This window comes from Streptococcus sp. VTCC 12905, assembly GCF_049893385.1.
In the GTDB taxonomy this organism is placed as follows: Bacteria; Bacillota; Bacilli; order Lactobacillales; family Streptococcaceae; genus Streptococcus; species Streptococcus suis_AA.
In genome coordinates this window covers 1-57,671 of sequence record NZ_JBMVJC010000002.1, presented here as the reverse complement: position 1 = coordinate 57,671, position 57,671 = coordinate 1, and the positions used below count along the sequence as shown (strand labels likewise).

The window sequence follows — 57,671 nt, the reverse complement described above, 5'->3', positions numbered from 1 at the left end:
CAATCGAACAAGCTCTTCAATCAAATCTGGGTAAGCTAAGCCCATATTGTCCCAAAGGAGTGGATACATGGACCACTGGGTAAAGCCTGGCATGGTGTTGAGCTCGTTGAGGAAGATATCGCCGTCTTCTGTCAAGAAGAAATCACAGCGAGAAAGTCCACAACCACCGATTGCACGAAAGGCCTTGGCAGCATTTTCTCGCATGATAGCCATAATTGATTCGTCAATTTGGGCTGGAATATCCATTGTGATTTTGTTATCAATGTACTTGGCATCATAGTCATAAAAGGCAACGTCTTTGACTACTTCGCCAGGAAGTGTGGTTTTCACGTCAGCATTTCCCAAAAGACCAACTTCAACCTCACGGGCGTTGACACCTTGCTCAACAAGGATACGACTATCATACTTAAATGCTAAGTCTAGAGCTGCATGTAGGCCAGCTAAATCTTCAGCTTTAGAGATACCAACGCTGGAACCCATATTAGCAGGTTTTACAAAGACCGGATAAGTCAACTTTTCTTCAATCTCTGCAATCTTTTCCGCAATATTCTCACCTTCGATAACTGCCACATAAGGTACTTGGGCAATGCCAGCTGATTCTAGTACGCGCTTGGTTGTAATCTTATCCATGGCAACGCTAGAAGATAAAATATTGGTGCCAACATAAGGCATACGAAGCACTTCCAAGAAGCCTTGAATAGAGCCATCTTCTCCCATTGGCCCATGAAGAACTGGGAAAACGACTGCCTTTTTTTCATAGATATCGCTCGGACGGATTTTTTGTTCTTCAATAATTGTCGCATTTGTCATGAGTTTTTCATCGGCAGACGGTGTTTGAGAAAACTCTTGCGTCTTAATAAAGTCCCCTGTCTGACTAATGAAATAGGTTTTGACAAAAAAATTATCATAATTGATGGCGCGCATAACGCTTTCTGCGGATAAAACAGATACTTCACGTTCTGCTGAACGTCCACCATAAAGTAAAATCAAGGTTTCTTTTGACATATTCAATCCTTCCTGTGTCAATAGTTTCTCTATTAGTATAGCATATTTTAACCACTCGAAATTGACCTAAGGTAAATTCGAATGATTATGAGTCAACCAGCCATTCGTCTACAACTCTGTTCTGTTTTCGATTGCTCGCAGTAGAGTAACTTCATCGGCATATTCAATATCACTTCCAACTGCTAGACCTCGAGCTAATCGGGTTACTTTTATTCCAGCAGGTTTAAGCACACGAGAAATATACATTGAAGTCGCCTCACCATCCGCAGTTGCATTTGTCGCCACAATAACTTCTGTAACCTCATTGTCCATCAGACGAGTGAGGAGGGATTTCAAATTAATATCATCTGGTCCGATACCATTCATTGGCGAAATCAAGCCATGCAAAACATGATAGAGACCGTGATATTCTTGAATATTTTCCAAAGCCGTAACATCCCGACTATCCTCTACAATCAAAATTGTAGATTGATCTCTCGTTGAGTCCTGACAAATAGCACAAGGGTCTTGGTCCGTCAGATTACCACAAATCGAGCAATAAGATAAATCTCGCTTGGCTGCCAATAAATTTTTGGCGAATTCATTAACGACATCATCCTCCATACCAATTGTATAAAATGCTAGACGAGTGGCAGTTTTGATACCAATACCGGGTAATTTAGAATAACTATCAATTAGCTTTGCAATGGGTGTAGGGTAGAGCATAGGCCTCCTTAGTTCATGGGATACATTGATTGGTATAAGTTGATTATTTCACGCATAATCGTTTTTGTTGTCATAGATGATTGATTTGTTAAGTTTGGTAGCACCACCGAAACAGCAATTTGGGGATTGTCACTCGGTGCATAGGCCACTACGTTTGTATTTACTGCTGTTACGACTTCACCTGAAGGAGTTGTTGTATAAGTTTCTGCCGTACCAGTTTTCGCACTGATTGTCACACTTGCTCCTTGGCCAATTGCACTACCTGTATTAAATTGACCATTTCCATTTACCACTTGATAAAATCCTTGTCGAAGAATGGCCATTTCGTCCTCAGAAATATTTACCTGATTTAACTCTTTTACTGAAACGGATTCAATCAGGTCTCCAAGCCCACCTTGGTCCGTATTGCCATAAATCCCTTCAACCAAATGTGGTGAAATGCGAGTTCCTTTATTGGCAACTGTTGACACATACTGTGCCATTTGCATTGGTGTATAGTTGTCGAACTGACCAAATGCGTTGGTAATGAAGTTCGCTGTGCTATATTCATCAGGTAAAAAACCAGTGGATTCAAGTGGAAGATCAATCCCTGTAGAAGCACCAAGACCATATTCTGCAAAAGTTGACCGCAGTTTTGTCATGGCATTTGTCAAAGATTCCCCATCATTCAAATACATATTTGCAGAATAGGTTTGCCCAAGTAGTCCCAAAGCAATCTTAACCATATAAGCGTTTGATGAATATTCCAAAGCCTGAGTAGCATCAATATTAAAACTACCGTAAGCACCGTACCAAGATGTAATCGGAGCTGAACCTGCAAAATATATCGGCTCATCTAATTGTACTTGGTTGCCACTGATAACCCCATTTTCCCATCCAGAACTAATTGTAGCACCTTTGACAATTGAACCAGGTGTAAAGACACTCGTAATCGTTCCAAGAGCATCTTCGGTAATGGTACTTGAGCCTTTTTCGTGACTATATCCAGACATAGCAAGCACTGCACCTGTAGAAGGATTTAATGCAACTGCATAAACACCTTCCGAATACAGTGCACTTCCCGTTGACAACTCACTCTCAAAATATTTTTTTAGAATCGCATTGACGCCATCTTGAAAGGCCAAGTCAATGGTCAACTTAATATTGTTTCCCTGTTGTCCTTCTTGAATGGTTTCAATACTCTCGACGTTACCATTTCTGTCTAAATTAATTTCTTTCTTCTCACGTTGACCCTGCAGGACTTCTTCATACTGTTTTTCAAGATAGGCAGTTCCCACGCGGTCATTCGCAGAATATCCTTTTGACAAATAATAATCGGCATCCTCAGCTGGTAAACCTGCCTGTTCGCTTGTTACAGTCCCTATAATCGAGCTTAAGGAGGTATCTAAAATACTCCGTTGCCAGTTATTTGTAGTTGAAATTCCTTCAAGTTGATCAGAATTCGCTACAATCAAAGCCACCTGCTCAGCGGTAAGGCTGTCTGTGACAAGATTGACTGTTTCAAAATAAGATGCAGCATTCATCTGCGTAAATAGTTCAATTGCTTTCAACTCTTCATCAGAGTAGTTTAACTGTTCAGGCGTTAAACTAGCAACAGCATTTGTATAGATTTCTGATTCACTTAAATAATTGCCATCTGCATCGAATCGTTGCTCTTTAGGAAGTTTATTTAGCACTTCCTGGTAGACTGTTTGATCTGCCAAATAGTAGTCAGCTTTATCCCGATCTGAAACACTGACATCCGACACTGTGACCCATTGAAGTAAATTTTTAGCAACCTGCTTCATTTCCTCAGCAGTCATTTTATTGGAGCGCGTAAAGGACACTACTTGTTGTATCTGATTTTCAACCAAAGGCTTTCCTTTGGCATCGTAAATCAGTCCTCGAACAGAACTTTTAGTGACTACTTTCTGACTAGCAGTTGCTAATTTATTACTATAAAAATCATGATGCACAATCTGCATATCTGCCAACCGAACAATCAGCACTGTAAATAATAAAATGACGACTCCAAATAAAATATTTAATCGAATTGGAATCATATTTCTTGCATTACCAGTTGATTGATGATTCTTTTTTTTCAAAAGACAAACCTCATTCTAGAAATATTCTTCTTATTATACCACAGGAAAATCATAATTTTTAGCCTTAGCCTCCCTTTCAAGAAATATTTTCTCCATACAATAATCTTCCTCCACAATAAAATCGTCTCCAATATAAGTCTTTTCAATTCTACTAGTAACAGTGAATAAATTTGAAATAATAGCGCGAATTATTATATCATTTTTCCTCTTTTCACTTCATCGCAAAAAAACAAAAAAAGCCGTGCGAACACGACCTTTTACGGATCTTTCTATCTATCAAATCTTGGTCAATACAGTCGCTGTATCTGGCGAAGTATCATAAATTTGAAAATCTGTACCAACACCTAAATCAGCTTGTGCCAATTGGTTAACCATAGTCATATGTGCCAGTTCCTTGATATTATTTTCCTTTGATAGATGCCCTAGGTAAATCTTAGTGGTCCGATTTCCGAGCGAACGAATCATGGCATCAGCACCATCTTCGTTACAAAGATGCCCTTTATCCGACAAAATCCGTTGCTTCAAATTCCAAGAATAAGAACCCGAACGAAGGATTTCAACATCATGATTGGATTCAATCAAATAGGCATCTGCATTTTCCACAATACCCACCATTCGGTCACTAACATAACCAGTATCCGTCAACATAACAAAGGATTTATCATCTTTCATAAAACGGTAGAACTGCGGACAAGCAGCATCGTGGCTGACACCAAATGACTCAATATCTAGGTCTCCAAAAGTTTTCATTGAGCCCAATTCAAAAATGTGTTTTTGGGCGACATCAATTTTGCCCAGCTTGCTTTCCATTGCCTGCCAGGTCAATTCATTGGCATAAATATCCATACCATATTTACGAGCTAACACTCCTATACCATGGATATGATCGCTATGTTCATGGGTGACTAAAATGGCATCAATCTCATCTGGTTTTCGGTCAATTTCTGCCAAAAGACTAGTGATTTTTTTTCCCGATAAACCTGCATCCACTAAAATTTTCTTTTTATCCGTTTCCAAATAAAAACAATTTCCACTAGACCCGGATGCTAAAATACTATAATTAAAACCAGTTCCGATCATACTCCCCTATTCTTCCTCAGCAACCTCTTCCCACTCATCCAGTGCAATATCCTTACTATATGGTAAGACAATCGTAAATGTCGAACCATGTCCATACTCACTTTTAGCCCAAATGAAACCTTTGTGTTGCTTTACAATCTCTTTTGCAATCGCCAAACCTAAACCTGTGCCCCCTTGGGCTCTCGAACGCGCTTTATCAACTCGATAGAAACGGTCAAATATTTTAGGTAAATCAGCTTTAGGAATTCCCAAACCTTCATCTGAAATAGAAAGAATAAGCTGACTATCTGTCGTTTTCATACTAAAGGTAATGTTTCCCCCATCTGGAGAATACTTGATAGCATTATTCAAAATATTATCCAGTACCTGCGTCATCTTATCGGTATCAATTTCAACCCAAATTGGACTAATCTGGTAATCACGAATAATAGCGTAGGTCTTACCAACATCAGAATTCTTCATCTGATCAAAGCGATTCAAGATAAAAGTGATAAAGGCTGTAAAATTGATTAACTCTACATCCATCTCTCCAACCTGATTATCAATGCGAGATAAACTTAAAAGATCTGTAATCATCCGCATCATCCGGTTGGTTTCATCTAAGGATACCTTGACAAAACTTGGGGCAACCGATTCGGTCAGAGCTCCCTCATCCAAGGCTTCCAAATATGATTTAACCGAGGTCAACGGTGTACGCAATTCGTGACTGACATTAGAAACAAACAGTCTGCGCTCACGTTCCTCCTTGGCCTGCTCCGTCATATCATGTAGGACAACAACCAACCCTGATATGAGCCCACTTTCACTCCTAATCGTTGCAAAATTAGCTCGTAAGGTCAGTAATTCTTGATTCTCATTAACTTTTTCTAAGACGATTTCAGGTGTTTGAGATAGCAACTCACGCAGACTATATTGGTCTTGAAGTTCTAGAACATCAAGTAAAAAATATTGCTCCTGTTTATGATCTTTTAACCCCAGTTGTTTCTGCGCCATATCATTGACCATGATAATTCGGCCAATACGATCTGTAGCAATGACTCCATCACTCATGTAGGAAAGAATGGAACTGAGCCGGATTTTTTCTTGTTCTAGGTTATCGTGCGTTAAACGGATTACTTCTGACAAATCATTCAGTGAATTTGCCATTTCGGTAATCTCTGGACTTCCTCGTAAATCCAATACATCAGAGTAATTACCATCTATCAAGGCGCCAACTTTTTTATTGAGTAATTGAATCTGCTTATTGTCACGATAGTTTTCTATCAACAATACTGTCAACGCCATTAGAAATCCGATCAAAATAACAACAAACCAAAATTCAGCTGTTGTAATTAGATAGCGTAATTGATTAATCATAAGCTTTTATAAAATAACCTACTCCCCTGCGTGTCAAGATGTATTCCGGACGACTTGGAGTGTCTTCAATTTTTTCACGCAAGCGTCGAACTGTCACGTCCACAGTACGTACATCTCCAAAATAATCATATCCCCAAACAGTCTCAAGTAGATGCTCTCGCGTCATGACTTGCCCAATGTGCTTGGCCAAATGATACAATAATTCAAATTCACGGTGTGTTAGTTCAAGTTCTTTTCCATGTTTCTTAGCTACAAAAGCATCTGGAACAATTACCAAATCACCGATTACCAATTCTGGAGTACCAGATGATTCAACTGCTCCTTGCGTCTCAGCCAATTCACTTCGACGAAGAAGAGCTTTTACACGTGCCTGTAATTCACGGTTTGAGAATGGCTTTGTCACATAGTCATCCGCACCAATTTCAAGCCCAATAACTTTATCAAACTCACTATCTTTAGCTGACAACATTAAAATAGGAACATTACTTGTTTTTCGAATCGTCCGTGCTACTTCTAATCCATCTATTTCTGGAAGCATTAAATCTAAAATAACAATGTCTGGAAACTCTGCTTCAAAAATATCAAGCGCCTCACGTCCATCAAACGCAGTAACTACCTCATATCCTTCACGTGTCATATTGAACTTAATAATATCCGAGATTGGTTTCTCATCATCAACAATTAAAATTTTCTTCATTTTTTATTACCTTTATTATCTTTATTATCTTTATTATCTTTATTATCTTTATTATCTTTTATCTATTATATCAAACTTATTTAAAAATTTCATTTTACAAGATGTGCACATAATCTTATGTTACGTTTTATGACATGCTATTTATTAAATTGTCTGAATTTGCTTGACATTTAATGATTGCAATGATATGATACTAATACCATGTTTTTTATTGAAGGAGACACTTATGGCATTAGTAGATTTTAAAAATGTAAATAAATACTACGGCGACTACCACGCCTTACGCAATATAAACTTGAAATTTGAACCTGGACAGGTTGTCGTATTGCTCGGACCATCTGGTTCAGGAAAATCGACACTCATCCGAACTATCAATGGTTTAGAAGCAATCGATGAAGGTCAATTGGTCGTCAATGGTCATGATATTTCTTCTACGTCCATCAAAGAATTAGTTGCCTTACGTAAAGAAGTCGGTATGGTCTTCCAGCATTTTAATCTCTATCCACACAAGACAGTTTTAGAAAATGTTACCCTAGCTCCGACAAAGGTCTTAGGTATTGATAAGGCAACTGCTGAAAAAACTGCTCAAAAATACCTCGAGTTTGTTAACCTTTGGGATAGAAAAGATTCCTATCCTGCTATGCTATCTGGCGGACAAAAACAACGTGTCGCAATTGCACGTGGATTGGCTATGCAACCTGAACTTTTGTTGTTTGATGAACCAACTTCTGCCCTCGATCCAGAAACCATCGGTGATGTTTTAGCGGTAATGCAAAAATTAGCGCGAGATGGGATGAACATGATTGTTGTAACGCATGAAATGAGCTTTGCACGTGAGGTTGCTGACCGTATTATCTTTATGGCTGAGGGAGAGGTTTTGGTAGACACGACCGATGTCAATGGATTCTTTGAAAACCCAACCGAACCAAGAGCTAAGCAATTCCTCAGTAAGATCATCAACCACGAATCTGATAAGGTAAAGTTATAGGAGGTACCTATGAAAAAGAAGAATCATACTCTCTTTCTGACATTTCCACTACTAGTCCTAGTAGCCATACTCCTATTCGTAGTTAAACAGCCCATTGCGCAAACAGATACCCCTACAGAATTATCGAACAGTGACCAAGTTCAGGCAATAATCGAGAGAGGTGTTCTCCGAGTTGGTGTCAAACAGGATGTTCCAAACTTTGGCTACAAGAACCCAGATTCTGGTGAATTTGAAGGATTGGAGATTGACATTGCTCGCAGAATCGCAGACGAATTAGGTGTAGATATTGAATTCACTCCGGTTACTGCCCAAACACGTGGACCACTTCTCGATAATGGTCAAGTGGATTTGGTCATCGCAACCTTCACCATCACAGAAGAACGCAAGTTACTCTACAATTTCACAACTCCTTACTACACAGATGCCGTTGGCTTCTTGGTCAATAAGGATAGTGGAATTAAGACCTTTACCGACCTAAATGGAAAGACAATCGGAGTAGCTCAGGGTTCCATTACACGTACCCTCGTCTCTGAATTGGCAGATAAGTATGGCATTGCAGTAAACTTTGCTGAACTCGGTTCCTATCCGGAACTCTCCGTATCCCTTAGAGCACATAGAACTGATGCCTTCTCTGTTGACCAATCCATTCTATCCGGTTACATTGGCTCAAAATCAGAACTAATGGACTTTAGCTTCTCAGCTTCTGATTATGGAATTGTTACTAAATTATCTAACAAAGACCTTAACAACTACTTAAACAGCCTTGTTGAAAAATGGACTTCCGATGGTACTCTTCAGGCCTTCTATGATGCCAATGGTCTAGAACCAGTCACAGAAACTGACGAATAGAAAGGTGAACAATATGACAGTTTTAACAACTAGTCCTTACGCTTGGGAGAATTGGGTCAGTTATTTCAAGGATTTTCCAATTTTTTTCCAAGGATTTCTCTTTACCTTAGCCATTTCTGTCGGAGCCTTTATCATGGCCATGTTTTTAGGAATTGTCTTTGGTAGTCTCTCTTCAAGTAAAAATAAAGTTTTAAAAATCATCGCACGTGTCTATGTTGAATACTATCAGAATACGCCGCTTTTGGTTCAGTTCATGATTGTTTATTATGGACTTCCGCTGATTTCAAATTATGTTCTCATGCCGTCCATCTACTGGACAGCTGTTATCTGCGTGGGACTCTATCACGGTGCCTATATTGCAGAGGTCATTCGTGCAGGGATTGAAGCTGTGCCAACTGGTCAAACAGAAGCTGCACTTTCACAAGGATTTACTCAAGCTGAAACCATGTGGATTATCATTTTGCCACAGGCCATTCCGACCATTCTGCCACCTTTGACCAACCAAGTCGTGAACTTGATTAAGAATACTGCCACTGTTGCCATCATCTCAGGAGCTGATATTATGTTTATGACAAAATCTTGGTCTGCCATGAATGCTAACTACATCCCAGCCTTTGCTGGTGCTGCTTTCCTTTACTTCATCATGTGCTTCCCTGTTGCAAGCTGGGGCCGACGCATTGAAGAAAAGAATAAGTCAGCCTTTTCACACTAAAAGGAGGTTGAACGATGAATTATGTTTTAGAATTACTCAAACCTTCAACCTTCCAACTCTTGTGGAGTGGTTTGAAGTTAACAGTCTATATTTCAAGTATTTCGGTGATCCTATCCATTCTTTTCGGAATGATTTTAGCCATCATGCGTAATGGGAAAAATCCAATTTTCAAGTGGATTGCAACCATCTATATTGAATTTGTGCGTAATGTCCCAAACTTGCTGTGGATTTTCACAGTTTTCCTAGTCTTCCAAATGAAGTCAACGCCTGCTGGTATTACTGCTTTTACTATTTTTACCACGGCAGCCATGGCCGAGATTATCCGCGGCGGTCTAAACGCCATCGGACCGGGCCAGACCGAAGCTGGTTTGTCACAGGGTTTTACCCCTGTACAAATCATGGTCTATATCATTATGCCTCAGGCTATTCGCAAAATGCTGCCAGCCATCATCTCGCAGATTGTAACGGTCATCAAGGACACTAGTTTTCTCTATTCCGTTATCGCCCTGCAAGAACTCTTTGGTTCTAGTCAAATCCTCATGGGACGCTACTTTGAAGCAGAACAAGTTTTTGCCCTTTACCTCATTGTTGCTCTCATCTACTTTGTTATCAATTTTGCCATTTCAAGTCTGTCACGTTATGTGGCTAAGTCTTGGGCGAGCAGCATAGAGTAAGATTTCTCCCAGCCAGTTGGTTGGGATTTTTTTGCTGTCAAAAAAGAAGCCCATTCGGACTTCTTGCTTTATTTATTCTTCTTCAGCTGGTCTTGACTTACGAGCAATATCTGCTAGGATATGGTCCACAAATTCTGCAACAGACTGAGTTTGCGTTGCCTTACTTCCGTAGCGACGAACGTTGACAGCATTATCTTTCATTTCCTTGTCACCAACGATGAGCTGGTATGGAATCTTGCTGGTCTGACTCTGACGAATCTTGTACTGCATCTTCTCGTTACGTTCATCCACGTGTACGCGAACACCACGGTCTTGCAATTCTTTTGCAACCTTCCAAGCATAATCCAAGTGAGCTTCCACAGAGATTGGAATCATAGTCACTTGGGTTGGAGCTAACCAAGTTGGGAAGGCGCCCTTGTAGGTTTCAATCAAAATGGCTGTGAAGCGTTCCATAGTTGAGATAACACCACGGTGAATCATAACTGGGCGGTGTTCTTCACCATCAGCACCAATGTAGGTCAAAGCAAAACGTTCTGGCAAGAGGAAGTCCAACTGAATGGTTGACAGTGTCTCCTCATTACCTAAGGCAGTTCTCACCTGAATATCCAATTTTGGACCGTAAAAGGCTGCTTCCCCCTCTGCCTCGTAGTAGTCTACGCCCATTTCATCCATAGCATCTTTCAACATACGCTGGGCATTTTCCCACATCTCATCGTTGTCATAGTACTTCTCTTTGTCTTCTGGGTCACGATATGACAGACGGAAACGGTAGTCGTTTAGGTTGAAATCTGCGTACACTTCGATAATCAACTGAAGTGCTTTTTTGAACTCTTCTTGGATTTGCTCAGGTGTCACGAAAATATGACCGTCGTTAAGAGTCATCTCACGTACCCGTTGCAAACCTGTAAGAGCACCAGATTTCTCATAGCGGTGCATCATCCCAAGCTCAGCGATACGCACTGGCAATTCGCGGTAAGAACGCACATGATTTTTATAAACTTGAATGTGGTGCGGACAGTTCATCGGACGAAGCACAAACTCCTCACCGTCACCCATGTCCATAGTTGGAAACATGTCTTCTGAATAATGATCCCAGTGACCTGAGGTCTTGTAGAGTTCGACAGAAGCCAAAGGTGGCGTATAAACGTGCTGGTAACCTGAAGCCAATTCCTTGTCTGTGATGTAACGCTCCAAGGTACGACGGATAGTCGCTCCATTTGGCAACCAGAATGGCAAACCTTGACCAACTTCTTGGCTAATCATGAAAAGATCCAATTCCTTACCAAGTTTACGGTGGTCACGCTCTTTGGCCTCTTCACGCATTTGCAGGTATGCTTTGAGATCTTTTTTGTCAAACCAAGCTGTACCATACACACGTTGCATCATTGGATTTTCGCTCTTACCACGCCAGTAAGCACCTGCCACGTTGAGCAATTCAAAAATCTGGATACGACCTGTTGACGGAACGTGTGGCCCACGGCAGAGGTCAACGTATTCGCCTTGGGTATAGATGGTCAAACCGCCCTCGTCATCCGAGTGTTCTTGAATCAATTCCAACTTGTAAGGATCATTTTTGAAAATTTCAAGAGCTTCTTCCTTAGTTACCTCACGACGTTCTGAAGGGAAATTCTCTTTGACAATTTTAGCCATTTCTTCCTGAATACGTGGCAGGTCTTCATTTGAAATCTGACCTGCTGCATTGTCCGTATCGTAATAAAAACCGTCCTGAATAGCTGGACCAACACCCAACTTGATGTCTGGGAAAAGCCGACGAGCTGCTTGGGCAAACAAGTGCGCCGCTGAGTGACGCAAGATGTCCAAGGCATCCTCATGGTCAGGCGTTACGATTTCAAGCGTACCGTCCTCTTCAATAGCACGAGTAGTGTCAATCAATTTACCATTAAACTTACCAGCAAGAGCCTTTTTCGCCAAAGACTTGCTGATGCTCTCCGCAATTTCAAAAGTAGTCACACCAGCTTGGTACTCACGAACAGCACCATCTGGGAAAGTAATGTTAATCATAATATAAGATATAAAGGGTGTTAAGCGGACACAGACAAAATAGGAAACAAAACGACGACGCAAGCATCTAGTTCTCGTTTATCTTTTTGGCCCAGTCCGTAGCCCGTATTCAGTTCAACCAAATACGGAGACCCTAGTCCTTTCTATTTTTTTATTTATTTTTTAATCCCCAATAACTCTTCTTTCTGAGTTAAAAAGGTTTCCATTTCTTTTTGAAAATCAATATCCAGGCGGTCAGCCAGTTCAATCAACCACTAGATATTTTCAGCCATTTTATGCTCTAAGCTATAGGGTGTTTCATCATAGTAACGGCCCTGCTTGGTCATAATCAGACGGTTCATGTTACCAATATCGTTGGTCAACAATTCTTTATTTTAAGTTGTCGAGCTGAAACAGTCTATCCCCAGACTGTTTCACTCCTCAATGGACCACTCTTTATCGTGGTGCTTGACTTCCAATTCTTTGTAAGCCTTGCGAATGGCTAGGCAACGGTCAATCGTTTCTTGTGGAATGCTGGTCAACTTCATCTCCTTGTTTTGTCAAAAAAGAAAATACGACGTCCTTGCAAAAGGACGTCGTAACGTGGTTCCACCTTCATTTATCTACGACAAAAAAGTGTCATAGACCTCATGTTTGGCGATAAGGGAACCACCCTTTTATGTTTGCATAAAATCATACCGAGTAGTGTCAATTCTATCCTCTGTGTACTTTCACCAAACGCCCACTCTCTCAAAGATTTCCTAGAATTGATAAGTCTCTAACAGCTATTATATCAGGATTTCCTGATTTTTCAAGGATTTTTCTTCATTTTTTTCCTTTGTGTAAATAGCAGAGCTCCTATCCCATTTCCAATCAGAGCACATAAGGTGTAGACAATCTGGTAGAGAATAATCCATTCCTTAAAGAAAAAGATGGTTACAGGATAAAGCAGTAAAACCAAGGCAAGAAGGCTAAGAGAAAAGCCGTTTAAAAATCCACAAAGAAGACCCGTTAGGAACAACACAATGGGAGTATAGAGCAATATATTCCCGACCACCAGCTCCTTAGAAAGCATGGTGTCACTAATCAGATGAAAGGCAATCAGGTAAATACCTGCATACATGAATAGTATAATAAGGGCTACTACAGCCAGACTCTCCCAACTCTCCTTTTGTAATCTTTCCATTTGAACCCTCCAAATTAATCAAAGAAATTCCGAATAGACTTCACCTGTTCAACAGATTTTTTTAGCATCCTTGCTGTAGTATCTGTTGATTTGACTACTGCTTTACGTGGTAAATAAATGGCTTCTTTTAACAATACTTCAGCCACACTATCTTGATTTGTATGCTCTTTTTTGAAATCATATGAAATTTTCAAATCGAGATAGTATTCAAACACTCTGCGTCCGAAGTTAGTCGCGGAAATTTCATATAATTTTTTTTCCAAAACATGAGGATTCATAGGAGGGGTCATGACAATTGCTTCAATGACTGCATCTGAAAGTTCCTCTTCATGTAAAAATAGCGTTCCAAACATCTTATCAGTGATAACATTAGACAAATAGGGATTCGAGTGAGCGATAATGGGAGTTCCCGTTGCCAAGCTCTCTAAAAAAGTCAACCCTTGGGTCTCACTTGTTGAAGCCGAAATAAAAAAATCGGCAGCTTTATAATACAGAGCTGTATCACTTGGTGCAACCATTCCCGTCATCTGAACAGAATCTGTCAGTCTCAATTCAACAATCATATCCTGCAAAGCTGTCTCATATGGCCCACCACCAACAATAACTAGTTTTACCTTTGGATTGTCCGCCAAAATGTTCGGCATTGCTTTAATAACAGCCTGAATATTCTTTTCATGTGAGATACGAGATAGGCTGAGTAACATGGTTTCATCTGGTCCAATGCCCAGTTGTTCCCTTAATTCCTCAATGTCCGAAGGACAGATTTCAGGGCGATCAAATTTTGCCAAGTCAATCCCTGTTGGTATGACCCTTTTTGAAATAGGAACATTGTATCGTACTAATAGTTCCTCAACAATTTCACTCGGACAAATAACACCGTCCAAATCATGAAGGAACGAGCGAGCAAAATATTTTATCATTCCAGGACGAATCAACCGTCCCTTAGCGATATAGTGTACATAATCCTCATATTGAGTATGATAGGTATGCACAACAGGAACTTGTAGTTCTTTTGCAACCATCTTACCTAGAATACCTAAGGTAAATTCTGTATGGGTGTGAACCAAGTCCAACCTATAGCGACTTGCTATCTTTAAGGCATCTTTAAAACCAGCATAGGCTACTCGCCGGTCTTTAAATGCGAAAAATGGAACACTCGGTAAACGTATAATATCCCAATCCTCGTAGCGATTGACACCCTCATCTGTTGTTGTAAAAATAAATACTGTATGACCTAATTTTTCAAGCTCAGTTTTGAGAGTTCGAATCGAAGTTGCCACACCCGAAACTTGTGGAAAATAGGTGTCTGTAAATAATCCAATCCGCATGCTTTCTCCTATTTTATGTATTATGATTTAGCTAAATCAGCCTGCTCTTGGTAAAAGGCAAGCCACTTTTCAAGCAAGGATTCCGGAGAATAATAGTTAGAAATCTCTCTCGCTTTATTTGTCAATTCAACCAGCTGATTTGGTTGATTCTGCAACGTTTCTATAGCCGTTTTCATTTCATCCATATTTTTTACTGGCAAATACATTCCCTCGAGAATAACCTTGTATAAATCAATGTCTCGCAACATGATGGGTGTACCACAACTGGCTGCTTCTAAAATCGTCATTGGGAATAATTCACTATAACTAGGTAAAAAGAAAACATCAGCCATGTTATACAATTTTAGCATTTCTTCTGCATCAACAATCCCTGTGAAAATGAGATTTTTAGGAGGCTGCTCCATTAATTTTTTGTATTCTGCATGTCCATCAGTCATATTACCAAATGAAAAACCACCTGCCCAAACAAAGATCACATCTGGACATTCTCTTGCTAATTGTGCAAAGTCATCAATTCCTTTTCGTCTCTGCACTTGCCCTGCACCTAATACAACAAATTGATCTGGAGAAATTGCGTACTGTTTTCGAACATCTTGCACTTCTTCTGTAGAAAGAGGATGCCACTGATCACGATTTACAAAGTTTGGTAAATAAGTGATTTTATCGCGTGAAATTCCATACTCCACTAAATCATCTATGAAACTCGGATTGACGACCACTAACTGGTCCATACGATTATAAAAGGTAATCACATACCAAGATACAAGAGGATTAAGAAAACGTGGAATTTGTAAGCTACCTTCAAGAGTATCAGGAAGAAAATGCACATAACCAACTCGTCGCCCTGTTCTTTTCTTAAAAAATGTCGTCAAAAAAAAGATGGGATCTATGGTATGGTAATGGGTTACATCCGCCTTAACAAATAGTTTTTCTTTAATGTCTAGCTTAGTTGTTCCACGTTCTCGCAATAAGTGCATCAGCTCTCTATAGGCCCCTGATACCCCTTGTCCCTTTACTTTTTCGCTAGAACTTAACATGTTTATGACTAATTTCTTTGTACTCATATATGTATTATACACTACTTTTTCAAATAGTGAAACCGTAAACAGATAGGGAAATCCCTTACCTATTTTCTGAAAAAGTAAAAAGAAGCCGACTGATTAGTTCGACTTCTGAATCCTTATTTTGTAGATTTACGTTCCTTGATACCATGATTCAAGATAACTTCGCGATTATCCAATTCTTCCTTGTGCATAATTTTTGTCAACATACGCATGGCAATTGCGCCAATATCGTAAATCGGTTGATTGATGGACGTCAGATTTGGACGAGTATATTTTGTTACCTGTGAATCATCACTTGTAATGATTTCAAATTCTTCAGGAACCTTTATACCACGATCACTAATACCATTTAACAAACCGGCAGCGATTTCATCTTCAGCGACATATGCTGCAGTTGCTCCCGCATTCAAGACACGTTCCGCCAAGGCATAGCCTTCTTCATATTTGTATTTTGATTCAAAGACAAGACCTTCATTAAACTCTAAACCACTCGCTTGGAGTCCCTCTTTGTAACCAGAAAAACGAATTTTCCCATTGATGTCATCAACCAATGGACCTGAAACAAAGGCGATTTTTTTGTTATTTTTAGCAAGCAATTTTACTGCATCACTACTTGCAGCTGCGTAGTCAATATTGACACTTGGCAATTGGTGTTCCAAATCGACAGTACCTGCTAATACAATCGGAGTGCGTGAACGTGAAAATTCCGCACGAATCTTATCTGTCAGATGATAGCCCATGAAGATAATACCATCAACTTGCTTAGAAAACAATGTATTGACAACATTAATTTCTTTCTCGTCATTTTCATCACTGTTTGCCAATACGATATTATACTTATACATATCAGCAATGTCATCAATCCCCTTAGCCAAGGTTGCAAAATAGACATTGGCAATATTTGGAATCACAACCCCCACAGTTGTCGTTTTTTTACTTGCCAAACCACGCGCAACAGCATTTGGGCGATAATCTAATCGATCAATCACCTCTAACACTTTTTTACGAGTGTTTTCTTTGACGTTTTTATTACCATTGACTACACGACTGACTGTAGCCATTGACACACCAGCTTCACGCGCAACGTCATAAATCGTCACGGTATCGTCTGTATTCATCATCTATTTACCCTTCCTTTCTTAAATCAAATTTCTATGAAAATTACGCTTTCACTCAATCATAGTGTATCATTTTTTGAAACCACTTTCAAGAGAAAATCGTATTTTTTTCCTTTGTACTTGCAAATTTTTTGATTTTTTGAAACAATAGTCTATATAATAAAAGAAAATTTCAAAATGATTACCAAATTTTAAAGGAAAAGCCATGTCAAAATTGCAACACGTCCAAAATTACCTCGATTCAAATAAATTAGATTTAGCAATCTTTTCAGATCCAATTAGTATTTATTATCTGACTGGTTACCTTAGTGATCCGCATGAGCGCCATATGCTGCTCTTTGTCATGCCTGATCATGAATCACTCCTTTTCCTTCCTGCCTTGGATGTGGAGCGTGCAGTTGCCACGGTTGATTTTCCAGTCGCTGGATATATGGATTCAGAAAATCCATGGCAAATCATCAAAAATAAACTTCCTCAAAAGCATTTCTCAGCGATTGGTGCTGAATTTGACAACCTAAACCTAACACGTTATCATGGTCTTCAATCCATCTTCAATCAACCATTCTCTGATATTACACCATTAATCAATACTATGAAATTGATCAAGTCGCGTGATGAAATAGAAAAAATGTTGGTTGCTGGTGAATTTGCAGATAAAGCAATGCAAGTTGGCTTTGATAATATCTCACTCAACGTAACAGAAACTGATATCATTGCTCAGATTGAATTTGAAATGAAAAAACAAGGCATTTCAAAAATGAGCTTTGATACCATGGTCTTAACTGGAAATAATGCCGCTAACCCACACGGAATTCCATCAACAAACAAAATCGAAAATGACGCTCTGCTATTGTTCGACCTAGGTGTAGAAGCTTTGGGATATACTTCGGATATGACGCGCACAGTCGCTGTCGGTAAGCCAGACCAGTTTAAACAGGATATTTACAACTTAACTTTAGAGGCTCATATGACTGCAGTTAATATGATCAAGCCTGGTGTGACCGCTAGTGAAATTGACTATGCCGCACGATCAGTGATTGAAAAAGCTGGTTATGGTGAGTATTTCAACCACCGTCTTGGACATGGTTTGGGCATGAGTGTCCACGAATTTCCATCTATTATGGAAGGCAACGACCTGGTTATCAAAGAAGGCATGTGCTTCTCAGTTGAACCTGGTATTTATATTCCAGGAAAAGTTGGTGTCCGGATTGAAGACTGCGGTTATGTCACAGAAACTGGATTTGAACTCTTCACAAAAACACCAAAAGAACTCTTGTATTTTGAAGGTTAATGGGAACCAATCGTTTCTTCACTCCTCAAAGCTCGTTGGCAACAGTTCCTTTTGATGTTAAATAGAAGTGCTTTAAAGCCGATTATTAATATAAAAGCATACGATCATGTTACCGAAGAGTTTCATAATCGTATGCTTTATTTATTTGTATGCGTGTCTAACAAAATTGTAAGAAAGTGTAACTAAAAAATGTCTTAGTCCAACCAAGAAGGCTTTTTATCTTAAAAATTTCGTCCGTTTTTACCGTAACCATATTTTTCCATAAAGTCTTGACGGAATTCCAAAAGGTTGTCATCCATGATTGCTTGACGGACATTTTTCATTAGGTTAATCAAGAAAAATAGATTGTGATAACTGGTCAAACGAATACCAAATGTCTCGTCGGCCTTAAGTAAATGACGGAGATACGCACGTGTGTAGTTTTTACATGTGTAGCAATCGCACTCTGGATCTAATGGTGTAAAGTCCTCAGCGAACTGAGCATTTTTAACCACAAGACGTCCTTGACTGGTCATGCATGTTCCATTACGTGCAATGCGTGTTGGTAGTACACAGTCAAACATATCAACCCCACGAATCACACCATCAATCAAGCTATCTGGTGCTCCAACACCCATGAGGTAACGAGGCTTATTCTCTGGCAATAGTGGGGTGGTGAAATCCAGTACAGCATTCATTTCATCATGTGTCTCCCCAACAGCCAATCCCCCAATAGAGTATCCTGGAAAATCCATGCTAACCAAATCATGAGCTGATTGGCGACGAAGATCCTCAAAACCAGCACCCTGTACAATACCAAATAAGCCTTGGTCATGGGGACGAAGATGAGCCTTAAGACCACGATCTGCCCAACGACTGGTTCTTTCAATCGATTTTTTTACATAATCGTAAGGTTGATAAAACTGCGGACACTCGTCGAAACTCATCATAATATCCGAACCAAGATTGTTCTGAATTGAGATAGCTTTTTCAGGTGACAAGAACATTTTACTACCATTGAGATGGTTTTTAAATGTAACACCTTCTTCAGTAATATTTCGGCTATCTGCTAGAGAGTATACTTGGAAACCGCCTGAGTCAGTCAGAATTGGTTGATCCCAACTCATAAACTTGTGCAAACCACCTGCACGAGCCACTAAGTCGTCACCTGGGCGGAGCCACAGATGATAGGTATTGGATAGGATAATCCCTGATCCCATCTCTTTCAATTCTTCAGGCGACATGGTCTTTACCGTTGCCTGAGTCCCAACTGGCATAAACATAGGGGTTGGAAAGGTCCCGTGTGGGGTAATAATTTCACCCAAACGAGCACCTGTATGCTTTTCTTTCTTAATCAAGCGATACTTGATTGGAACATCTGTCATCTTTTATTTACCTCCCGCTAGGAAAAACAGTCCTAGGAATTTAATCTTGCATGGTCTAATCGATTGGTCTGTCATATGAAAAATAAACAAGTATCATTTCCATGTGTATCCGACGAATCGTTTTGATAGTTGAGAAGAACAAAACTTACTCTAACTATCTTGAAATAAGGAATCGATTAATTTCCACAGCACCTTCCAGTCTATCAAAAAAAATCTAGCTTGTCATCTAGAATTATGTTACAATGTCTATCAAAGGAGACCATATCTATGTTGACTATTGCTACAATCACTGACAAGGCTAGAAAAACATTACAAGATACTCCCAACATCTTTCAAATTGCACTTATTCCAGTGCTCATATCCGTCAGTGTCCAACTTTTCTCATCCACTCGTCAATCTATTCTTGAGGTATACTTGTCACAAGATGGATCCAATCTACATTTCAGTTACCTACTGTCTAGCATACTATTTCCTATCTTTTATGGACTCTTAATGAGCCTTTTATATCTATCTATAACGTGGGCTCTTTTCAAAGGCATTAAACAGGGAGCGAATGAGTACAGAGTGAGCAGTTCATTGGCTATTTTTCAACATGAACATTTTAAAAAGATTTTCTTTACTTTCATCTTAAAGCGCATTTTGTTATTTCTTTGGGGCCTTATTTTCTACATCGGTCTAGTATGTTTTTTAGGCTCAATTATCTATTTATCGAGTTTTCTCCCTTCACAAGGGAGCGTTACCGAGGTTCAAATTCCCTATGACATTCTCAGTGTGACAGGCATGCTGTTTTTCATCGGATTTTTGCTGATGATCATTGGATTGATTGTTTATCTACCTCAAATCTACGCCTATTCGCAAGTTGAGACAGTTTTATTTGATCAATTAACTACGAATGACTACCGCAATCCTCTTTCTACCGTTAAATACAGTCGGAACCTAATGAAAGGATACAAAATGAAACGCTTTCTGTTAGATCTGCATTTCATCGGATGGTTCCTACTTTCTACTATCACCTTCGGTATAGTTGGCATTTATGTGTTACCTTATTATCATGCTGCGCAAATCCACTTTTACATTGCACTATTAGAAGATCAGCATTATTCATTTTCAGCGAAACAAATATAGATTGGGTTCATTCCTATTTTCTACAAAAGATAATCGGATTTAAAAACCATTCTATTTCTTGAAGCCAGACGCATAAGACATTACTTTCTTATTTTCTGGTTGTTGACTCAAATCAATCCCCTAAGGTGATTTCTAAAATGACATTTAATACTCAATGAAAGTCAAAATCAGTCTAGATGACGCAGACGCAGATAGAACTAAAGTTCATCAAATCAAGTCAACTCCGTCTACTTTTGATTTTCGAAGAGTATAAAAGTACCCTTTTCGTGTTTCCAACGGTAATCGCGAACTGGGTACTTTTTTATTTGTCATATTTACTCAACTTCACTTCTCACACACTGCAAGGCAGCTCCGATGACTTGATGCATATCATAGTACCGATAATGACCAAGACGTCCACCAAATATAACATTCTCTTGTTGTTCTGCGAGGCGTTTATAAGCAGTATAGAGTTTGTTGTTACGATCATTGTTCACTGGATAATACGGCTCATCGCCTCGTTTCCAGGTCTTCGAATACTCACGTGTAATAATGGTTTTCGGTTGAGTACCAAATTCAAAATGTTTGTGTTCAATGATTCGAGTAAATGGTATTTCACTATCTGTGTAGTTCACAACTGCATTCCCTTGATAGTTTTCCATATCCAATACTTCTGTCTCAAATCGAAGGCTACGATATTCCAATTCACCAAGTTGGTAATCAAAAAACTCGTCAATCATTCCTGTAAAGACAATCTTCGGATAGGTCGCTAAATAGTCTTCCTTATTGGCAAAGAAATCAACATTTGTCTCCACATCAATATTGTCATGGTCCAACATTTTTTCAACAATCTGCGTGTAACCACAAATGGGAATACCTTGAAAAGTATCATTAAAATAGTTATTGTCGTAAGTCGAACGCACGGGCAAAAGACGAATGATAAAGGCTGGCAACTCCGTACATGGTTTTTCCCATTGTTTCTCGGTGTATGACTTGATCAATTTTTCATAGATGTCTGTACCAACTAGTGAGATGGCTTGTTCTTCCAAGCTCTCAGGTGTTTTTCCTCCCAAAACAGCACGTTGCTCAGCAATCTTTGCCTCTGCCTCCGCTGGAGTAACCACACCCCACAGTTTATTGAAGGTATTCATGTTGAATGGAAGATTGTAAATATCACCCTTGTAGTTGGCAACTGGAGTGTTTGTGTAGCGGTTGAACTCCGCAAACTGATTCACATAGTCCCAAATTACCTTCTCAGAAGTGTGGAAAATATGAGCTCAATATTTATGGACCTGAATTCCTTCTACTTCTTTTGTATAGATGTTACCAGCAATGTGGTCTCGTTTTTCGATAACCTTGATCTTTTTATCCTTTTTAGCTGCCTCATGAGCAAAGACTGCACCGAACAGACCTGCACCTACAACTAGATAATCGTAATTGTTTATTTATTTGATCAAACCACCTTTCTTACAAAACAAAGTTGTCTATCAGTGGAAGCCATAGCATCAAACTGAAAACCGTCGACCCTTGCTTCCTTTAATTGTTCCAAGGTCACACAATTTGTCTCTGCCATCCATGACAAAAATCTGCCTCTCCCCTTTTTGGATATTGTGGAATGTATTTTCCTCTTGCCATTCTTTTCTTCCACAAACAGCACCCTTACCATTCTCTTTTGAATTTCAGGAGAAAAAACTTGTTCAAATTCCGAAGATGCCAAAGAAATAATGACATCTTCGTTTTGCAGACAAGCATCATAATAAGGACGCCAAAATTGCTTCAATGATTTTCCCCTCACTTTTAAACTCCCTTGAAAATCCAAACGATGAGGTGCAATGAGGGAGAATGGAGATATCAATCCATAAAAACCAGTTGCAATATAAACATGATCTTTCATGTAAGACAGTTCCTGGTCAGAAAGGTCAGTTCGATACATATAACGATACATCAATCCATCATACAAGAGCCAAGCAGGATATGTTTTTGCTTGACCATGCACTATCCTTGTCCAACGATCTTTCTCCAGCTCCGCTCTTTCCAGTGGCAATTTATAAAAATCTGCTAACTGCTGAGAATCTTTACTTCCAAGCTCAGATAAAACTTGCAAACTTTCTGGAGATAAATCCTGAAAAGCTTGTGGATCCATATTTGTATTTAATTCTTTAGCATTTGGTAAAATAATCTTCATGCCTTTCATTATAACACAGGCCTCGCTTCTCTGCCTACTCTGCACAGTTTGTTCTTGTCTTACTTGAAACAATGCTATATACTAATAGTAAATCATCTGTAAGGGGACAGTTGACATGACAAAATACCAGCAAATTATCTCAGACATTAACCAAGCTATTGAAAACCATACTTATAAACGTGGGCAAAAACTCCCATCAGTACGGCAACTTAGTCAAGCTTATCAGTGCAGCAAAGACACTGTACAAAAGGCATTGGTCGAACTTAAATACCAAAAGAAAATCTATTCTGTCGAAAAAAGTGGATACTACATCCTGGAAGACCAACATTTCAAGGAAGATATGGTCGATTTAAATCCAGCCGATTTTCAGGAATTACCATACGAAGATTTCCGCATTTGTCTTCATGAAAGCCTCATTGGAAGAGAAAACTATCTCTTTAACTACTACCACCAACAAGAAGGACTGGCAGAATTGATTTCATCTGTCCAGAGCCTTCTAATGGATTACCATGTCTATACAAAAAAAGACCAGTTGGTGATTACCGCTGGTAGCCAACAGGCTTTGTATATTCTAACGCAAATGACATTTACCAATGACAAATCTGATATATTAATTGAAAAACCTACCTATTCACGGATGGTCGAACTCGTTCAACACCAAGGGATTCCTTATCAAACCATTGAACGCAACCTTGATGGCATTGACCTTGAAGAATTAGAATCCATTTTCAAAAAAGGAAAAATCAAATTTTTCTATACTATTCCTCGCTTGCATAACCCTCTCGGTTCAACTTATGACCTGGCCACTAAGACTGCCATTGTAAAACTTGCTTACCAATACAACGTCTACATCATTGAAGATGATTATTTAGCAGATTTTGACTCCAGCCACAGTCTTCCATTGCATTACCTTGATACAGACAATCGTGTCATCTATATCAAATCCTTCACCCCTACACTCTTTCCCGCACTACGAATTGGTGCAATTAGCCTTCCCAGCCAATTACGCGATGCTTTTATACAACACAAAAGCTTGATTGACTACGATACCAACCTCATCATGCAAAAGGCACTTTCACTGTATATTGATAATGGCATGTTTTCACGAAATACACAGCACCTTCATCAAATACACCACGTACAGTGGAATAAAACGAAAGAATACCTCAATCAACATTCTCTATCCGTTCCATATCGTATTTCAAAAGGAAGTGTAACCTTTCAAATTGAAAAAGGAACCGTGACGCCTGCCATTCAACAGCAAATCAGAATGAGTCAATTTTTTGAAGGCGAAAAGCATGATTTCCTCCAATTGCACTATGGGGAGGATCTACCAGAGAGGTTGGATATGCTTCAGCAACGATTGCAATCCAAATAAATCGAATAAACAAATTCCCTTCAGCTTTTGTGCCGAAGGGAAATTTGGTTACATCATATTATAGTCGAATGAACGAGTTGTCATACAAGGAACTGAGGTGCAGGTAGCTAGAACAGCCTAAAGGCTGTTCTAGGTTGGAAATAAGTTATGCGAAACAAGTCACTTTCGTAGAGTAGGGCAAACCGAAAGTGACGATGTATCAAAGCTACAAATTCAAATGACCATAAATATTTGATTGAAAACTATTGGACGGAGGCCTCAATTTCATAGCCCATCAGTAATCCTCCGTCTTCTGCATAAAAACTGCACAATCCAGACGTTGCAACCTCATCAATGATGGCGGCAGGAAAACTATGTCGGACCAACTCTGAAAATTCTTGGAAAAACTTCACATTGTTACGGTGTGCCATCACAATGCGCCCTCCTTGATACCCTGCTTTCTTCATTTCTTCGAAAGCCGCTTTGACAGATTTTTTATGACCTCGCGCTTTTTGAAGCAACTCAAGTTTGCCCTCAGCACTCGCTTCACCAACCATTCGAATATTTAGCAGTCCAACAACTGTTCCAACCAGTTTGCTCAGACGACCATTCTTAACAAGATTATCCACCTTAGCCAATACGAAGAGAAGCTTACTATGGTTTTGGTAATAGGTGATGGCCTCTACTACTTGTGGGAAATCCAAACCTGTTCCAATCAACCGGTTGATTTCATCCACCAAAAGGTCCATTTCTCCACCGGCTGACAAGCTATCAATCAGGTGAATTTGAACTTCTGGATGCTCCTCCAAATACATATCTCTTGCTATCCGAGCTGCATTAAAGCTTCCTGACAAGCCACCAGTAATTGTCAAGACAATAATATGATCAGCTCCTTCAAAAGCGGACTGATATGCCTGAGGACTCGGACATGCTGAACCTGCTGCAACCTTAGAAGTTTCCATCACATGCATCATATGGTCAATATCCAAGCCTGCATCGTCAACGAATGCTTCATCTCCCACCTGAATTGTAAGTGGCACGCTAATAAATTCGGTATTTGGCGCCAGATTCGCTAATTGACGGTAATCACAGCCTGAATCTGCTACAATTTTCCATTTTGACATAGGATTCTCATTTCTAGTTTTACTTTTTTATTTGACAATAAATCTCTATTTACTTACAATTATATCATTAAACAATCCCAGCTGAAAGCATTTACTTTCAGACGTCACACAAGTGGAAAGGATAAATATGACCGAGCGTAAGATTTCACCCAAATCATTAAAAAATCTCTATCAATCTAATAAAGAAGCCAATCAGCTAACCAAGGAATCTATCGAAACTGCTCTGCTATTTCTCCTAGAGAAAAAAGAACTCAAGCAAATTTCGGTTTCCGAGTTAGTACGAAAAGCAGGGGTTTCTCGAAATGCATTCTATCGGAACTACAAATCAAAAGAAGAGATTCTAGAAGCCTATTACGAGCGAACTTCCAGCAACCTTAAAAAGAAATGGCATGATTTGCAGGACAAGGTTCAAAAAGACGGCGTCAAGCAAAGTTTTGCGGATTTTGTACAAGATCAAAAACGTAAAGCGGAGCAAAGCAAAACTATATCCAATGTCAGCCAATGGATCAAGGAAAAAACAAAGCGGGATTAAAAGTCCCGCTTTTTGTTGTTTTCTCTCTATTTTTTGCCTAATTTTCTAGTCTTTTTGAGGGCGGCGGCGACTGCCTTGATAACGGCGTAACGGAAGCCTTCTTTTTCAAGAGCCACCACGCCTGCAATAGTCGATCCACCTGGCGAGGTCACTTCTTGCCTCAACTGGGCTGGATGCTTGTCGCTGGATAATACCATTTGAGCAGTTCCAGCCAAGGTTTGTGCAGACAAAATTTTCGCATCCTCCGCTGTAAGACCATTCTGCACACCCGCATCTGTCAGGGCCTCAATCATCTGATAGACGAAGGCAGGTCCACAGCCCGCGATAGCCGTCGCAGCATCTATCAACTTCTCTGGCACTTGCTGTACCTTGCCAGATTTTTCTAAAATTTGTTCCAATAGCGGAGCGAGTTCTTGATTGACCACGCTATAGGTTGTCATGCCTTGGCCGATAGCGACAGGTGTATTGGGCATGATACGAATGAGTTTATCTGCAGACACAAATTCTTCCAGGCTGTTAAGGGTCACTCCTGCTGCCATGGAAATCCAGATAGCTGATGGATTCTGGCTAATCTGGTCCTGTAATCCTGATAAGACTGACTGAATTAGGTGAGGCTTGACCCCAAGAAAAATCACCTCGGCCTGCTCTGCTATTTCCCCATTAGAAAAAAGCTGACCTCCCACCTTCTCTTGAAGAGCATGAGCTTTTACTGGGTTGTGGTTGCTGAGGAGGAGCTGGGTGTCTGCCTGCTGGCTGACCGCTTGAGCTAGAGCCGCTCCCATATTGCCCAGTCCAATAAATCCAATCTTCATCTTGTCCTCCTAACGAATATGGCCGTCGCCTGTGATGATGTACTTGTAAGTTGTCATTTCACGCAGTCCCATTGGACCACGAGCGTGCATCTTCTGGGTAGAAATGCCCAGCTCGCAGCCCAGACCAAACTCGCCACCGTCAGTAAAACGGGTCGAGGCATTGACATAAACAGCCGCCGAATCCACATAGAGTGTGAAACGCTCTGCCATCTGGCTGTTTTCCGTCACAATGGCCTCGCTATGTCCAGTCGAATGTTGGCCAATGTGTCTGATGGCTTCTTCTACACTTGAAACGACTTTGACTGCCAAGACATAATCCAGAAACTCGGTATCAAAATCTCGATCGCCTGCTGGTGTGGAGTGCTTGAGAATAGCCTGCGCCTGACTATCGGCGCGGAACTCCACCTGACCAGCCAGAGCTTCTTCTAAGCGAGGTAGGAATTGGCTGGCAATTTTTTCATGGACCAACAAGACTTCCGCCGCATTGCAGACTGAGGGACGACTGGTTTTAGCGTTGACTACAATCTGAAGAGCCTTATCCAAATCCGCATCCTTATCTACATAGACATGGCAGATACCAGTGCCTGTTTCGATAACAGGAACTGTTGCATTTTCAACAACAGCTTGAATCAAACCTGCGCCACCACGAGGCACCAACAGGTCAATCTTACCTTTGGCAGTCATCAATTCCGTCGCAGAGACACGGCTGGTATCTTGGACTAACTCGATGACCTTTGACGAAAGACCGGCTTGCTCCAAACCTGCCTTGAGGGCTATGACAATGGCCTGGGCCGAATGAAAAGCTTCCTTGCCACCACGCAAGATGACTGCATTTCCGCTCTTGATTGCCAAGGCTGCGGCGTCTGAAGTCACATTTGGACGGCTTTCGTAAATCATCCCTACCAAGCCAAAGGGAATAGACTTCTTACTAATCTTCAACCCATCTGCCCGAGTGGATTCTTCCAAGGTCAAGCCAACTGGATCTGGCAAACCTATCAAGGCACGAATACCGTTCGCCATCGCTTCAATCCGTTCAGCAGTCAAGAGCAATCTATCTTGCATCACTTGGCTAATCTTGCCTTTGGCATTTTCCATATCGATGGCATTGCCGGCTAAAATTTCCTCAGTCTGAGCAACCAACTGGTCTGCCATTGATGATAGGGCTTGATTTTTTTGTTCTGTTGTCGCTAGGTTGATAGAGGCTTTGTGAGCCAATAAACTGTCTAATAAAGCTTGTGTTGTTGCCATTTTTTTCTCCTTGTAAGTCTTTCAGTTTGATTTTTGAGTAGCCCCCGACTATACGAAAGATAGTTGGAACCTGGAGATAGAACGAATGTGGTTTATATCAGATAGAAAGTGGGACTGGTTAATGAAGTTAGTTTAACCAGACGAGTCCATTCACCCACCTAATTACAAGTCTTTTATTGTAAAAAGTGGGGCTGAAAGCCTCGACTGAAACTTTTCACTCGACGAAGCAATAAAAGATAAATTATTTGACTATAAACTAACCCAATCGTTTCGGTGAATCAACACACCTTCTGCTCTGCCATTTTTCAACTTGTTCTGCAAGTCTTCGGACGATAGTTTGACCCGACCTTTGCCAATCAAACGATGTTCACTTTGGCTATATACTTCGACAACCTGTCCTACACCAAAATCACCTTCGATATTTTTTACACCTGCTACTAACAAACTTCGACCTTGATGCAACATAGCTTCAACAGCCCCTGCATCCACTTCAACAGTCGCATCAGTCCGAGCATAGAAAGCCATCCACTGTTTTCGTTGATTCATGGCATGTTCATCTGCTAAGAACAAGGTTCCTTTATTAGTCTGACTAACAGCCTGAAGCAAAGCGGTATCTTCTTTGGAAGAACAAATAAATACAGGCACACCTGACTTGGTTGCAATCTGAGCTGCTTGTAGTTTAGTAGTCATGCCTCCTGTCCCATTAGACGAACCAGCCCCTGCAGCCATGGCAAATAGATCTTCCGTGATTTCTTTAATTTCAGGTATATGCTCTGCTGTGGGATCACTATTGGGGTTTGCAGTATATAGCCCGTCCACATCTGTCAACAAGACCAGAAGATCTGCCTTTAAGAGAGAGGCAACTTGAGCAGACAAAGTATCATTATCCCCCACCTTAATCTCCTCAATGGCAATGGTGTCATTTTCATTAATAATGGGAATCGCACGTTGTTTAAGTAAGACTTGCAAGGCCTGAGAAGCGTTCCGATATCGTCGTGCGTCAGCAAAATCATCTTGCGTTAATAGAATTTGCGCTGATACAATACCATCTTTCATCAAATTTTGCGTATATTCCTCAATCAAAAGCCCTTGTCCCACTGCCGCAGAAGCCTGTTTTTCTGCAATTTTCGTCGGTCGCTTATCAAACCCCAATCTTCTAAATCCTGCAGCAATAGAACCTGAGGTTACCAATACGATTTGATAGCCCTTTTGATGGAGTTGAGCCAATTGATTGGTAATACGAGCTATTTTAATTCGATCCAGACTTCCATTGTCTTGTGTCAGGGAACTAGTTCCCACCTTAAATACTATTGTTTTTTCAGTCATCGTAGCTTCTCTCTCAAAGTAATATTTGAAAAATTATACCATAGAATCAAATATTTTTCTATATTATTAACGGAAAAAAGAGCACGCTATACGCATGAAGAAAATGCATGTAACTATTTTCTAGCTACAAGCATTTTTCAAAATATTTTCACAAAATGTACACACTTGCATTGGTATATCCTCATTTTCATCTACTCTATTACAAAATTTCAGGATAAAATATAACTTTTCATGAAAAATAGTTATCTGAAAACAAAGTTTCCTTCATGCGTATATCATGAAAAAAAAGGCTAGACTAGTCACGTCTAGCGATCTTATTGTTTGTCAATCCGCAACTCATTCTTCAAAATATTGCTGCAATGTCCCACAAATTTCTTTTTCATCTATTTTCGTTAGTTGATAATCTTTCTGTAAAAAGGAAAGAATTTGGTGCCCATATCGTTTTGTATAGACCCTGTTATCTAAAACCAATACAATCGATTTTTGAGCTGAATGACGATTGGTCCTTCCAATAGCCTGTTTTAATTTGATCATCATCATTGGCAAGTTATAATCGTAAAAAGGATTCTTCCCTTCATTTCTCAAATGATCATTTATTTTCTGGACAAAACGATCCTTCGGATTTTCAAAAGGTAACCGAGTGATGACTTGAATCAATTGATTATGGCTTGAAAAGTCTACACCCTCCCAGAACATTCCTGTTCCAAGCAAGAGTTGACATTCTCCACGCTCAAATTTTCGTTTTAATGTTATTTCCTGACCATGTTTATGTTGAGCCAAATGAGGAAGATCGTACTGATCTAGTAAATCAGAAACCTGTAATAGTAAAGAAATGGATGTAAATAAAACCAAGATCGGTTTGCCCAGCTCTGCTATTTCAATCAAATGACCTGCCAGATAATCAGCGTGTTCGACTTTTGACAATTTTATGATGTCTGGAAGATTCGTTGGAAAAATAATTTCTTGGTTTTCCACTTTTTTGGTTGGCAATAAATCCATTGTAGCCTGTTCAAATCCCAATAGGTCAGATAGATTTATCTGATTACTGATAACCAAGGTAGCACTGATACAGAAGATCTTAGACTTTGGTAATAGACTTGCTACATTTAGCAAGCCATCCTTTGCTCCTCTCAAATAAGCAACACGCTTTTCCTCTAATACCTTTTCTTCCAGCCAAAATGCATCATAATAATCCAAAAACTGCGATAATTCACGCAAATCACTATCCTGTAATTCAGTCAAATTTTGACGAACCTGCGCCAGTTCCTCTTTATGAATTTCTCGGTAACCACTCTGTCGAAAACGAGTCAAAAAATGACTGAGCTCAAACTGACTCGATTCAAACAAGCGCTGTTCCAATATCGAATCAGCTTTGTCCTTTTTGCTTTGCAAGAGCTGTAAAATAACTCCCAATTCTTGTGAATCAGTCGCTAAGTTTTCAGCAGCCAGTAGAAATTTCTGCGCCTCGTCAATCACCACGATACGGTGAGCCATGAGAGGATCTTGATCCTTGAGATGATGAAGGAAATAGGCATGATTCGTGATGAGCAATCGACATGACTGTGCTTGTTGATTTAGTCTTCTCCAAAAATCCCACTCCCAAAACAAACTCTCGGAATCTATCGTCCCATCATGGCTAATTTCGTCAAAATAAGCCTGATAACGCTGTTTTTGCTTCAACTCATCTAAGTCACCTGAATGAGTTTCAGTCAGCCAAACCAGCACTTGCATTTTGAATAAATTGACAAGTCGATTGCTTTCCTTTTTTTGCAAAGATTTCCAAAATTTATCCAAATCTATAAAATGCTTTGGGGATTTTATAGAGACGATTGGGATATGAAATATTTCTTGTAATTTACATCCTTCATTTTCTATGATTTGCTCTTGGAGGAGTTTCGTTGGAACAGTCACTAATAATGGCTGATCTGTTTTGGCAAGAAGAGGAAGCAGATAGCCATAAGTCTTCCCTAGTCCTGCTTGTGCCTGAATAAAATGCACACTTTCTTGATCATCCAATCGTTTTTCAACAACTGTTGCAAAAGCTGTTTGGTTTTTCCGTTCGTGCAAGCCTAGTAGAGCGATGTTGGTCAAAAAATCTTCGGACAGATGATAAGCCTGCTTTGTTTCAAGTGGTCTTTTAAGTACCAATCCATGAACTACCTCGAAACTTTCTGACAGATTATCTGACAAATATGGAACCATCTCATCAATAACCAATCGACTCTCAAAAAGCAACTGATCAGCTAAGAGCAAGAGATTCTCCACCATGAAAGTGGGGAGACTTTTAATTTTCTCTTGAATTTTGATGAGCAACCGAGCGGTTGCCAAGGCATCAGAAATGGCCGTATGAGCCTGTTCTAAACCCAAATCCAAATATTCCGCCAAATTCCCCAGACTATATTTATCAAAGGTCGGAAAGAAAAGTTGGGATAACTCAACCGTATCTACCCTTGGAGACAACAAATCATAGCCCTCAAAAAAGAGAGCCTCAGCCAACAAGTTTGCATCAAATTTAACATTATGAGCTACAAAAATTGCATCACTAATCAGCTCATAGATTTTTCCAGCAACTTGTCCAAAGTCAGGTGCAATAGCCAACTGCTGGTCCGTAATCCCTGTTAAATTTTTTATATGGTCATCTAATAATTCATAGGGATTAATATCTGTGGAATAGGTCTCTACTATTTCCCTATTTTCAACGATAACAATCCCGATTTGAATAATTTTTGCATCAATACCAGTCCCCGTAGCTTCCAAATCTACTACTGCGTATCGATTGCTTGTACTAGTTATATCCATAATGACATTATAGCATATTCCATTTATAGGCAAAAGCTCCAAACAAAATCCATGAAGAATACCATTTTTTTTGTTACACTAAAACCGTCTTTGATTTTGTATAGACTAATATGAATGAAAATTAGGGGAGCGAACATGAAAATCCATAAAACAATCAATCCAGTGGCCGTCCAAAATACCTATTATCTTGAAAGTGATACCCATCTGATTGTAGTAGATCCTGGTAGCGATTGGAACAAGATTCATGATAAGATTGAACAAATTGGAAAACCAATTACTGCAATACTCTTAACCCATACTCATTACGATCATATTATGAGTTTGGACATTCTACGTGAAACCTACCACTTTCCACCAGTATATGTTGCAGAAAGTGAAGCTAGCTGGCTTTACACACCAGAAATGAACCTGTCCGGACTACCTCGTCATGACGATATGGAAAATGTCATTTGCAAACCCGCAGAACAAATCTTTCAGTTTGAAAAAGAATACAAATTTGATGGATTTCATTTTATAGTGGTTCCCACACCTGGCCATTCGATTGGTGGTGTATCCTTCATCTTCCCTGAAGAAGAATGCGTAATTACAGGTGATGCCCTATTTCGTGAAACCATTGGTCGGACAGACCTTCCTACAAGTAATTTTGAAGACCTGATTTATGGAATCCAAAATAATTTATTTACTCTGCCAAATCACTATACTGTCTACCCTGGTCATGGACAAAATACGACCATTGCCCATGAAAAAAATTTCAACCCATTTTTTAAGCGATAAAAAAAATCCTGAGAAGCAACTTCTCGGGATTTTTTCTAAATTTAAATCTTTAAATAACGGTTCATTGAAATGAGAGAGCCTAAAGAACCTATGAGAATTCCGATAACGAATAAAGTACCAATCATAGCTGGAATGAACACATTTAAGCTAATTAAAGAAAGATCTTGACTAGCTAAACTACTGTTTACAGAAGTATAAATTAACTTATATAAGAAATATACAATTATAGATGGGATAATGGCTCCTAGCAAACCGACCCATGCACCTTCCCATAAAAAAGGGCCACGAATGTAACTATTTTTTGCCCCCACTAAACGCATGATTTGAATTTCACGACTACGTGAAATAATCGTAATACGAATCGTATTCGAAATTAGGAAGATAGCGGTGAATAATAACAGTCCTGTTGCAGCTAAGCCCCATGTACGAACCATATCAGCCAATTTAAAGATTCGTTCTGTTTCCACTTCACCGTCACGTACTTCAGTTACACCATCAATTTTTGCAATTTCAGCAGCGACTGATTTAACATACTGAGGTTCCGTCGTATCAACAACATAAGCATCATAAAGTGGATTAGCATCCCCTTGGAACAAGTTCCACGTTTCACCTAAGGTTTCCGTTAGTTTTTTCAACTGGTCATCTTTACTTGAATATGTTACAGTTTCGACATTTTTAAGTGCTGTAATTTTATTGTATACTGTCTTGTAATCTGGATTAGCAACTGTTTGTCCCTCATCATTTACAATCGTTTCAGCTTGATCAGTAGAATTTGCACGAAGATAGACATTTATGCGAACATTTTGCTCCAAATCAGAAGCAAGTTTAGCTGTATTTAAAATGACAGAAGCAAACAGTCCCACTAAAGTAAGAGTAATGGTTACGGAAGAAATAGCGGCAATTGTCATCCAACCATTTCGTTTTAGGCTTTTCAATGACTCAATAAAGTGTCTAAAAAATCGATTATTCATCGTATCCGTACGCTCCTTCTACTTCATCACGTACCACATGACCATCTTCGATAGCTATAACACGGTGACGAAGTGTGTTTACGATTTGGCTATTATGTGTCGCCATTAAAATCGTTGTCCCTTGTAAGTTAATTCTTTCTAAAAGATTCATAATCTCCCATGAGTTTTCGGGATCCAAGTTACCAGTTGGTTCATCAGCAATCAATACCTTAGGATTATTTACAATTGCACGTGCAATTGCAATCCGTTGTTGCTCACCACCCGAAAGTTCATTTGGAAATGAGCGAATCTTATGCTTCAAACCAACCAAATCCAATACTTCCATCACACGCTTTTTGATATTACGAGGTTTTTCTCCGATTACCTCCATTGCATAAGCAATATTTTCAAAAACTGTTTTTTTAGGTAGAAGTTTATAATCTTGGAAGACAACCCCAACACTACGACGTAAAAGAGGGACATCCCTTTTCTTAATCGTAGCTAAATCAAATTTACCAACTTTAAGACTCCCTTTGTCAAGCTTTTCCTCACGATACAAAAGTTTGATAAAGGTCGACTTACCAGCACCAGAAGGACCCACAATGTATGCGAATTCTCCTGCTTCAACACTGACCGACACACCACGTAGGGCTGTCGTTCCGTTACCATATTTCTTGGTAACATCCTTCATTTCTATTATTCCCATAGGATTTCCTGTCTTAGACAGACCTTTCTTTAGATTTGAGAACCAGTATTCACTGTTCAGCACTTCCATCTAAGTCTAGTTTTTCAGCTACTTATAGTTCGTTTTTTTCAAAGTACAGTCAGCATTCTCTCAAAAAACTTCCTTGATTAGCTGAAAAACTACCTCTTAAATATAAGTACTTTACTTGTAAATACAAATTGTTAGCTAATTCGCCATTTTAAATATGCGTCTATAAAGCCGTCCAAGTCACCGTCCATCACTTTGTCAACTTGAGCCACTTCATAACCAGTACGATGATCCTTTACCATTGTATAGGGGGTAAAGACATACGAACGAATCTGACTTCCCCAAGTAATTTCTTTCTTATCACCCTTGAGTGAATCCACTTCGGCCGCCTTCTTCTCCTGCTCCAATTGATACAATTTAGCCTGCAAGAGTTTCATTGCGCGGTCTCGGTTCCCATATTGGGTACGGTCAACAGTTGACTGTGTGACAATACCTGTTGGAATGTGAGTTAATCGAACACCTGTTGAAACCTTATTGACGTTCTGACCACCTGCACCACCTGAACGGAAGGTATCCATTTTCACTTCATCATCTCGGATTTCAATTTCAATGGTATCATCCAATTCTGGCATCACCTCTACAGATGTAAAAGAAGTATGCCGACGCTTTGCCGAGTCAAATGGCGAGATACGTACCAAACGGTGAACTCCCATTTCTGACTTCAGCAAGCCATATGCATTGGGACCGGTAAAGCTAAGGGTTACGGATTTAATACCTGCCTCATCACCAGCTTGATAATCCAATGTTTCTACGGTAAAACCTTTGGCATTTCCATAACGCTGATACATCCTTAAGAGCATTTCTCCCCAGTCTTGTGCCTCAGTCCCACCAGAGCCTGGATGAATTTCCAAAATCGCATTATTGTGGTCGTAGGGTTCTGACAACAATAGGGTCATCTCGTAAGCAGTCATGGCTTTGTCCAATTCTGCCAACTTTTCAGCTAGTTCATCCCGAACAGACTCATCTTCCACAAGAAAATCTAGCAAAATTTCAGATTCATCATATAAATCCAACATCTGATGGAAATTTCCATAGGTATTTTTTAATTCATTCAACTCTTGAGACGTCTTCTGGGCTGCCAAATTATCATTCCAGAAGTCTGGCTCCGTCATCTTATTCTCAAGAATAGCAATCTCTTCTTTTAAACCTTCTAAGTCAAAGAGACCCCCTAAAAGAAGTTAATTTTTTGCCAAGTTCTTCAATCTTTTGGCGAAATTCTGCTGTATCCATATACACCTCATTTTGATTCATAATCTTTATTATATCACATTTGCAAGTCCTTGACCATGTTGAGAAAGGCTGCTTGCTCCGCTAATACGTCATCATTATCTGACGAAAGTCCTGCGATAAAAGCAATCATCTCTTCATTAGGTTGTTTCACTAACTGTCCCAGAGCCCAGATTGCCGTCGCCATGTGGATTGGATTTTGCTTCTTATCAATAATTTCTAGGAGTTTGGGAATAGCAGAGCGATCATTACTATTGGCCAAGGCTATGATGGCATTGCGCTGGAGAATGTTTTTCCCCCGCCAAGAGCCAGCAATCATGCCAAATTTTTCCTTGAACTGTCCATTCGACAAATCCAAAAAGGGTATTAACTCTGGTTCTGCCAAATCTGGATCGATCTCTACCACAGGTGGACTGGAAATTCCCTTGTTGTAAGGACAACAAATCTGGCAAATATCACAACCATAGATGACCGTCTTGATTTTCTTACGAAACTCCAAGTCCATCATACCCTTATCCTGGGTCTGAAAGGACAGACAGCGACGGGCATTCATGGTCGTGTCACCCAATAGACAAGACGTCGGACATGCTACAACACAGCGATTGCAGTCACCGCAATCGTAATCTACTGGTTGGTCTGGTTCGATGTCAAGGTTGGTCACTAATTCTCCTAGAAACATATAGGAACCAAATTCCTTAGAAATGACCAGCCCATTCTTACCGATAAAGCCAATTCCTGCGCGACGAGCGACCGCTGTATCCACCAAAGCTCCTGTATCTACCATAGCCCTGTATTCCAAACCATCCGTTAGTTTCTCAATTTCCCGTGCCAAACGCTCCATCTTATCTTGCAAGATATAGTGATAATCAAGTCCCCATGAATTAGGGGTAATCTTCCCACGTTTGTACTGGGTCTTCTGCGGTTTGACAGGCAAATGTCGAGGATAAGCTACCGCGATAGAAATGATGGTTTTGGCAGATTCTAACGACAGTTTAGGACGGATGCGTTCTTCAATGTTCTTATGTTCAAAACCTGACGAACGCCCTTCCTCTTGACTGGCTCGTAAAGATTTCTCTAGGTAATCAAAATCATCTGCAGTCGTAAAACCAATCTTCGAGATTCCGATTTCCTGAGATAATTTAATAATCTCTTCTTTTATATTCATTATCTTCATTTTAGCAAACTACAGACATATTTGGCAAGACTTACAGAGTTAAATAAGTTATTAATATGACAAAAACAGTTGCCGACAAACAAAGGATATTTACACGTGAATAAGCCTTTTCTCTCCAGATACTTGTCAATACATACATAATATTAATCCCTATAGCACCACCAAATCCATTAGCTAATAAATCAGTAATATCAGCAATTCCCAATAAAAAGACAAACTGCCACACTTCAAACACAAGACTAACCAATAAGATTATGCCTAGATTTGTAACCCAAGACGCCTTTCTAAAGAGCATCTCCATATACATACCAAATGGAATGAAACTGATTATATTGAATAGTATTTTTTGATAATTTAAAACACCATTATAAACGGCTTTGCCTGCTAATGGGATGAGGTTCAGACTTCCACTTTCATAACGCCCATACAAAACAGAAAGGTCCATTTTGTAAACAATCACCCACGTAAGCAAAAGGAGGTAGGTAATAAATAAAAATAGACTCATCTTTTTATCCTTCATAGCACCTCTCCTCACTGACATATTTTATAATTATACCATAAAATTAAGATTAAAAAATGTCACTTCTATGACAAAACACAAGACATGTTACAGCACCTTTACAGTTTTTTACATATGTAAAAAAGGACTGTTTCTTCAAAATCTCCTTTCATTCCCATTATGAAAAAGCTGTATTCTTGTACTGAAAAGTCTTATATTGATGGATTTGCAACATCAATCGTTCAAAATTCGCTTGCTTACAAGCCCGGATAATAAAGAATCAATCAATAAATTTCCACAAGTACACACCAATAAAAAATAAGAAACCTATCATAATAAATAGCGTTACAAACGAAATGATAAATGTGATTAATTTTGCAAACCCCAGTCCCTTATTTCCAACATAAAATTGATCCACTCCAAATTCACCGAAAAAAATAGCTAAAATAAGAGCAACTAGAGGCTGACGCATTTCACCCATCATGAGAGCATTTAAGGCTCCTTCATCCAAATCTTCCAACTCCTGTTGAAGAAGCAGTAACTTATCTGAAGGTAAATAACTACTTTTACTAAAAACATACTGCTGAAGATCATTCATATACTTTCTCACCTCATAAAAATTATAGCAGTTTCTTTCTTCTCAAACAAGCATTGAAAGGACAACCATTCCAGAATATATTTGCATGTTTTTTTCATTTTTTGCTATAATGAAACTGGATTACAAGGAGGTTCATATGAGAGTTATTATTCATTATCCAAAACCTATCAAACAACTATCCTCCCAAAAACTTCCACTTCTGGTAGATGGAAAAATTGCTGGGACAGTTACTCAAGGTAAAATTCTAAGCTTACCAATTACACAACCGTCTGTTTCACTAAGCGTTCAAGGGGATAAAAAGTCAGCCATTCAAGTTAAAGAAGGCGATAGGGTTCATATAGTGGAAAACAGCAAATACTTCACTCTCTACTATTTGAGTCTGGCAATCCTTCCAATTGTCTTTCTATTTGACTTACCAACTCTTGTCAAAACCATCCTCCTCGTACTAGCACTTGCCATTACTTTGTTAGGACATCTAATCTTTCCAAAATACATTATCCGTAGAGAAAAAAGCTCAGACCACTAAATCTGAGCTTTTTCAAATGATATAGTCTTCAGTTTGCTTTTAGTAAAAGGCAACGAGTCACAGGCTGTACTGAAGTACGGCAAGGCGAGTTAACGAATTAATAAAAGATAAGCTGAATAACTATATTAGATAGCTTTTTCATCCAATCCCATCTTACGTTGAACAAATTTAACAAGCTCTACAATAACAATCATAAGGCCTGAACCAATGATTGCTACTAACCATTGTGTCATACTTAGATGTGTCACATGGAAGAATGTATTAAATCCTGGAATGACAATCGTTGCCATCAGTAGCAAGAAGGCTGCCGCAATAGACCAGTTAAAGAGTCTGTTTTTAAATGGTCCAACTGTGAAGATTGATTGATACACTGATTTCACGTTAAATGCATGCACTAATTGAATCAAACCAAGAGTCAAGTAAGACATAGTCAACGCATCTGCATGGATTTCTTCATATGTGCTATGTTCAGGGAAAATTAGCGCAAAACCATATACACCTAAAACTAACGCAGCTTGAAGAATACCTTGGTAAATAATAGAACTCATAACACCGCCTGAGAAGAAACTTGAGTTACGTCCACGAGGCTTGTGTTGCATCACACCAGGTTCAGCTGGTTCAACACCAAGGGCAATAGCTGGAAGAGTATCCGTTACCAAGTTAATCCATAAAAGATGAACTGGATCAAGTACATCCCAACCAAAGAGAGTTGCAAGGAAAATACACAATACTTCTGCAGTATTTGCTGACAAAAGGTACTGAATTGTCTTTTGAATATTTGAGAAGACCTTACGTCCTTCTTCAACCGCTACGATGATAGTAGCAAAGTTGTCATCTGCAAGAACCATATCAGATGCACCTTTAGAAACTTCTGTACCCGTAATACCCATCCCAATACCGATATCAGCAGTCTTAAGAGATGGCGCATCATTCACACCATCACCAGTCATAGCGACGACCTTGCCTTCGTTTTGCCATGCTTTTACAATACGAACCTTGTGTTCTGGGGAAACACGAGCATAAACTGAATATTGTTTGAAAACTTTTTGGAATTCTTCATCTGTCAACTCATTGAGCTCAGCACCTGTGAATACACAGTCTTCAGTATCATTTGGATCAATAATACCAAGACGTTTCGCAATTGCTTCAGCAGTATCTTGGTGGTCACCAGTAATCATGATTGGACGGATGCCAGCTTCCTTAGCAACACGGACTGCTTCAGCCGCTTCAGGACGCTCAGGGTCAATCATACCAACCAAGCCTGAGAAGACAAGATCATTTTCAACAATGTCTGATTCCATAGTAGGCACAGCATCTACATACTTGTAAGCCATCATCAAGACACGAAGTGCTTGTTTGGCCAAGTCCTTGTTAATAGCAAGAATAGCCTTTTTATCTGCATCTGTGATTGGACGGATTGTTCCATTTTCTTCGATTTGCGTTACACGTTTCAACAACTGGTCTGGAGCACCTTTGACAGCTACAAAGAAATTACCTGCAGCTTGTTGGTGAACTGTTGACATCAACTTACGTGTTGAGTCAAATGGTAATTCTGCCACACGAGGCTCAGAAACCAATACTTCACGAACGTCAAAGTTTTGATCCAAACCAAATTGAACAAGTGCCGTTTCAGTTGGATCACCAATCAATTTGCCTGTTGGGTCAACTTTTGTATCGTTGGCAAGGTTCATAACACGAAGCGTTGTATTGCTTGCATCCAAAGCTTCTTTAGCATCAATCAATTGACCGTTTGTATAGACTTTCTCAACAGTCATTTGGTTCATAGTCAATGTACCAGTCTTATCTGATGCAATGATTTCAGTTGAACCAAGAGTCTCAACGGCTGGCAATTTACGAATGATAGCGTTTCGTTTAGCCAATACTTGAGTACCAAGTGAAAGGATAACTGTTACAATGGCAGGCAAACCTTCAGGAATGGCTGCAACCGCAAGGGCAACAGATGTCATAAGGGCTGGCAAGATTCCTTCACCACGTACAAAAACTGAAACAGCCATAGTAATGGCAGCAATTGCAAGAATGGCATAGGTCAATACCTTGGACAATTGGTTCAGATTTTGTTTCAACGGTGTGTCTATTTCATCAGCATTAGCCAGCATTCCGGCGATGTGACCAACTTCAGTGTACATACCAGTATTCGTTACAACACCCAAACCACGACCATAGGTAACATTTGAGTTTTGGTAGGCCATATTAACACGGTCACCGATCGGTGCATCTTCTGCTAAAACTACTGATGAATCTTTATCAACCGGTACAGATTCACCTGTAAGAGCTGCCTCTTCAATTTTGAGGGAGTTAACTTCCAACAAACGCATATCAGCTGGGACAACATCGCCTGCTTCAAGCAAAACGATGTCCCCTGGTACTAAGTCTTTAGAATCCACTTCGACTACATGGTTGTCACGAAGCACACGCGCCACTGGACTTGACATGTCTTTCAGCGCTTCAATGGCCGCCTCTGCTTGACCTTCTTGATAAACACCAAAAGCAGCGTTCAAAACAACTACGGCCAAGATGATGATGGCATCCGTCAAACCGCGAGAACCTTCTGTAATCACCGTCAAGATAGATGCAGCAATCAAAATAATAATCATCAAGTCTTTGAACTGATCTAAGAATTTAGCTAGAAGGGTACGCTTTTCACCCTCTTCCAATTCGTTACGACCATATTCTGCTAGACGTTTGCTTGCCTCATCACTAGACAAACCGTCTAAAGAAGACCCCATGCTTGACAATACTTGCTCTTCGCTCTGTGTATAAAACAAATCGCGTTTTTGTTCTTTTGACAATTTCCTTCTCCTTCTCGGTCCCTTTTTTACTTACAAATAAAAAAGAGACCTGTCTTATTAAAACAAGTCTCGCTATTTAATATATTGCCGGAAACAAGTCGGATTGACGACAATATCACGGATGAATCCGCTAGCTACTCCCTCGGTTTGATTTCTATTATACCAAAAATCCTCAGGAATTCAAGAAATATTTTCTTGAAAAAAATCATATGACAATTTTTCCCGACTTATTTCCATGAAATCGCCATATCATAGGAAGCAAACCGCTGTTGATTTTCCAATCCCATTAAATCATATTGCAGACGCAAGTGTTGTTCCGAGCGATTCAGCTGATAATTTTTAGTATTGGTTACAAAATGCTGAATCCCCATCGGTGTGGGAATGGTCACAATAACCTCTTTGTTAGAAATAAATCGCATGATAGACTTGGGAGTTGAAAAACGTGTCATGACAAGTTCTTCGTCATCACATTTGATAACAACTTTTTCTGCCTCGTCATTTACGAAAATTAGATAAAGATGCCCATCTTTTTCCTTAACTTCTACTTGAAATCGCTGATCAATGATTTCAACCTTTCCATCTAAATCGATTTCATTTTGTAATCGAATATGCATGTGTTCCTCCTACTCTTTATTTATTCTTGGAACAAAGGACGAGCGCAATAATGTAAATCCTGTATAGGAAGCAATGAAAACTACCAAAATTTTCAAATGGTTTGTATCTAAATTTGACAGGAAAAAGGCTGCTGTCAGAACACCTAATACTCCACCGACGATAATCCCAGGTACACCAGGCCAGTTGACTCGACCAGATTGGATAAACTGCTTGGCACCAGCTGTCATAATCATAGCAGCATTAAGCATCATAACAGGAAGAGCAACAGCGGGACTGATTCCCATCAATGAGAAGAAGATTAATTCCGGTGCATAGTTCCCAAGTCCCATACTCATCAACATCCCTACCATGAAGTCAAAGACCATCCCAAGTGCTAATTTCAACCCTGTTAAGCCCCTCACTTCATTTGTCAGATCCGCACCAGGATTGGTTAACATACGATAAACCATGAAACCTGCTGCAAGCACAAGTAAAATCCCCAAAATCCGTTGTACCTTCTGAGTATTCCAGGTCTGAGTAACCTTTGCCCCAACAAACGCTCCAGTAAAAGCTGCCGCTGCCATTGCAATAAGTGTCACAATGTCAACCTCGACAATTGTTATAAAAAGCAAGGCTTCTACTAAGACTGGGATAATATGAGCTGTTGTCATCGTGGCTGGAATTCTTCGGTCATCCTCCACCAACTTTGTTAGCTTAAACATGGTTGTAGTCGTCGCAAATGTACCAATCCCCAAGGTGTCTAGCAGATCTGTGACATACCCAATGCCAAATCCTGTCCAAAATTTTTCAGTTAGAGAAATCTTATGTTTTTTTGCATAAGATAAAATGGTATAGAGCATCCAAATAATCAAACCGATAATGAGTATTTGGATGGCCCATAATATTAATTGATATTTCATTCCTCCATTATACTGAAAAAAGAAGACTTGGTACATAACAATATCCTTGTGTTTTAGAAAAAATAAGGAAAATATTAGCTTTTTCTGCTATAATGAAAGTATGATTGAAAAAGTATTTCGTGACCCCGTTCACAACTATGTTCACGTCGAGCAAGAACTTATTTACCATCTGATTAATACAAAAGAATTTCAACGACTACGACGCATCAAGCAGTTAGGAACAACTTCCTATACCTTCCATGGTGGTGAGCATAGTCGCTTTTCACATTGTCTCGGTGCCTATGAAATTGCCAGAAGAATCACTCAAAAATTTGAAGATAAATACCCAGATACTTGGGATTCAAATGAATCACTTTTGACCATGGTCGCGGCTCTATTACATGACGTCGGTCATGGTGCTTATTCTCATACCTTTGAGCGCCTATTTGATACCGACCATGAGGAAATGACGTGCACTATCATAACTAGCCCTGAAACTGAAATCAATGCATTACTGAAACAAGTATCCCCTGATTTTCCAGAAAGAGTAGCCAGTGTGATTAACCATACTTACCCAAATAAACAGGTCGTTCAATTGATTTCTAGTCAAATTGACGTTGACCGCATGGATTATCTGCTACGAGATTCATATTTTACAGGTGCCAGCTACGGTGAATTTGACCTGACTAGAATATTGCGTGTCATTCGTCCTACAGAAAATGGCATTGCCTTTAAAGAATCTGGTATGCATGCGGTTGAGGATTACGTTCTCAGTCGTTACCAAATGTATATGCAAGTCTATTTCCATCCAGCAAGTCGCTCAATGGAGGTTTTGTTACAAAACTTACTCAATCGGGCAAAACTTCTGTATACTAGCGAGCAAGACTTCTTTGCGCGCACTTCCCCTCGCCTCTTGCCATTCTTTGAACATCGTATTCGTCTAACAGACTATCTCGCACTTGATGATGGCGTGATGAACACCTATTTTCAGTCTTGGATAGATGGTCCTGACCGTATTTTATCTGATTTAGCAGAACGATATATCAATCGAAAGGTATTTAAATCTATTACATTTAAGAGCAATCAAGAAAATCAGTTGGATATTCTACGAAGTATTGTCGCTAAAGTAGGTTTTGATCCAGAATACTATACCGCAATCCACCACAATTTTGATTTACCTTATGATATATACAGACCAAATGCCGAAAAGAAACGAACACAAATTGAAATCTATCGTAAAGACGAAAGTTTGGTAGAGCTTTCTACTCTATCACCAATTGTCCACTCCCTATCTGGGACTATCCATGGCGACAGCCGATTTTATTTCCCAAAAGAAATGTTAGTGGATACAGGTATATTTGCCGAACAAAATGCTACTTTCCTTAGCTATATACATAATGATCATTTTAACATAGGAGACCTTTCTTCATGAGTATTAAACTTGTTGCTATCGATATTGATGGTACTCTTTTAAATAGCCAACGCCAAATTACGGCCGAAGTTCATGCAGCCATTCAAGAGGCCAAAAAAGCGGGTGTAAAAATTGTTATTGCTACAGGCCGCCCTATTTCTGGAGTCCGTGCCATCTTGGAAGAGCTCAACTTAACAGACACTGGTGACTATGTCATCACCTTTAACGGGGGACTGGTACAGGATGCCGCAACTGGTGAAGATATTGTAAAAGATACATTAAGCTATGATGACTATTCAGATATTGAATTGGTTGCTCGTAAATTTAACCTGCCCATGCATGCAAGTACAAAAGAAGGAATCTACACGGCCAACCGCAATATCGGAAAATACACTATCTACGAATCAACACTTGTAAGTGCTCCTATTTTCTACCGCACTCCTGAAGAAATGGTTGGTAAAGAGATTATCAAGACAATGATGGTAGACGAACCTGAAATCCTTGACGCTGCTATCCCACTACTTCCAACTAGTTTGACGGAGAAGTACAACGTGGCAAAATCAGCACCATTTTATTTGGAAATCACCCCTAAAACTGTTAACAAGGGACAAGCTATCATTCATCTAGCGGAAAAACTTGGTTTAACTATGGATCAAACGATGGCTATTGGTGATCAAGAAAATGATCGTCCAATGTTGGAGGTTGTTGGAAATCCAGTAGTCATGGAAAATGGTAATCCTGAACTGAAGAAAATCGCCAAGTATATCACCAAGTCAAACGATGAAGATGGTGTCGCATATGCATTAAGAGAATGGGTTCTAAAATAGTCTTGACTCTCATCTCTTTATCTCATAAATTAGAATTTGAAAAGGACTTAGATTTTGAAATCTAAAGTCCTTTTTCATATATTAGAAGTTCAACAAAGCCAAGAAGCTTTCTGCTTCGAGTGATGCACCACCTACAAGGGCACCGTCAACGTCTGGACAAGCCATATACTCAGCAATATTTTCAGGTTTTACTGAACCGCCGTATTGAACACGTACTTTGTCAGCAACTTCTTGACCAAAGTCAGCTGCAACAACATCGCGAACTGCTTTACACATTGTTTGCGCATCATCTTGAGTAGCTGATTTACCAGTACCGATTGCCCAGATTGGTTCGTAAGCAATTACCAATGAAGCGACTTGCTCAGCTGATAAACCTTTCAAAGCTGCAGAAACTTGAGCTCCTACGAATTCAACTGCTTTACCAGCTTCGTAAGTTTCAAGAGATTCACCACAACAGATGATTGGAGTCATTCCATTACGGAAAATTGCATGGGCTTTCTTGTTAATATCTTCGTCTGTTTCATGGAAGTAATCACGACGTTCAGAGTGACCGATAACAACATAGTCAACGCCCATTTCAGCTAATACTTTTGGAGAAGTTTCACCAGTGAAGGCGCCTGCATCTTCAAAGTAGCAGTTTTGAGCAGCAACTTTCAATTCAGAATCTTTAGCAAACCACAAGAGAGCGCTCAAATCTACAGCTGGAGCTGCGATAGCTGCTTCAATTTTATCGCCTGCAGGCAATTTTCCTGCAATCGCCTCAACGAAAGCTTGTGCTTCTTGAGGGTTTTTATTCATTTTCCAGTTACCGGCAATGATTGGTTTACGTGACATTTCACATACCTCTTCTTTTTTATTTTACAAGGTTCATTATAGCATAATCTCAGCGAAGATTAAAGAATTTCTGTGTATTTTATGAATACTTACAGAAAAACTCTCTACCACCTGGTAGAGAGTTACAATTTTTGTTGTCTGACAAATAATTGTTAAATCTGGGAACTCAATCGAATTAAGCTTCGATTTCTGTAACCATACCTGAACCAACAGTACGTCCACCTTCACGGATAGAGAAAGTAGTACCTTGTTCAACGGCGATTGGGTGGATCAATTCAACGTCGATAGTAACGTTATCACCAGGCATTACCATTTCAATACCTTCTGGCAATTTGATTGAACCAGTTACGTCAGTTGTACGGAAGTAGAACTGTGGACGGTAGTTGTCGAAGAATGGAGTGTGACGTCCACCTTCTTCTTTAGTAAGGATGTAAACTTCACCTTTAAATTTAGTGTGTGGGTTGATTGAACCTGGTTTAGAGATAACTTGACCACGTTCGATTTCATCACGTTGTACACCACGAAGAAGCACACCAACGTTATCGCCGGCAAGACCTTCGTCAAGTTGTTTACGGAACATTTCAACACCAGTAACAATTGCTTTAGTTTTTTCTTCTTTAAGACCAACGATTTCAATTTCGTCGTTAACACGAACTGTACCACGGTCGATACGTCCTGATGCTACAGTACCACGACCAGTGATTGAGAATACGTCTTCGACTGGAAGCAACAATGGTTTGTCAGTGTCGCGTTCTGGTTCTGGAATGTACTCATCAACAGTGTTCATCAATTCCATAACGATGTCTTCGTACTTAGTGTCACCTTCAAGCGCTTTAAGAGCTGAACCTTTGATAACTGGAAGATCATCACCTGGGAAATCGTATTCTGAAAGAAGGTCACGGATTTCCATTTCAACCAATTCAAGCAATTCTTCATCGTCAACCAAGTCAATTTTGTTCATGAAGACGATAAGGTGTTTAACACCAACCTGACGTGAAAGAAGGATGTGCTCACGAGTTTGTGGCATTGGACCGTCAGTTGAAGCTACTACAAGGATCGCACCGTCCATTTGGGCAGCACCAGTGATCATGTTTTTAACGTAGTCCGCGTGTCCTGGAGCGTCGATGTGAGCATAGTGACGTTTTTCAGTTTCGTACTCAACGTGTGCAGTGTTGATAGTGATACCGCGTTCACGTTCTTCTGGAGCAGCATCGATAGACGCATAGTCTTTAGGTTGGTTAACTGATGAAGGCAAGCGACGTGCCAATACAGTTGTGATAGCTGCAGTCAAAGTAGTTTTACCGTGGTCAACGTGTCCAATTGTACCAATGTTAACGTGGGGTTTACTACGATCGTATTTTTCTTTTGCCATTTTGGTAAAAGCCTCCAATAAAATATATTTTATAGATAGACAGTAGGCAATACGGTCTAACTTTACCTTACTATTCTATCAAATTGTAGCAGAATTGCAAGCATTTTCTATCGTTTTTTAATTTATACCCCTTCTACAAGGGCTACTCCCCCCGCTTGTAACACTTTTTTTAGTCCAATTCCCTCTATACCATTGGCTAAAATGACTTGCTGATCTCCTGACAGGGGCACTGACATTTCCCCTTGGTTGAAATAGATGGTAAGTGACCGATTGCCATCCTTATAAGTCATGAGAAGTAACTGATCTTCCGTAGACTGAAGTGAGAATGTTCCTGTCAAAATAAGATGTTGATAAGACTTCCTTAGGTGAATCATTTCTTTCACAAATGCTTGTAACTCTTTGTCCTGCTGTTCTTCTTTCCAAGGCATAACCCTACGACAATCTGGATCTTCCCCACCAATCATCCCAACTTCTGTTCCATAATAGATGCACGGACTTCCTACTTGGAAGAACAGAGCAACCAAGGCTGATTTTACTGCATCCGTATTTCCATTGGCTGTCGTCAAAATGCGTTCTGTATCATGTGAATCTAAAAGATTAAATAACACTTCTCTTGACTGTTGACGATAGGTGAACCGCTGACTATTCAAGGAAGCGAGGAATTCATCACATGTTTGTTCTCCCTTGAGGAAGAATTTTTTTATTGCGTTGGCAAGCGGATAATTCATTACTGAATGGTGCTCGTCTCCAATCAGCCATGATTGAGCACTATGCCAAATTTCTCCTAGAATAAAAAAATCGGGTTTGACAGATAGAACTGTCTTACGGAATTCTTTCCAAAATTGATGATCAATCTCATTAGCTACATCCAAGCGCCAGGCATCGATGTCACATTCCTCAATCCAATACCGTGCAACACCCAAAAGATAATTCCTCACTTCGGAGTTTGATGTATTGAGTTTGGGCATTTCTCCATGAAAGGCAAAGGTCTCATAATGCAGATTTTCTTTACCATCATGAACTTCAACCAATGGAAACCGATCAATGTGAAACCAATCTCGATAAACTGATTGCTCTCCATTTTTAAGGACATCCTGCCACTGCTTAGATTGATAACCAATATGATTAAACACAGCATCTAACATGACCTTAATGCCACGGTTATGAGCTTCCTTAATCAGCTCCTTCAAGTCGTCAGTAGTACCAAATTGAGGATCAATTTGATAGTAGTCACTCGTATCGTACTTATGATTGCTCGGCGCTATAAAAATAGGACAAAGATACAAACCTGTGATGCCCAAGTCTTGTAGATAGTCTAAATGCTCAGTAATTCCTGCTAAATCACCACCAAAAAAATCACTTGTAGTTGGAGCCAAGTCTGGATTCCAATCTCTATACTCCTGTTTATTAGTATTTTTCTTTCCTCTAGCGAACCGTTCAGGAAAAATCTGATACCAAATTGTTTCCGAAACCCAACTTGGTACTTGACATCGATCAGCTTCATGCAAGTAAGGCAACTTGAAACCGTTCATAAATTGACTAATGTTATTACTTGTAGCATCCAGTGGACCAACATCTCCAAATAGAATCTGTTTCCCATCATACCCCGTCAATTCAAACAAGTACTGCAATCTGGCAAAATCAGCTCCGACTTCCACTTGCCAATAATCAAATAGCTGATCACTAGCTACAATTTCCATTTCTGTTTGGTATTGATAGCCTTGTTGGTAAAAAATAAAGGGGTCTCCATGGTGTACACGTATTGACTGTACATTATTCCTTTTGGTTCTGAAACGAAGATGAACCACATTTTTCTTATATAAATATGCATACTCTGAATCAGGACGATGAAAAAGAGCTGTCAATTCTATCATGATTGCTACCTCCTAGCCTACCCATTTTAACATTCTTCCAAAATTTATGCAAACGTTTTCTTTGTCTGGTGGTAACTATCGCATCAAAAAATATTCCCACGAAATGAAAAAAGGCATCCGTATAATTTCCTTACGGACGCCGATTCTATGTCTTTTTTGGAAGGTATGCAATTTCATACTTGAAGAAAGCTTTCCTTACTTTCGATACATTCAAATTCCTATCAACTAATACCCAATAGTCAAGTTGATAATAGGGTTGCATGGGTATAGAGGCCCCAATACTCGAAGCATATACCCACTGTTTCCCTTCAAATTGTCCGAAATCTTCTGCTTTACCTGTAAGGATAATTCCAGCAAATTCAAGTTTATTGATATCTTCTTGCTTAGTAAAATCAATTTCTCCGAATTTGTCTACATAGCTCTCTAAGATTCCTCTTGCTGAAGGAGACAGGCTATAGTTATTATATTCCAGCAAGATTTTCATAGCATTAATTGGACTTTTATATGGAAATTGCATATCTGAATATTCCTCTTGCGTTACTGCAACTACATCATCAGAATCCATTCCAAATATGCTGACCAAAGGCAGGTCTTCTACTCTTGTTTGACTGCTATTTGTTCCTATCCAATACCAATTTTTTTTTTGAGATTGCTAGGAATCATATCTTTTATTTCCCTAAATGTGTATTTCCTATCAAATGTAATAGCTATCTCGACCAATTGGCCCTGCATGTCTTTAACAAATGATAATTCATTTCCTACACGATTGTCAAGGCATTCGGTATTATAGAAAACTGGAATTTTGGAATTACTATCTTGATGATACTGATAGTCACCAGAGGTTAGCGGAAAGTATTGTCCAAAATTTGAAAAGATTCCATAAATACTATATTCTACCTCCAAATGCCCAAATGCAATTGGGACACCTGCAAGATTTTTCAATAATGAATAATCGATGTAACCTCAGACAATACCTGTCTGGTTCACGAAGGTCATATTTGGTTCTACATTGGGATAAGCCGCTTGAAAAGTTGCATCAAATAGTTCCTCTGCTTGCTTACTACGATAATCAGAAAAAATTCGTAATGCAAAAATTCCACTTACCAATAAAGTAAATACTAAGCAACTAGCGAGGAGAACTGTTTTCCACAGTTGTTTTCGTTTATTTTTCTTCGTTGCTATTTCAAAAGATTTCATCTTCATACCCTCTCTCTTTTAATAATTTCGCCACTTGTTTTCTAGCTCTAAACAGATGAATTTTTACCCAACTCTGACTGTAACCTAAAATATGCCCTATCTCCTTGACACTCATATTTTGAAAATAGTAAAGGTCAATCACAACCTTGTCTTGACTAGGCAACTCATTCACTGCTTGATAGAGCTCCTCATAGTTTTCTTGATCATATAGAACAAGCATATCTTGTCTGAAAAAATCTCTCTGAAGAATTTCATGATAGCGTTTGTCACGTCTGTACTTGTCAATATATGTACGGACTGCTGAACGATACAGCCAAGCTCGCATCTTTTCAAAAGGAAGGACAATATCTGATTCTAGAATTTTTACAAGCACATCTTGGGCAATATCCCGGCTATCCGCACGTGTCGCCCCTGATTTTTGCAGATAAAAGCAAATTTCCTCTGCAATGGCAAGAACTTCTTTTTCATAATCATCTATTTCGATGATCATCTCCTCCTTTCACTTATATAACGAATATCATCCGAAATGGTTACACACTTCCAAATTTTATTATACATTTTTAGAGCAGTAAAAAACAACCTCCGAGAAGAAGTTGTTTTCAATCAGTTAACATTAACCTGAATTACGAAGTCCTGTTGCGACACCGTTAATCGTAATATGGATGAGACTCTCTTGCTCCTTACTAAGCTCTCCACGACGGAGACGGTGAATCAATTCAATCTGAATATAATTCAACACATTGAAGTATGGCATACGATAGTCAAGACTGGCTTTAAGGAAAGGCAACTCTGCCAATAGTTCCTCATTTTGTTCAATAGATAGAATCATATTCTTGGTCAATTGCCATTCATCTAAAATGGTGTGGAAAATACTTCGCACTTCATCGCTTTCACACATTTTGGCATATTCAAAAGCAATATTCATATTAGATTTTGACAGTACCATATCAACATTCGATAAGAGCGAACGGAAGAAAGGCCATGATTCATACATTTTTTGTAATTTTGCCAAATTATTTGGGTCTTTATCCACAAAGCGTTTGAAACTAGAACCAACTCCATACCATCCTGGCAACATTACACGGTTTTGAGACCATGAGAATACCCAAGGAATCGCACGGAGACCACCTATTTCAGTAATTGTCTTACGCGCCGCTGGACGAGAACCAATATTTAAACTAGAGACTTCTCGAATCGGACTGGCCGCAAAGAAATAATCATAAAAATACGGATTATTGAAAACAAGGTCACGATAGATTGTGTAACTTTCAGAAACAATTTCATCCATTGTTTCACGATAGTTACCAATCTCATTAGGATCAGTAATCATTTGTGTTACCATACGATCCAAGGTTGCTGATACCAACATTTCAAGGTTATAGTAAGCTGCATCCTTATTTCCGTATTTATTACCAATGACTTCCCCTTGTTCAGTCAAACGAATCCGGTCTTTAATGGAACCGAATGGTTGAGAAGTAATCGCATCATATGATGGACCACCACCACGTCCAACTGTACCACCACGTCCATGGAAAAACGTAATCTTGATTCCATTTTCTTGACCAATTTTTGTCAGTTCATTTTGAGCCTTGTATAATGTCCAACCAGAAGAAAGGTAACCACCATCCTTATTTGAATCAGAATAACCCAACATAATTTCTTGATAGTGTTTATTGTCTGCAATCCAGCGTTTTGCCAAGTCCAATTGCAAGTACTGGCGCATGGTATCTGACGCATTATCTAAGTCTTCAATTGTTTCAAAAAGTGGAACAATCTGAACACGTGCCTTATCTGAATCAACCAATCCAACTTCTTTCAATAATACAGCTAATTCCAATAAATCAGATACACTTTCTGAGTGTGAAATAATATGTTGTTTGATAACTTCCTCACCCAGCTTATCCTTTAACTCCCTAGCTGCAGAGAAAATAGCTAATTCCTTCTCTAATTGCTCGGATTTTGGAACATAGGTTGCCGAGAGAATACGTGGATCTGTTTCTAGTTGTTTTAATAGGACATGACATTTTGCCTCTTCAGATAGACTAGAATAATCTTCAACGATGCGTGCAGATGCAAGTAATTCAGCAACACAAGCTTCAAGGATAGAAGAATCTTGGCGCATATCAATTGTAGCTAAATAGAAACCAAACGCCTCTATCGCCTCCAATAACTCAGCCAAGTCACCTTTGATTAATGCTGCAGACTTGTTGTCAATTAATGATTGTTTAATCGCTAGAACATCTGCTTTAAACTCACCAACATTTGCGTAGCGCACATCTGAAGCCTTATTGTAAACAAAGTAATCTTTTGTATTTGCCAGTTTCATCTGAATGTAGTGGAAGGCCCGACGATAAGGTTCGTTTTCACGATAAACCGAAGCATCCTCAGACAAATCAGCAAGATATTGCACAGCAGGACTAACCTTAGTGATGGTTGTAGAAAGTGAAAAATCACGATACAACTTTTCCAATTGCTGGTCATAGTAATTCATGATCACTTCGCACTGTGTTAAGGCTGATAGTCTCAAGGTTTCAGCCGTAACAAATGGATTTCCATCACGGTCACCACCAATCCACATTCCCATTGTAATGGGGCGAGGATTCATCAACTGAATTCCTTTTTCAGCGGCCAGACGTTTATATTCTCGTTGTAGTTTTGTAACTGCTTTGATGAATGAGGAATTGTAATACTCCATTACATTGGTAATTTCATTGGTTACCTTTAGTTTTTTCTCACGCGTCATTTCTGTCTGCATGATAATTTCAACATAGCAACGCAATTCATCTTCCCATTTTGTACGATTCAATAATCCCATCTTAACATCGCGGTAGCGACGCAAGAGTTCATGAATGTGTTTAGTTAAATTTAACATAGATTGACGTTGAACTTGTGTCGGATGGGCAGTTAATACAGGAACAACATTTAGTTTTTCTAAAATCTCCGCAGCATCTTCATGTTGAGATACCATATCAATGGTGGCTGAAATTTTCCCTAGATAATCTTTTCCAAGATTGTTTTGGTGATTGATTTCAAAAGCTAAATCGACATCTTCGGAAATATTGATTAATAAAGGTAGAACAGCAAAATACCTTGAAATATCTGCCAACTCTTCATTTGTCAATTGTCCAATAATCTGAATCAACTTAGAGTAATCATCTTTGACAGATAATTCTTCTAGCTGGCAAATAGCTGCAAATGTATCCTCAGACATCATTTCACGAGCCACATCTTGTAAGATATTCGTCAAAATCGTCACTTCTTCACGGATAGCTTCTTTATTGTTATAATTTTCTAGCTTTTGGATAGACATCTTTTCACCTCATATTTTTCATAAATTAGACTAAGGTTCTTTCAACTTCTTCTTCAATCAAACGACGTTTTTCTGTCGCATCAATATTTAAAACAAACCCAATTCCGATGGAAATAATCAAGAGACTAGAACCACCCTGCGACAAGAATGGGAAAGTTACACCCGTAGCGGGAATCAATCCAGAAATTCCTCCTATGTTGATAAATGTCTGAATTAAAAGCATTCCTGCTATACCAAGCGCCATCATCGAATTGAATGGACTGCGAGCACGAACACCAACTACAATGATGCGGATAATCAAAAAGAATAGTATAGCCAAAATGAGACTTGCTCCTACAAAACCAAGTTCTTCTATGACAATAGAAAAGGCAAAGTCTGTATGAGCCTCAGGCAGATAGCCTTTTTTCTCAATTGAGTTTCCTAAGCCAAGCCCAAGCCAACCACCATTACTCATCGCATAGTATGAATGAGTTAATTGCAAGCCTGAACTGGTAGCATTACCAAAGGGATCGAAATAAGCTGCAAACCGTCGAGCTATATAACCAAAAAGTGGAATTTTCTCAACAGTTTCTAATCCAAGAATACGAATGGTACCAAGTACAAGTCCGGAAGCAGCAACAATTCCTATCAAAGCGGTTGAGAACCATCGATAAGCGATGCCACTTACACTAATCATAACAACAATAATCAGGGTGATAATTGTAGCATTTCCCAAATCCGGCAGAGTGGCAACCAATCCAAGAAGTAGAAGGCTAATAACTCTCCAATCTGTAAACTCTCTTGGAATCCATCTTCCCTTAATCAAAGACAGGTAATCATATGTCCGAATATCAGATTGTTTCTTAGCAAATTCATGTGCCAAATACCAAATGATAATCAACTTCAAATATTCAGCTGGTTGGAGACTACCTATACCAGGAACTGGTATCCAACCATGCGCCCCATTTATGGGAGTAAACAAACGAGAAATAGCAAGTAGAACAATTTCAATAAAGATAACGGAATAGATAACTGCTTTTTTCCGCAAAAAACTAAGTTTCATACGATAAATCGTATAAATCGCAATCAAGCTAACAACCCAAAAGGCAGCTTGGTTAATCACCGTTCTAAATGGATTTCCCCCATTAATAATCTGTGTGGCACTAGTTGTTGAGTAGACCATAACCAATCCTATTATCGATAAAATAAAGTAGGGAATGAGTATGGAATAATTCAGCAAGTGTCGCTTATCAATTTTCATTTATATTCCAACCTTTTCTGGAGTATGCTTATTATTATAGCATACTTTGTATAAAAATACTTATCACTTTCTATAAGATAAACAGTAAACATTCGGAACCAGACTATTGAATTGAATAATAAAATGGCCGAAGCCATTATGAATTATTCAAACGTTTCAAGATAGAACTCAATCTCATCTCCGTCAGACACCTTTAGGTCATTTGCGCCTTTTTCAGCTAACTTTCCATTAACCTTATACATCCAATAGGTATTGGTACTGGTATCTTGACTGATGCCGTCAATCTTGGTTATTAAACCATTGTCTTCTTCAATGTCATGGTGAGCTTTTAAAATATTCATCACGTTATCACCTTGATTTGCCGTTACTTTTTGACGATTCACCTGATCTTTATTTGTAATTTGTAATGTGATATCAATTGTAGACCCGGATGTCTGGGACGATGTATTTGCACAAGCCCCCAACAAAAAGGTCAAGAAAAGAGTGAGTAAAATACTAATTTTTTTCATTTGTAAAATCTCCTAAAAATATGATGGATGATGGGATAAAATAATACGGTAGAGATCATGTGTAGACAATCAAAAACTATTCCATTTAACCAATAGATTATCGGATGAATTCCGAATTGAATTGCAGTGAGCAAACTAATGGACATGCCATAAATAAAAACAAAGCAACCAGCTACTAGGCTCTGCAGCCATAACGGAATTCTCTCTTTTAAGATTTGAGGGCGAATCAAAATCCACCAAATCAACTGAACGAGACCAAAACTGAGAACCTGCCATAGAACAACGACACCGAAACCAAACAATAAACCACTACCAATCATTGTCAGCCCCATCAAAATCCATCCTTCAAATAAGGTAAAATGGGAAAGACTCACTAAAAAAATAGCTGTTACAGGTTTTATGTTGGGAAATGCTCCAAATACTATTCTAAAAACAATTGCTAGCGCTGATAAAACAACCAATCGGGTTAATTTTTTTGTTGAGTACACCTCTTCCACCTATCTCATTTTGTTCTAAATATTAGCCTATCGTTTTCCTGTCTATAAGTCAAGAAAATCCTTTAAATACAATCTATCTTCAAACTAATTTATTTGATTTTTCCAATGATTTAGGGTAAAATTGGTTTGATGAGAAAGAAATTAAAACCAATCGTTGTTATCGGTTTCTTCCTGACCTTTTTTACCATCATTTTTATTTCTGGTGTGTATGGTAACAGAGCGACCGCCGGTAAAGAAACTACTATTACACAGTCAAATACTTATCCAACATCAATTGAGACAATTCCTAGTTCAAGCTACTATATTACCAATGCTCTTGAAATGAAACCTATTATCGACGTCTCAGCATGGCAACGTCCATCTGAGATTGATTATGATACACTTAGTCAAAATATTTCGGGAGCAATCGTTCGGATTCAAAGTGGCTCCCATACGAAGAATGAAAACACCGCTACTGATGAAAATGGTTTAGATAAAGCATTTGATACCCACATTAAAGAATTTCAGGCTAGAAATATCCCTGTTGCTGTTTACGCCTACGTTACTGGGAATAGTATTGATAGTATGAAAGAGGAAGCTCGTAGTTTTTACGAAGCAGCCAATAAATACAACCCCACCTTTTATTGGTTGGATGTTGAAGAACATACCATGGATGATATGAATGGTGGTGTCGAGGCTTTCAGACAAGAATTAGAATCTCTCGGTGCTAAAAACATTGGTATTTATGTCGGCATCTATTTTATGGAAGATCACAGTATCAATGTTGATAAATTTGATGCTGTATGGATTCCCACCTATGGCGTTGATTCTGGCTACTACAATGCTGCACCAAGTACTGATTTGGACTATGACCTCCATCAATATACCTCTCGAGGCTATGTGAATGGATTCGAGAATTATCTCGATTTAAATATTATTACTACTTTGAAAGATCCAAATGAAGTTTATCGAAAACTATTTACAACACCAGAATAAAATGATACAATTTTACTAATTACATATACACAAAGGAGTGCTTCGGCTGAGATCGCAATATGCGAAATCCTCGAACCTGATCTAGTTAACACTAGCGTAGGAATTGTGTGATTTATAGAACGATATTCTACTTCGCTATAAACACTCCTTTGCCTACTATATACAAAGGAGTCTTTTTATGTCACAATCCAAATTACATGTTCTCACTGAGATAGCTATCTTTTCTGCCATTGCTCTTGTCTTTGATAAACTCCCACTTTTTACTATGCCACAGGGTGGATCGGTATCCTTAGTCATGCTTCCTATTCTACTTCTTTCTCTCCGCCACGGTTGGTTAGTAGGCATCTTATCTGGCTTAATAGTCGGGACAATACAATTATTTTATGGCGGTTACTTTTTAAATGTTTTTCAAGTTTTTCTTGATTATGTACTATCTTACGCAGGAATTGGTATTGCAGGATTATTTGCACCAACTCTACATAGGAACACGACATTATCCAAGGCATCAATTACGATAATGTCAGCTAGTTTTTTAGGTGCTAGCTTAAGGTTTTTTGCCAATTTTTTAGCAGGAATTATCTTCTATGCTGACTACGCTCCTGCTGACACACCCGTTTGGATTTATTCCTTTACCTACAATATCAGCTATATACTTCCTTCAACAGCAATTGCTTGCATTTTACTAATTCTCCTTTATAAAGCAAGACCAAATTTCTTTCGTGGTTAAATAGATAATGAGGCTGGGCAAAAACTAGCCAGTAAATAAAAAACACAGATAGATTCAAGCTGATTTTGATGAAATTCAGCCGAACT

51 protein-coding genes, 3 pseudogenes and 1 riboswitch (1 of these 55 running past the window's edge) are annotated in these 57,671 nt (G+C 39.2%); of the genes and pseudogenes, 14 read left to right on the top strand and 40 right to left on the bottom strand.

The window, feature by feature from the left end; all coding sequences use genetic code 11:
• From ACPC58_RS01145 to yycF, 6 genes are all read right to left on the bottom strand, one after another.
• On the bottom strand, positions 1–1,005 hold the 5' portion of the coding sequence (locus ACPC58_RS01145) for a D-alanine--D-alanine ligase (protein ID WP_277836762.1). It extends 42 nt beyond the left edge of the window; 1,005 of the gene's 1,047 nt are visible here — the first part of the coding sequence; it begins with the start codon at positions 1,003–1,005; its stop codon lies beyond the left edge, outside the window.
• Between the two features lie 108 nt (positions 1,006–1,113).
• Entirely contained in the window at positions 1,114–1,710 is a 597-nt protein-coding gene (gene recR / locus ACPC58_RS01140) for a recombination mediator RecR (protein WP_172036408.1), read from the bottom strand.
• A gap of 8 nt (positions 1,711–1,718) precedes the next feature.
• A complete protein-coding gene (gene pbp2b, locus ACPC58_RS01135; RefSeq protein ID WP_434065037.1) occupies positions 1,719–3,752 on the bottom strand; it encodes a penicillin-binding protein PBP2B in 2,034 nt (677 codons plus the stop codon).
• 318 nt (positions 3,753–4,070) lie between these two features.
• The gene (locus ACPC58_RS01130; RefSeq protein ID WP_434064988.1) at positions 4,071–4,874 is read right to left on the bottom strand and encodes an MBL fold metallo-hydrolase; all 804 of its coding nucleotides are present in this window, start codon (positions 4,872–4,874) and stop codon (positions 4,071–4,073) included.
• A 6-nt stretch (positions 4,875–4,880) separates the two neighbouring features.
• A complete protein-coding gene (vicK, locus tag ACPC58_RS01125; protein WP_217469406.1) occupies positions 4,881–6,230 on the bottom strand; it encodes a cell wall metabolism sensor histidine kinase VicK in 1,350 nt (449 codons plus the stop codon).
• Positions 6,223–6,927 carry a response regulator YycF gene (yycF, locus tag ACPC58_RS01120; RefSeq protein WP_024391260.1) on the bottom strand — a complete coding sequence of 235 codons (705 nt, stop codon included), beginning with the start codon at positions 6,925–6,927 and terminating at the stop codon, positions 6,223–6,225. The genes vicK and yycF overlap by 8 nt, the downstream gene beginning before the upstream one ends.
• Positions 6,928–7,153: 226 nt before the next feature.
• Between yycF and ACPC58_RS01115 the strand changes: the two genes are divergently transcribed.
• The 4 genes from ACPC58_RS01115 to ACPC58_RS01100 are packed head-to-tail and all read left to right on the top strand — an operon-like array spanning position 7,154 to position 10,150.
• On the top strand, positions 7,154–7,915 hold the full coding sequence (locus ACPC58_RS01115) for an amino acid ABC transporter ATP-binding protein (protein ID WP_130554350.1): 762 nt from the start codon (positions 7,154–7,156) through the stop codon (positions 7,913–7,915).
• 9 nt (positions 7,916–7,924) lie between these two features.
• Entirely contained in the window at positions 7,925–8,764 is an 840-nt protein-coding gene (locus tag ACPC58_RS01110) for a transporter substrate-binding domain-containing protein (protein WP_434064987.1), read from the top strand.
• Positions 8,765–8,777: 13 nt separating this feature from the next.
• The gene (locus tag ACPC58_RS01105; protein WP_217374819.1) at positions 8,778–9,476 is read left to right on the top strand and encodes an amino acid ABC transporter permease; all 699 of its coding nucleotides are present in this window, start codon (positions 8,778–8,780) and stop codon (positions 9,474–9,476) included.
• Between the two features lie 14 nt (positions 9,477–9,490).
• The gene (locus tag ACPC58_RS01100) at positions 9,491–10,150 is read left to right on the top strand and encodes an amino acid ABC transporter permease (protein WP_217374818.1); all 660 of its coding nucleotides are present in this window, start codon (positions 9,491–9,493) and stop codon (positions 10,148–10,150) included.
• 72 nt (positions 10,151–10,222) lie between these two features.
• On the opposite strand, the gene thrS is transcribed toward ACPC58_RS01100, so the two are convergent.
• From thrS to ccpA, 6 genes and pseudogenes are all read right to left on the bottom strand, one after another.
• Entirely contained in the window at positions 10,223–12,172 is a 1,950-nt protein-coding gene (gene thrS, locus ACPC58_RS01095) for a threonine--tRNA ligase (RefSeq protein ID WP_274504671.1), read from the bottom strand.
• A gap of 155 nt (positions 12,173–12,327) precedes the next feature.
• Positions 12,328–12,699 (bottom strand): annotated as a pseudogene (locus ACPC58_RS01090) (MazG-like protein).
• 263 nt (positions 12,700–12,962) lie between these two features.
• Positions 12,963–13,337: a hypothetical protein gene (locus tag ACPC58_RS01085; RefSeq protein ID WP_434064986.1), complete on the bottom strand. Its 375-nt coding sequence runs from the start codon at positions 13,335–13,337 to the stop codon at positions 12,963–12,965.
• Between the two features lie 14 nt (positions 13,338–13,351).
• On the bottom strand, positions 13,352–14,665 hold the full coding sequence (locus ACPC58_RS01080; RefSeq protein WP_434064985.1) for a glycosyltransferase family 4 protein: 1,314 nt from the start codon (positions 14,663–14,665) through the stop codon (positions 13,352–13,354).
• 20 nt (positions 14,666–14,685) lie between these two features.
• The gene (locus tag ACPC58_RS01075; protein WP_217374814.1) at positions 14,686–15,729 is read right to left on the bottom strand and encodes a glycosyltransferase family 4 protein; all 1,044 of its coding nucleotides are present in this window, start codon (positions 15,727–15,729) and stop codon (positions 14,686–14,688) included.
• 116 nt (positions 15,730–15,845) lie between these two features.
• The gene (ccpA, locus tag ACPC58_RS01070; RefSeq protein WP_277836884.1) at positions 15,846–16,847 is read right to left on the bottom strand and encodes a catabolite control protein A; all 1,002 of its coding nucleotides are present in this window, start codon (positions 16,845–16,847) and stop codon (positions 15,846–15,848) included.
• A 205-nt stretch (positions 16,848–17,052) separates the two neighbouring features.
• Between ccpA and ACPC58_RS01065 the strand changes: the two genes are divergently transcribed.
• Positions 17,053–18,138, top strand: coding sequence for a M24 family metallopeptidase (locus ACPC58_RS01065; RefSeq protein ID WP_217374813.1), 1,086 nt, complete (start codon positions 17,053–17,055; stop codon positions 18,136–18,138).
• A 221-nt stretch (positions 18,139–18,359) separates the two neighbouring features.
• Here the strand turns inward: ACPC58_RS01065 and tgt are convergent, their stop codons facing one another.
• On the bottom strand, positions 18,360–19,502 hold the full coding sequence (gene tgt, locus ACPC58_RS01060) for a tRNA guanosine(34) transglycosylase Tgt (RefSeq protein ID WP_434064984.1): 1,143 nt from the start codon (positions 19,500–19,502) through the stop codon (positions 18,360–18,362).
• Positions 19,503–19,769: 267 nt separating this feature from the next.
• Here tgt and ACPC58_RS01055 point away from each other — a divergent pair, with 267 nt between their 5' ends.
• The gene (locus ACPC58_RS01055; RefSeq protein ID WP_434064983.1) at positions 19,770–20,627 is read left to right on the top strand and encodes a DUF975 family protein; all 858 of its coding nucleotides are present in this window, start codon (positions 19,770–19,772) and stop codon (positions 20,625–20,627) included.
• 314 nt (positions 20,628–20,941) lie between these two features.
• Here the strand turns inward: ACPC58_RS01055 and glf are convergent.
• Together glf and yaaA are read right to left on the bottom strand one after the other, a co-directional pair.
• Positions 20,942–22,051: pseudogene (gene glf, locus ACPC58_RS01050) on the bottom strand (UDP-galactopyranose mutase).
• An 8-nt stretch (positions 22,052–22,059) separates the two neighbouring features.
• Positions 22,060–22,791 carry a peroxide stress protein YaaA gene (gene yaaA, locus ACPC58_RS01045; RefSeq protein ID WP_434064982.1) on the bottom strand — a complete coding sequence of 244 codons (732 nt, stop codon included), beginning with the start codon at positions 22,789–22,791 and terminating at the stop codon, positions 22,060–22,062.
• 115 nt (positions 22,792–22,906) lie between these two features.
• On the opposite strand from yaaA, the gene ACPC58_RS01040 reads away from it, so the two are divergent.
• Positions 22,907–24,169, top strand: coding sequence for a PLP-dependent aminotransferase family protein (locus tag ACPC58_RS01040; protein ID WP_130554364.1), 1,263 nt, complete (start codon positions 22,907–22,909; stop codon positions 24,167–24,169).
• Between the two features lie 242 nt (positions 24,170–24,411).
• Here the strand turns inward: ACPC58_RS01040 and ACPC58_RS01035 are convergent, their stop codons facing one another.
• Complete coding sequence (locus ACPC58_RS01035; RefSeq protein WP_418127145.1) at positions 24,412–25,272, bottom strand: DegV family protein; 861 nt, start codon at positions 25,270–25,272, stop codon at positions 24,412–24,414.
• Positions 25,273–25,399: 127 nt separating this feature from the next.
• Here ACPC58_RS01035 and ACPC58_RS01030 point away from each other — a divergent pair.
• Positions 25,400–25,657, top strand: a pseudogene (locus tag ACPC58_RS01030) (TetR/AcrR family transcriptional regulator); the annotation flags it as partial.
• A gap of 173 nt (positions 25,658–25,830) precedes the next feature.
• Here the strand turns inward: ACPC58_RS01030 and proC are convergent.
• The 4 genes from proC to ACPC58_RS01010 all read right to left on the bottom strand — a co-directional run bounded on the left by proC (position 25,831) and on the right by ACPC58_RS01010 (position 31,989).
• On the bottom strand, positions 25,831–26,616 hold the full coding sequence (proC, locus tag ACPC58_RS01025) for a pyrroline-5-carboxylate reductase (RefSeq protein WP_130554367.1): 786 nt from the start codon (positions 26,614–26,616) through the stop codon (positions 25,831–25,833).
• A gap of 9 nt (positions 26,617–26,625) precedes the next feature.
• A complete protein-coding gene (locus ACPC58_RS01020; protein ID WP_434064981.1) occupies positions 26,626–27,864 on the bottom strand; it encodes a glutamate-5-semialdehyde dehydrogenase in 1,239 nt (412 codons plus the stop codon).
• Positions 27,865–28,113: 249 nt separating this feature from the next.
• Positions 28,114–29,190: a glutamate 5-kinase gene (gene proB / locus ACPC58_RS01015; RefSeq protein WP_434064980.1), complete on the bottom strand. Its 1,077-nt coding sequence runs from the start codon at positions 29,188–29,190 to the stop codon at positions 28,114–28,116.
• A 336-nt stretch (positions 29,191–29,526) separates the two neighbouring features.
• The gene (locus ACPC58_RS01010; RefSeq protein ID WP_217374805.1) at positions 29,527–31,989 is read right to left on the bottom strand and encodes a bifunctional DnaQ family exonuclease/ATP-dependent helicase; all 2,463 of its coding nucleotides are present in this window, start codon (positions 31,987–31,989) and stop codon (positions 29,527–29,529) included.
• A gap of 135 nt (positions 31,990–32,124) precedes the next feature.
• Between ACPC58_RS01010 and ACPC58_RS01005 the strand changes: the two genes are divergently transcribed.
• Positions 32,125–32,763, top strand: coding sequence for an MBL fold metallo-hydrolase (locus ACPC58_RS01005; RefSeq protein ID WP_024396755.1), 639 nt, complete (start codon positions 32,125–32,127; stop codon positions 32,761–32,763).
• A gap of 41 nt (positions 32,764–32,804) precedes the next feature.
• Here ACPC58_RS01005 and ftsX read toward each other — a convergent pair whose 3' ends face one another.
• The 6 genes from ftsX to ACPC58_RS00975 form a co-directional block, all read right to left on the bottom strand.
• Positions 32,805–33,734, bottom strand: coding sequence for a permease-like cell division protein FtsX (gene ftsX, locus ACPC58_RS01000; protein ID WP_434064979.1), 930 nt, complete (start codon positions 33,732–33,734; stop codon positions 32,805–32,807).
• Positions 33,727–34,419 carry a cell division ATP-binding protein FtsE gene (ftsE, locus tag ACPC58_RS00995; RefSeq protein ID WP_174845877.1) on the bottom strand — a complete coding sequence of 231 codons (693 nt, stop codon included), beginning with the start codon at positions 34,417–34,419 and terminating at the stop codon, positions 33,727–33,729. The genes ftsX and ftsE overlap by 8 nt, the downstream gene beginning before the upstream one ends.
• 200 nt (positions 34,420–34,619) lie before the next feature.
• A protein-coding gene (prfB, locus tag ACPC58_RS00990; RefSeq protein WP_434064978.1) for a peptide chain release factor 2 occupies positions 34,620–35,715 on the bottom strand; the annotation gives its coding sequence in 2 pieces (ribosomal slippage) (positions 34,620–35,642 and positions 35,644–35,715; 1,095 coding nt in all).
• Positions 35,716–35,749: 34 nt separating this feature from the next.
• Positions 35,750–36,877: a tRNA epoxyqueuosine(34) reductase QueG gene (gene queG, locus ACPC58_RS00985; protein ID WP_434064977.1), complete on the bottom strand. Its 1,128-nt coding sequence runs from the start codon at positions 36,875–36,877 to the stop codon at positions 35,750–35,752.
• Positions 36,878–36,917: 40 nt separating this feature from the next.
• The gene (locus tag ACPC58_RS00980) at positions 36,918–37,406 is read right to left on the bottom strand and encodes a VanZ family protein (RefSeq protein ID WP_434064976.1); all 489 of its coding nucleotides are present in this window, start codon (positions 37,404–37,406) and stop codon (positions 36,918–36,920) included.
• Between the two features lie 259 nt (positions 37,407–37,665).
• A complete protein-coding gene (locus tag ACPC58_RS00975) occupies positions 37,666–37,983 on the bottom strand; it encodes an NINE protein (RefSeq protein ID WP_434064975.1) in 318 nt (105 codons plus the stop codon).
• A 136-nt stretch (positions 37,984–38,119) separates the two neighbouring features.
• Between ACPC58_RS00975 and ACPC58_RS00970 the strand changes: the two genes are divergently transcribed.
• Positions 38,120–38,509 (top strand): hypothetical protein, encoded by a 390-nt coding sequence (locus ACPC58_RS00970; protein WP_434064974.1) that lies wholly within the window; start codon positions 38,120–38,122, stop codon positions 38,507–38,509.
• Between the two features lie 125 nt (positions 38,510–38,634).
• Here the strand turns inward: ACPC58_RS00970 and ACPC58_RS00965 are convergent, their stop codons facing one another.
• The 3 genes from ACPC58_RS00965 to ACPC58_RS00955 form a co-directional block, all read right to left on the bottom strand.
• Positions 38,635–41,319, bottom strand: coding sequence for a cation-translocating P-type ATPase (locus ACPC58_RS00965; protein ID WP_434064973.1), 2,685 nt, complete (start codon positions 41,317–41,319; stop codon positions 38,635–38,637).
• Between the two features lie 227 nt (positions 41,320–41,546).
• Positions 41,547–41,933 (bottom strand): DUF1934 domain-containing protein, encoded by a 387-nt coding sequence (locus ACPC58_RS00960; protein WP_318150829.1) that lies wholly within the window; start codon positions 41,931–41,933, stop codon positions 41,547–41,549.
• A 9-nt stretch (positions 41,934–41,942) separates the two neighbouring features.
• Entirely contained in the window at positions 41,943–42,833 is an 891-nt protein-coding gene (locus ACPC58_RS00955; RefSeq protein WP_434064972.1) for a TSUP family transporter, read from the bottom strand.
• A gap of 100 nt (positions 42,834–42,933) precedes the next feature.
• Between ACPC58_RS00955 and ACPC58_RS00950 the strand changes: the two genes are divergently transcribed.
• Together ACPC58_RS00950 and yidA are read left to right on the top strand one after the other, a co-directional pair.
• Positions 42,934–44,244 (top strand): HD domain-containing protein, encoded by a 1,311-nt coding sequence (locus tag ACPC58_RS00950; RefSeq protein WP_217374798.1) that lies wholly within the window; start codon positions 42,934–42,936, stop codon positions 44,242–44,244.
• Positions 44,241–45,050, top strand: a complete 810-nt coding sequence (gene yidA / locus ACPC58_RS00945) for a sugar-phosphatase (RefSeq protein ID WP_434064971.1) — start codon at positions 44,241–44,243, stop codon at positions 45,048–45,050. The genes ACPC58_RS00950 and yidA overlap by 4 nt, the downstream gene beginning before the upstream one ends.
• 81 nt (positions 45,051–45,131) lie before the next feature.
• Here yidA and tpiA read toward each other — a convergent pair whose 3' ends face one another.
• The 11 genes from tpiA to ACPC58_RS00890 all read right to left on the bottom strand — a co-directional run bounded on the left by tpiA (position 45,132) and on the right by ACPC58_RS00890 (position 55,874).
• Complete coding sequence (gene tpiA / locus ACPC58_RS00940; RefSeq protein WP_418127136.1) at positions 45,132–45,884, bottom strand: triose-phosphate isomerase; 753 nt, start codon at positions 45,882–45,884, stop codon at positions 45,132–45,134.
• A gap of 175 nt (positions 45,885–46,059) precedes the next feature.
• Positions 46,060–47,256: an elongation factor Tu gene (gene tuf, locus ACPC58_RS00935; protein ID WP_434064970.1), complete on the bottom strand. Its 1,197-nt coding sequence runs from the start codon at positions 47,254–47,256 to the stop codon at positions 46,060–46,062.
• A gap of 122 nt (positions 47,257–47,378) precedes the next feature.
• The gene (locus ACPC58_RS00930; RefSeq protein ID WP_434065036.1) at positions 47,379–49,127 is read right to left on the bottom strand and encodes a glycoside hydrolase family 13 protein; all 1,749 of its coding nucleotides are present in this window, start codon (positions 49,125–49,127) and stop codon (positions 47,379–47,381) included.
• A 148-nt stretch (positions 49,128–49,275) separates the two neighbouring features.
• Positions 49,276–49,695 carry a hypothetical protein gene (locus ACPC58_RS00925; protein WP_434064969.1) on the bottom strand — a complete coding sequence of 140 codons (420 nt, stop codon included), beginning with the start codon at positions 49,693–49,695 and terminating at the stop codon, positions 49,276–49,278.
• Positions 49,696–49,751: 56 nt separating this feature from the next.
• Positions 49,752–50,072, bottom strand: coding sequence for a hypothetical protein (locus ACPC58_RS00920; protein WP_434064968.1), 321 nt, complete (start codon positions 50,070–50,072; stop codon positions 49,752–49,754).
• 21 nt (positions 50,073–50,093) lie between these two features.
• A complete protein-coding gene (locus tag ACPC58_RS00915; protein ID WP_434064967.1) occupies positions 50,094–50,333 on the bottom strand; it encodes a sigma factor regulator N-terminal domain-containing protein in 240 nt (79 codons plus the stop codon).
• Positions 50,314–50,817, bottom strand: a complete 504-nt coding sequence (locus ACPC58_RS00910; RefSeq protein WP_434064966.1) for an RNA polymerase sigma factor — start codon at positions 50,815–50,817, stop codon at positions 50,314–50,316. Before ACPC58_RS00910 ends, ACPC58_RS00915 begins: the two co-directional genes overlap by 20 nt.
• Before the next feature lie 123 nt (positions 50,818–50,940).
• A complete protein-coding gene (ppc, locus tag ACPC58_RS00905) occupies positions 50,941–53,637 on the bottom strand; it encodes a phosphoenolpyruvate carboxylase (RefSeq protein WP_434064965.1) in 2,697 nt (898 codons plus the stop codon).
• 25 nt (positions 53,638–53,662) lie between these two features.
• Positions 53,663–54,877 carry a cell division peptidoglycan polymerase FtsW gene (gene ftsW, locus ACPC58_RS00900; protein ID WP_434064964.1) on the bottom strand — a complete coding sequence of 405 codons (1,215 nt, stop codon included), beginning with the start codon at positions 54,875–54,877 and terminating at the stop codon, positions 53,663–53,665.
• Positions 54,878–55,020: 143 nt separating this feature from the next.
• Entirely contained in the window at positions 55,021–55,386 is a 366-nt protein-coding gene (locus tag ACPC58_RS00895) for a DUF4430 domain-containing protein (protein ID WP_434064963.1), read from the bottom strand.
• Complete coding sequence (locus ACPC58_RS00890) at positions 55,383–55,874, bottom strand: hypothetical protein (protein ID WP_434064962.1); 492 nt, start codon at positions 55,872–55,874, stop codon at positions 55,383–55,385. The genes ACPC58_RS00895 and ACPC58_RS00890 overlap by 4 nt, the downstream gene beginning before the upstream one ends.
• 138 nt (positions 55,875–56,012) lie before the next feature.
• On the opposite strand from ACPC58_RS00890, the gene ACPC58_RS00885 reads away from it, so the two are divergent.
• Positions 56,013–56,858: a glycoside hydrolase family 25 protein gene (locus ACPC58_RS00885; protein WP_434064961.1), complete on the top strand. Its 846-nt coding sequence runs from the start codon at positions 56,013–56,015 to the stop codon at positions 56,856–56,858.
• Between the two features lie 23 nt (positions 56,859–56,881).
• A riboswitch (TPP riboswitch) is annotated at positions 56,882–56,978 on the top strand.
• A gap of 58 nt (positions 56,979–57,036) precedes the next feature.
• A complete protein-coding gene (thiT, locus tag ACPC58_RS00880; RefSeq protein WP_274504647.1) occupies positions 57,037–57,585 on the top strand; it encodes an energy-coupled thiamine transporter ThiT in 549 nt (182 codons plus the stop codon).
• The last annotated feature ends 86 nt before the right edge of the window (positions 57,586–57,671 follow it).

Coding starts and splice junctions, on each gene's coding strand:
- ppc (WP_434064965.1), bottom strand. CDS start 53,637: ATGTCTATCCAAAAGCTAGAAAATTATAACAATAAAGAAGCTATCCGT.
- ftsE (WP_174845877.1), bottom strand. CDS start 34,419: ATGGGAATAATAGAAATGAAGGATGTTACCAAGAAATATGGTAACGGA.
- thiT (WP_274504647.1), top strand. CDS start 57,037: ATGTCACAATCCAAATTACATGTTCTCACTGAGATAGCTATCTTTTCT.
- ACPC58_RS01055 (WP_434064983.1), top strand. CDS start 19,770: ATGTTGACTATTGCTACAATCACTGACAAGGCTAGAAAAACATTACAA.
- ACPC58_RS01020 (WP_434064981.1), bottom strand. CDS start 27,864: ATGGCAACAACACAAGCTTTATTAGACAGTTTATTGGCTCACAAAGCC.
- ftsW (WP_434064964.1), bottom strand. CDS start 54,877: ATGAAAATTGATAAGCGACACTTGCTGAATTATTCCATACTCATTCCC.
- ACPC58_RS01130 (WP_434064988.1), bottom strand. CDS start 4,874: ATGATCGGAACTGGTTTTAATTATAGTATTTTAGCATCCGGGTCTAGT.
- ccpA (WP_277836884.1), bottom strand. CDS start 16,847: ATGAATACAGACGATACCGTGACGATTTATGACGTTGCGCGTGAAGCT.
- recR (WP_172036408.1), bottom strand. CDS start 1,710: ATGCTCTACCCTACACCCATTGCAAAGCTAATTGATAGTTATTCTAAA.
- ACPC58_RS00925 (WP_434064969.1), bottom strand. CDS start 49,695: ATGGATTCTGATGATGTAGTTGCAGTAACGCAAGAGGAATATTCAGAT.
- yaaA (WP_434064982.1), bottom strand. CDS start 22,791: ATGAAGATTATTTTACCAAATGCTAAAGAATTAAATACAAATATGGAT.
- ACPC58_RS01075 (WP_217374814.1), bottom strand. CDS start 15,729: ATGAGTACAAAGAAATTAGTCATAAACATGTTAAGTTCTAGCGAAAAA.
- ACPC58_RS01110 (WP_434064987.1), top strand. CDS start 7,925: ATGAAAAAGAAGAATCATACTCTCTTTCTGACATTTCCACTACTAGTC.
- ACPC58_RS00970 (WP_434064974.1), top strand. CDS start 38,120: ATGAGAGTTATTATTCATTATCCAAAACCTATCAAACAACTATCCTCC.
- ACPC58_RS00915 (WP_434064967.1), bottom strand. CDS start 50,333: ATGAAGATGAAATCTTTTGAAATAGCAACGAAGAAAAATAAACGAAAA.
- ftsX (WP_434064979.1), bottom strand. CDS start 33,734: ATGAATAATCGATTTTTTAGACACTTTATTGAGTCATTGAAAAGCCTA.
- ACPC58_RS00955 (WP_434064972.1), bottom strand. CDS start 42,833: ATGAAATATCAATTAATATTATGGGCCATCCAAATACTCATTATCGGT.
- ACPC58_RS01105 (WP_217374819.1), top strand. CDS start 8,778: ATGACAGTTTTAACAACTAGTCCTTACGCTTGGGAGAATTGGGTCAGT.
- thrS (WP_274504671.1), bottom strand. CDS start 12,172: ATGATTAACATTACTTTCCCAGATGGTGCTGTTCGTGAGTACCAAGCT.
- tuf (WP_434064970.1), bottom strand. CDS start 47,256: ATGGCAAAAGAAAAATACGATCGTAGTAAACCCCACGTTAACATTGGT.
- vicK (WP_217469406.1), bottom strand. CDS start 6,230: ATGATTAATCAATTACGCTATCTAATTACAACAGCTGAATTTTGGTTT.
- ACPC58_RS00910 (WP_434064966.1), bottom strand. CDS start 50,817: ATGATCATCGAAATAGATGATTATGAAAAAGAAGTTCTTGCCATTGCA.
- proC (WP_130554367.1), bottom strand. CDS start 26,616: ATGAAGATTGGATTTATTGGACTGGGCAATATGGGAGCGGCTCTAGCT.
- ACPC58_RS01035 (WP_418127145.1), bottom strand. CDS start 25,272: ATGTCAAAATGGAAAATTGTAGCAGATTCAGGCTGTGATTACCGTCAA.
- ACPC58_RS00885 (WP_434064961.1), top strand. CDS start 56,013: ATGAGAAAGAAATTAAAACCAATCGTTGTTATCGGTTTCTTCCTGACC.
- ACPC58_RS01010 (WP_217374805.1), bottom strand. CDS start 31,989: ATGGATATAACTAGTACAAGCAATCGATACGCAGTAGTAGATTTGGAA.
- ACPC58_RS00960 (WP_318150829.1), bottom strand. CDS start 41,933: ATGCATATTCGATTACAAAATGAAATCGATTTAGATGGAAAGGTTGAA.
- ACPC58_RS01085 (WP_434064986.1), bottom strand. CDS start 13,337: ATGGAAAGATTACAAAAGGAGAGTTGGGAGAGTCTGGCTGTAGTAGCC.
- ACPC58_RS00950 (WP_217374798.1), top strand. CDS start 42,934: ATGATTGAAAAAGTATTTCGTGACCCCGTTCACAACTATGTTCACGTC.
- tpiA (WP_418127136.1), bottom strand. CDS start 45,884: ATGTCACGTAAACCAATCATTGCCGGTAACTGGAAAATGAATAAAAAC.
- ACPC58_RS00975 (WP_434064975.1), bottom strand. CDS start 37,983: ATGAATGATCTTCAGCAGTATGTTTTTAGTAAAAGTAGTTATTTACCT.
- yycF (WP_024391260.1), bottom strand. CDS start 6,927: ATGAAGAAAATTTTAATTGTTGATGATGAGAAACCAATCTCGGATATT.
- ACPC58_RS00980 (WP_434064976.1), bottom strand. CDS start 37,406: ATGAAGGATAAAAAGATGAGTCTATTTTTATTTATTACCTACCTCCTT.
- tgt (WP_434064984.1), bottom strand. CDS start 19,502: ATGACAGATGTTCCAATCAAGTATCGCTTGATTAAGAAAGAAAAGCAT.
- ACPC58_RS01065 (WP_217374813.1), top strand. CDS start 17,053: ATGTCAAAATTGCAACACGTCCAAAATTACCTCGATTCAAATAAATTA.
- ACPC58_RS01005 (WP_024396755.1), top strand. CDS start 32,125: ATGAAAATCCATAAAACAATCAATCCAGTGGCCGTCCAAAATACCTAT.
- yidA (WP_434064971.1), top strand. CDS start 44,241: ATGAGTATTAAACTTGTTGCTATCGATATTGATGGTACTCTTTTAAAT.
- ACPC58_RS00895 (WP_434064963.1), bottom strand. CDS start 55,386: ATGAAAAAAATTAGTATTTTACTCACTCTTTTCTTGACCTTTTTGTTG.
- proB (WP_434064980.1), bottom strand. CDS start 29,190: ATGACTGAAAAAACAATAGTATTTAAGGTGGGAACTAGTTCCCTGACA.
- ACPC58_RS01115 (WP_130554350.1), top strand. CDS start 7,154: ATGGCATTAGTAGATTTTAAAAATGTAAATAAATACTACGGCGACTAC.
- ACPC58_RS01100 (WP_217374818.1), top strand. CDS start 9,491: ATGAATTATGTTTTAGAATTACTCAAACCTTCAACCTTCCAACTCTTG.
- queG (WP_434064977.1), bottom strand. CDS start 36,877: ATGAATATAAAAGAAGAGATTATTAAATTATCTCAGGAAATCGGAATC.
- ACPC58_RS01080 (WP_434064985.1), bottom strand. CDS start 14,665: ATGCGGATTGGATTATTTACAGACACCTATTTTCCACAAGTTTCGGGT.
- pbp2b (WP_434065037.1), bottom strand. CDS start 3,752: ATGATTCCAATTCGATTAAATATTTTATTTGGAGTCGTCATTTTATTA.
- ACPC58_RS01040 (WP_130554364.1), top strand. CDS start 22,907: ATGACAAAATACCAGCAAATTATCTCAGACATTAACCAAGCTATTGAA.